General features: G+C 46.2%; 55 protein-coding genes, 1 pseudogene and 1 riboswitch (2 of these 57 running past the window's edge). Of the genes and pseudogenes, 13 read left to right on the top strand and 43 right to left on the bottom strand.

Going from position 1 to position 57671, the window contains the following annotated elements; all coding sequences use genetic code 11:
* The 3 genes from QFZ81_RS36485 to QFZ81_RS36475 form a co-directional block, all read right to left on the bottom strand.
* Positions 1-84, bottom strand: partial view of an HD domain-containing phosphohydrolase gene (locus tag QFZ81_RS36485; protein ID WP_307606692.1) — the beginning only. The gene continues 1401 nt to the left of window position 1, outside the view; the window shows 84 of its 1485 coding nt (coding positions 1-84); its start codon is at positions 82-84; its stop codon lies off the left edge, out of view.
* Between the two features lie 166 nt (positions 85-250).
* A complete protein-coding gene (locus QFZ81_RS36480; RefSeq protein ID WP_307435720.1) occupies positions 251-1696 on the bottom strand; it encodes a flotillin family protein in 1446 nt (481 codons plus the stop codon).
* Between the two features lie 37 nt (positions 1697-1733).
* Entirely contained in the window at positions 1734-2252 is a 519-nt protein-coding gene (locus QFZ81_RS36475; protein WP_307435724.1) for an NfeD family membrane protein, read from the bottom strand.
* A gap of 199 nt (positions 2253-2451) precedes the next feature.
* Here QFZ81_RS36475 and QFZ81_RS36470 point away from each other — a divergent pair, with 199 nt between their 5' ends.
* The 3 genes from QFZ81_RS36470 to QFZ81_RS36460 all read left to right on the top strand — a co-directional run bounded on the left by QFZ81_RS36470 (position 2452) and on the right by QFZ81_RS36460 (position 6266).
* Positions 2452-4017, top strand: a complete 1566-nt coding sequence (locus QFZ81_RS36470) for a copper amine oxidase N-terminal domain-containing protein (RefSeq protein ID WP_307606690.1) — start codon at positions 2452-2454, stop codon at positions 4015-4017.
* Positions 4018-4140: 123 nt separating this feature from the next.
* The gene (locus QFZ81_RS36465; RefSeq protein ID WP_307606687.1) at positions 4141-4491 is read left to right on the top strand and encodes a hypothetical protein; all 351 of its coding nucleotides are present in this window, start codon (positions 4141-4143) and stop codon (positions 4489-4491) included.
* A gap of 176 nt (positions 4492-4667) precedes the next feature.
* Positions 4668-6266 carry a copper amine oxidase N-terminal domain-containing protein gene (locus tag QFZ81_RS36460; RefSeq protein WP_307606686.1) on the top strand — a complete coding sequence of 533 codons (1599 nt, stop codon included), beginning with the start codon at positions 4668-4670 and terminating at the stop codon, positions 6264-6266.
* A 71-nt stretch (positions 6267-6337) separates the two neighbouring features.
* Here the strand turns inward: QFZ81_RS36460 and QFZ81_RS36455 are convergent, their stop codons facing one another.
* Positions 6338-7693 (bottom strand): 8-oxoguanine deaminase, encoded by a 1356-nt coding sequence (locus QFZ81_RS36455; protein WP_307606684.1) that lies wholly within the window; start codon positions 7691-7693, stop codon positions 6338-6340.
* Positions 7694-7755: 62 nt separating this feature from the next.
* Positions 7756-7852, bottom strand: a riboswitch (purine riboswitch).
* Between the two features lie 226 nt (positions 7853-8078).
* Here QFZ81_RS36455 and QFZ81_RS36450 point away from each other — a divergent pair.
* Positions 8079-8279, top strand: a complete 201-nt coding sequence (locus QFZ81_RS36450; RefSeq protein WP_029196201.1) for a cold-shock protein — start codon at positions 8079-8081, stop codon at positions 8277-8279.
* 65 nt (positions 8280-8344) lie between these two features.
* On the top strand, positions 8345-8545 hold the full coding sequence (locus QFZ81_RS36445) for a cold-shock protein (protein ID WP_082562262.1): 201 nt from the start codon (positions 8345-8347) through the stop codon (positions 8543-8545).
* A 97-nt stretch (positions 8546-8642) separates the two neighbouring features.
* Here the strand turns inward: QFZ81_RS36445 and QFZ81_RS36440 are convergent, their stop codons facing one another.
* The 16 genes and pseudogenes from QFZ81_RS36440 to QFZ81_RS36365 form a co-directional block, all read right to left on the bottom strand.
* Entirely contained in the window at positions 8643-9491 is an 849-nt protein-coding gene (locus QFZ81_RS36440; protein ID WP_307435743.1) for an SDR family oxidoreductase, read from the bottom strand.
* Positions 9467-10563 (bottom strand): annotated as a pseudogene (uxuA, locus tag QFZ81_RS36435) (mannonate dehydratase). The gene QFZ81_RS36440 and the pseudogene uxuA overlap by 25 nt, the downstream one beginning before the upstream one ends.
* Complete coding sequence (locus QFZ81_RS36430) at positions 10560-11591, bottom strand: zinc-binding alcohol dehydrogenase family protein (protein ID WP_373462556.1); 1032 nt, start codon at positions 11589-11591, stop codon at positions 10560-10562. Before QFZ81_RS36430 ends, uxuA begins: the two are co-directional and overlap by 4 nt.
* Positions 11592-11622: 31 nt before the next feature.
* Entirely contained in the window at positions 11623-13467 is a 1845-nt protein-coding gene (locus tag QFZ81_RS36425) for a TRAP transporter large permease (protein ID WP_307606680.1), read from the bottom strand.
* A 107-nt stretch (positions 13468-13574) separates the two neighbouring features.
* Positions 13575-14726, bottom strand: a complete 1152-nt coding sequence (locus QFZ81_RS36420) for a TRAP transporter substrate-binding protein (RefSeq protein WP_307606678.1) — start codon at positions 14724-14726, stop codon at positions 13575-13577.
* Positions 14727-14841: 115 nt separating this feature from the next.
* Positions 14842-15537 (bottom strand): GntR family transcriptional regulator, encoded by a 696-nt coding sequence (locus QFZ81_RS36415; protein ID WP_307435758.1) that lies wholly within the window; start codon positions 15535-15537, stop codon positions 14842-14844.
* Between the two features lie 208 nt (positions 15538-15745).
* Positions 15746-16126, bottom strand: a complete 381-nt coding sequence (locus tag QFZ81_RS36410; RefSeq protein WP_307606676.1) for a YflT domain-containing protein — start codon at positions 16124-16126, stop codon at positions 15746-15748.
* A gap of 55 nt (positions 16127-16181) precedes the next feature.
* The gene (locus QFZ81_RS36405; RefSeq protein ID WP_307606673.1) at positions 16182-16346 is read right to left on the bottom strand and encodes a DUF1328 domain-containing protein; all 165 of its coding nucleotides are present in this window, start codon (positions 16344-16346) and stop codon (positions 16182-16184) included.
* 103 nt (positions 16347-16449) lie between these two features.
* The gene (locus QFZ81_RS36400; protein ID WP_307606671.1) at positions 16450-17013 is read right to left on the bottom strand and encodes a DUF1003 domain-containing protein; all 564 of its coding nucleotides are present in this window, start codon (positions 17011-17013) and stop codon (positions 16450-16452) included.
* A 396-nt stretch (positions 17014-17409) separates the two neighbouring features.
* Positions 17410-18300, bottom strand: a complete 891-nt coding sequence (locus QFZ81_RS36395; protein WP_373463802.1) for a CheR family methyltransferase — start codon at positions 18298-18300, stop codon at positions 17410-17412.
* Positions 18270-21053: a CHASE3 domain-containing protein gene (locus QFZ81_RS36390; protein WP_307606669.1), complete on the bottom strand. Its 2784-nt coding sequence runs from the start codon at positions 21051-21053 to the stop codon at positions 18270-18272. The genes QFZ81_RS36395 and QFZ81_RS36390 overlap by 31 nt, the downstream gene beginning before the upstream one ends.
* A gap of 100 nt (positions 21054-21153) precedes the next feature.
* Positions 21154-21963, bottom strand: coding sequence for a PPK2 family polyphosphate kinase (locus QFZ81_RS36385; protein ID WP_307606667.1), 810 nt, complete (start codon positions 21961-21963; stop codon positions 21154-21156).
* A 3-nt stretch (positions 21964-21966) separates the two neighbouring features.
* Positions 21967-22743, bottom strand: a complete 777-nt coding sequence (locus QFZ81_RS36380) for a sigma-70 family RNA polymerase sigma factor (protein ID WP_307606665.1) — start codon at positions 22741-22743, stop codon at positions 21967-21969.
* Positions 22740-23198 carry an anti-sigma B factor RsbW gene (gene rsbW / locus QFZ81_RS36375; protein ID WP_307606663.1) on the bottom strand — a complete coding sequence of 153 codons (459 nt, stop codon included), beginning with the start codon at positions 23196-23198 and terminating at the stop codon, positions 22740-22742. The genes QFZ81_RS36380 and rsbW (QFZ81_RS36375) overlap by 4 nt, the downstream gene beginning before the upstream one ends.
* Complete coding sequence (locus QFZ81_RS36370) at positions 23195-23566, bottom strand: STAS domain-containing protein (RefSeq protein ID WP_307435779.1); 372 nt, start codon at positions 23564-23566, stop codon at positions 23195-23197. The genes rsbW (QFZ81_RS36375) and QFZ81_RS36370 overlap by 4 nt, the downstream gene beginning before the upstream one ends.
* 14 nt (positions 23567-23580) lie before the next feature.
* Positions 23581-24036 carry a DUF948 domain-containing protein gene (locus tag QFZ81_RS36365; protein ID WP_307606661.1) on the bottom strand — a complete coding sequence of 152 codons (456 nt, stop codon included), beginning with the start codon at positions 24034-24036 and terminating at the stop codon, positions 23581-23583.
* Between the two features lie 167 nt (positions 24037-24203).
* On the opposite strand from QFZ81_RS36365, the gene QFZ81_RS36360 reads away from it, so the two are divergent.
* Positions 24204-24662: a Dps family protein gene (locus QFZ81_RS36360; protein ID WP_307606660.1), complete on the top strand. Its 459-nt coding sequence runs from the start codon at positions 24204-24206 to the stop codon at positions 24660-24662.
* A 597-nt stretch (positions 24663-25259) separates the two neighbouring features.
* Here the strand turns inward: QFZ81_RS36360 and rsbW (QFZ81_RS36355) are convergent.
* From rsbW (QFZ81_RS36355) to QFZ81_RS36330, 6 genes are all read right to left on the bottom strand, one after another.
* The gene (rsbW, locus tag QFZ81_RS36355) at positions 25260-25694 is read right to left on the bottom strand and encodes an anti-sigma B factor RsbW (RefSeq protein ID WP_307606658.1); all 435 of its coding nucleotides are present in this window, start codon (positions 25692-25694) and stop codon (positions 25260-25262) included.
* Complete coding sequence (locus QFZ81_RS36350) at positions 25691-26023, bottom strand: STAS domain-containing protein (RefSeq protein ID WP_307435792.1); 333 nt, start codon at positions 26021-26023, stop codon at positions 25691-25693. Before QFZ81_RS36350 ends, rsbW (QFZ81_RS36355) begins: the two co-directional genes overlap by 4 nt.
* Before the next feature lie 131 nt (positions 26024-26154).
* Positions 26155-26844 carry a hypothetical protein gene (locus QFZ81_RS36345; RefSeq protein WP_307606656.1) on the bottom strand — a complete coding sequence of 230 codons (690 nt, stop codon included), beginning with the start codon at positions 26842-26844 and terminating at the stop codon, positions 26155-26157.
* Between the two features lie 30 nt (positions 26845-26874).
* Complete coding sequence (locus QFZ81_RS36340) at positions 26875-27903, bottom strand: glucose-1-phosphate adenylyltransferase family protein (RefSeq protein ID WP_307606654.1); 1029 nt, start codon at positions 27901-27903, stop codon at positions 26875-26877.
* A 7-nt stretch (positions 27904-27910) separates the two neighbouring features.
* Entirely contained in the window at positions 27911-29815 is a 1905-nt protein-coding gene (glgB, locus tag QFZ81_RS36335; RefSeq protein WP_307606652.1) for a 1,4-alpha-glucan branching protein GlgB, read from the bottom strand.
* Positions 29816-29987: 172 nt separating this feature from the next.
* Positions 29988-31121 carry a PP2C family protein-serine/threonine phosphatase gene (locus QFZ81_RS36330; protein WP_307435812.1) on the bottom strand — a complete coding sequence of 378 codons (1134 nt, stop codon included), beginning with the start codon at positions 31119-31121 and terminating at the stop codon, positions 29988-29990.
* A gap of 263 nt (positions 31122-31384) precedes the next feature.
* Between QFZ81_RS36330 and QFZ81_RS36325 the strand changes: the two genes are divergently transcribed.
* Both QFZ81_RS36325 and QFZ81_RS36320 read left to right on the top strand, forming a co-directional pair.
* A complete protein-coding gene (locus tag QFZ81_RS36325; RefSeq protein ID WP_307435815.1) occupies positions 31385-31804 on the top strand; it encodes a YtxH domain-containing protein in 420 nt (139 codons plus the stop codon).
* A 70-nt stretch (positions 31805-31874) separates the two neighbouring features.
* A complete protein-coding gene (locus tag QFZ81_RS36320) occupies positions 31875-32288 on the top strand; it encodes a hypothetical protein (RefSeq protein WP_307435818.1) in 414 nt (137 codons plus the stop codon).
* A gap of 296 nt (positions 32289-32584) precedes the next feature.
* Here the strand turns inward: QFZ81_RS36320 and dgoD are convergent, their stop codons facing one another.
* The 7 genes from dgoD to fumC form a co-directional block, all read right to left on the bottom strand.
* Complete coding sequence (gene dgoD / locus QFZ81_RS36315; protein WP_029196220.1) at positions 32585-33733, bottom strand: galactonate dehydratase; 1149 nt, start codon at positions 33731-33733, stop codon at positions 32585-32587.
* Between the two features lie 80 nt (positions 33734-33813).
* Positions 33814-35430 (bottom strand): response regulator, encoded by a 1617-nt coding sequence (locus QFZ81_RS36310; protein ID WP_307435822.1) that lies wholly within the window; start codon positions 35428-35430, stop codon positions 33814-33816.
* Positions 35427-37181, bottom strand: coding sequence for a sensor histidine kinase (locus tag QFZ81_RS36305; protein ID WP_307435824.1), 1755 nt, complete (start codon positions 37179-37181; stop codon positions 35427-35429). Before QFZ81_RS36305 ends, QFZ81_RS36310 begins: the two co-directional genes overlap by 4 nt.
* A 114-nt stretch (positions 37182-37295) precedes the next feature.
* Complete coding sequence (locus tag QFZ81_RS36300; RefSeq protein WP_307435827.1) at positions 37296-38111, bottom strand: carbohydrate ABC transporter permease; 816 nt, start codon at positions 38109-38111, stop codon at positions 37296-37298.
* A complete protein-coding gene (locus QFZ81_RS36295; RefSeq protein WP_171644436.1) occupies positions 38108-38992 on the bottom strand; it encodes a carbohydrate ABC transporter permease in 885 nt (294 codons plus the stop codon). The genes QFZ81_RS36300 and QFZ81_RS36295 overlap by 4 nt, the downstream gene beginning before the upstream one ends.
* A gap of 96 nt (positions 38993-39088) precedes the next feature.
* Entirely contained in the window at positions 39089-40429 is a 1341-nt protein-coding gene (locus tag QFZ81_RS36290) for an ABC transporter substrate-binding protein (RefSeq protein WP_307606649.1), read from the bottom strand.
* A gap of 451 nt (positions 40430-40880) precedes the next feature.
* The gene (fumC, locus tag QFZ81_RS36285) at positions 40881-42272 is read right to left on the bottom strand and encodes a class II fumarate hydratase (protein WP_307435834.1); all 1392 of its coding nucleotides are present in this window, start codon (positions 42270-42272) and stop codon (positions 40881-40883) included.
* Positions 42273-42471: 199 nt separating this feature from the next.
* On the opposite strand from fumC, the gene QFZ81_RS36280 reads away from it, so the two are divergent.
* On the top strand, positions 42472-42864 hold the full coding sequence (locus QFZ81_RS36280; protein ID WP_307435837.1) for an acyl-CoA thioesterase: 393 nt from the start codon (positions 42472-42474) through the stop codon (positions 42862-42864).
* 11 nt (positions 42865-42875) lie between these two features.
* On the opposite strand, the gene QFZ81_RS36275 is transcribed toward QFZ81_RS36280, so the two are convergent.
* Positions 42876-43445, bottom strand: coding sequence for a pyridoxamine 5'-phosphate oxidase family protein (locus QFZ81_RS36275; RefSeq protein ID WP_307435839.1), 570 nt, complete (start codon positions 43443-43445; stop codon positions 42876-42878).
* A gap of 266 nt (positions 43446-43711) precedes the next feature.
* On the opposite strand from QFZ81_RS36275, the gene QFZ81_RS36270 reads away from it, so the two are divergent.
* Both QFZ81_RS36270 and QFZ81_RS36265 read left to right on the top strand, forming a co-directional pair.
* Positions 43712-43879: a hypothetical protein gene (locus QFZ81_RS36270; protein WP_156390057.1), complete on the top strand. Its 168-nt coding sequence runs from the start codon at positions 43712-43714 to the stop codon at positions 43877-43879.
* A gap of 531 nt (positions 43880-44410) precedes the next feature.
* Positions 44411-45019, top strand: coding sequence for a DUF3298 and DUF4163 domain-containing protein (locus QFZ81_RS36265; protein WP_307435843.1), 609 nt, complete (start codon positions 44411-44413; stop codon positions 45017-45019).
* Positions 45020-45021: 2 nt separating this feature from the next.
* Here the strand turns inward: QFZ81_RS36265 and QFZ81_RS36260 are convergent, their stop codons facing one another.
* Both QFZ81_RS36260 and QFZ81_RS36255 read right to left on the bottom strand, forming a co-directional pair.
* Positions 45022-45984, bottom strand: a complete 963-nt coding sequence (locus QFZ81_RS36260; RefSeq protein ID WP_307435846.1) for a TRM11 family SAM-dependent methyltransferase — start codon at positions 45982-45984, stop codon at positions 45022-45024.
* Positions 45985-46069: 85 nt separating this feature from the next.
* Positions 46070-46942, bottom strand: coding sequence for a LysR family transcriptional regulator (locus QFZ81_RS36255; RefSeq protein WP_307435849.1), 873 nt, complete (start codon positions 46940-46942; stop codon positions 46070-46072).
* 126 nt (positions 46943-47068) lie between these two features.
* Between QFZ81_RS36255 and QFZ81_RS36250 the strand changes: the two genes are divergently transcribed.
* A complete protein-coding gene (locus tag QFZ81_RS36250) occupies positions 47069-48139 on the top strand; it encodes a branched-chain amino acid aminotransferase (RefSeq protein WP_307606647.1) in 1071 nt (356 codons plus the stop codon).
* A 228-nt stretch (positions 48140-48367) separates the two neighbouring features.
* Here the strand turns inward: QFZ81_RS36250 and QFZ81_RS36245 are convergent, their stop codons facing one another.
* From QFZ81_RS36245 to QFZ81_RS36235, 3 genes are all read right to left on the bottom strand, one after another.
* Positions 48368-48802, bottom strand: coding sequence for a YkvA family protein (locus tag QFZ81_RS36245; protein WP_307606645.1), 435 nt, complete (start codon positions 48800-48802; stop codon positions 48368-48370).
* Between the two features lie 327 nt (positions 48803-49129).
* Positions 49130-50005: an N-carbamoylputrescine amidase gene (gene aguB, locus QFZ81_RS36240; RefSeq protein ID WP_307606643.1), complete on the bottom strand. Its 876-nt coding sequence runs from the start codon at positions 50003-50005 to the stop codon at positions 49130-49132.
* A 5-nt stretch (positions 50006-50010) separates the two neighbouring features.
* Positions 50011-51045, bottom strand: a complete 1035-nt coding sequence (locus QFZ81_RS36235) for an agmatine deiminase family protein (RefSeq protein WP_307606641.1) — start codon at positions 51043-51045, stop codon at positions 50011-50013.
* Positions 51046-51277: 232 nt separating this feature from the next.
* Here QFZ81_RS36235 and QFZ81_RS36230 point away from each other — a divergent pair, with 232 nt between their 5' ends.
* Positions 51278-51913, top strand: a complete 636-nt coding sequence (locus QFZ81_RS36230) for an FMN-dependent NADH-azoreductase (protein WP_307435861.1) — start codon at positions 51278-51280, stop codon at positions 51911-51913.
* Positions 51914-51962: 49 nt separating this feature from the next.
* On the opposite strand, the gene QFZ81_RS36225 is transcribed toward QFZ81_RS36230, so the two are convergent.
* From QFZ81_RS36225 to QFZ81_RS36210, 4 genes are all read right to left on the bottom strand, one after another.
* Positions 51963-52697 carry a metallophosphoesterase family protein gene (locus tag QFZ81_RS36225; RefSeq protein ID WP_307606638.1) on the bottom strand — a complete coding sequence of 245 codons (735 nt, stop codon included), beginning with the start codon at positions 52695-52697 and terminating at the stop codon, positions 51963-51965.
* A 27-nt stretch (positions 52698-52724) separates the two neighbouring features.
* Positions 52725-54680 carry a dihydroorotate dehydrogenase gene (locus tag QFZ81_RS36220; protein ID WP_307606636.1) on the bottom strand — a complete coding sequence of 652 codons (1956 nt, stop codon included), beginning with the start codon at positions 54678-54680 and terminating at the stop codon, positions 52725-52727.
* Between the two features lie 262 nt (positions 54681-54942).
* Positions 54943-57270 carry an alpha-xylosidase gene (gene yicI, locus QFZ81_RS36215; RefSeq protein WP_307606633.1) on the bottom strand — a complete coding sequence of 776 codons (2328 nt, stop codon included), beginning with the start codon at positions 57268-57270 and terminating at the stop codon, positions 54943-54945.
* 52 nt (positions 57271-57322) lie between these two features.
* Positions 57323-57671, bottom strand: partial view of a 2-hydroxyacid dehydrogenase gene (locus QFZ81_RS36210; protein ID WP_307606631.1) — the final stretch only. The gene runs 623 nt beyond the window's last position; only the last 349 of its 972 coding nucleotides appear in the window; the start codon falls outside the window, past its right edge; it ends in the stop codon at positions 57323-57325.

Raw genomic sequence — 57671 nt, 5'->3', positions numbered from 1 at the left:
TCCGCCAACCACAACAACAGCGATCCCAGAGCCCATGATATAATTTAGCAATAAATTCCGTAGAAACTTTCTGTATACCTGCACGATGTAGGGTCCTCATTTCTTTGAAGCTATCGATCACTACGCTGAAATCTAGCGTTTTTCTCATTGTATAGCAATTTAACCAATTGCGCTTTAAATGTAAAACATTTTTAACAAAAAAAATCCTCAGCCTGGAAGCTGAGGACACTCACTACATTACTCATTCACGTTATTCCGATTCCTTATTCAAAATAAGTTCATTATCCTTGCCTAGAAATGCACGCGCAAGATCTGTCACGCTTTTACCTGTTAGCGTCTGTGTAATTTCCGGCACTTGCGCGATCATTTTGGCAATATCGCCTGTAATCCGATTCACGCCTGACGTTGTTCCATCTTGTGAGATCACCGTAATTTTATCTACATTACTCAGCGGGGCTGCAATTTTCTCAGCTAATTCCGGCAGTATGCGAAGAATCTCCACCGTAACCGCCGCCTGCGTGTACTGCTTGTAAGCCTCCGCTTTCTTCTCCAGCGCTTCAGCCTCCGCAAGCCCCGCCAAGCGGACGACCTCCGCATTCGCTTTCCCTTTGGCGAGCTCCGCTTCGGCCGTCGCTTCGCCGCGTTTTCTCGTCGACTCGGCATCTGCCTCGGCTTCGAGAATTTGCCTCTGTTTATTGACTTCGGCGCGCATAATGGCTGCTAGCTTCTCCGCTTCAGCCGGCTTAATGACCGACGCTTCGAGCTCTTTCTCCTTCAGCTCAACTTCTATCTGGCGAACTGTCTTGTTCGCCTCCGCTTCCATCTGCCGGATCTTCACCTGTTCCGTTACGAGCGACTGTTGAATCTGCTTCTGCTTCAATTCATAAGCCAAATCCGCTTCAGCCTGCCGGCTCGTCGTTTCCTGCTTGAACTCCGCTTCCTTCATGCTGAGCTCTTTGCGGTACTGCGCTTCCTTCGCCGAAGCAGCGCTCTCCGCCTCAATCTTTAACTGATGGGCTTCCGCTCGACGAATCGCGGATTCCTTCTCCGTATCTGCCTGACGAATTTGGATATCCCGCTCCACTTCAGCTCTGGCAATACTCGCACTTTTGCGGATACGTTCCACTTCCGGCACGCCCAGGTTCTCAATGTATCCTTGATCATCAGCCACTCGTTTGAGCACAAAGGAGATGAGGCTCAGACCCATCTTATCCAAATCCTCCGAACACGTTTCCCTCATCTTGCTGTTGAGTTCATCCGGATTCTTCAGAATAGATTCAACTGGCAGCTGCCCAACCAACCCGCGAAGATGCCCTTCTACCGAATGCAAAATCATCATTTCCCGCTCCAGCAGTGTGTGGTCAAGAAACTGCTCCGAGGCTGTGCCGATCGCAACTGGATCACTTTGAATCTTGATTTGTGCCACCGCCTCAATCTTGAGTCTTATCCCCTGTTGGGAAAACATAGGTTGATCCGGCTTCACATCGAAGCTCATGAGCATCATGGAGATCGTTTTAAAGCTTTGAAAACCAGGGATGACGAACGTCCCTCCGCCTTGTACGACCCTTTTACCACCTAAACCATACACAATCATGGCTTCGTTCGGCGGTACTTTCTTGTACGCTCTCACAATGGAAGCCAGTAAGATAAAAACGACAACTACAATGGCAACAACCGTATACAAAATCCCCAACATAAACGCATAACCTCCCAGTAGTTAATTGCAGCTGCTATTATTGGTTAAACCTTGTTACCGTCGCAATCCCTTTATTCATGTGCAAAACGACGACCTTCGTCCCTTTCGGAATGGATTCCCCATTCTCAGAACGAACACTGATGGAACGCGTAGTGCCATGCATTACAAACATCATTTCGCCCGTACCCTTCCCATTAATCGGCACAGACAGCTTCCCTAACTGACCACTTAGATCAAAATCGCTCTCTTTCATGCTGTGGTCATGCTTATAAATAACTTTGACGTAGAGAAGGAAGAAGAGCCATCCTACGAAGAGACCAGCACCGATTGCGATAAGCAGAATGAGCAGAACACTCGTCATCCCAACTTGATTCAGCATATACCCAATCCCGCCAAACACTGTCAAACTAGCTAAAATGGAAGATAAGTTAAAAAAAGACGGTCCACCATGGGCATGGGCAGCCCCGTTATCCGCATGGAAATCGCCACCAAAAAACGTAATAAGAACCGTAAGTACAAGGCCTACAAAGAAACATATGGCAAACAACGTCATCATAGACAATTACCTCCTAAGAGTTTTGCTTTAGCAAATTTACCTTGTACGCATTACGCCTCATAAATATAGACGAATTTGGTAATAAAAGGTTTCGCTCAAAAAAATTTACTTCTAACAGCGAATCCTTCGGCTTTTTTTCGCGTATAATCATTGGACGTCTTTTTACTATTTTTATTAAACCTAAGGAGTAGATTATCACATGTACAAAAAGAAATTGACTTGGTGGATCTCCGCCGCAGTGGTTCTAATGATGTTTACTTTATCAGGCTGCCAGGCTGTGCAAGGTTTAGACCTTGCTGGGGCTATTCAGAATGACTGGGCCGTGAAGTCCTCAGAATCCAAAGGTACCTTGCAACTCGAGTTTGTGCCCGGCGACACTTCTATGCTATCCACTGATGAGCAGAAGGCACTAACCGCTCTGCAAAACGTGAAAATCGAACTCACCAATGTGAAAACACAAGATGCACAGCACCTTTCGGCAGATGGTACGATTACATATAGTAAAGGCACTATTCCTTTCAAACTTGCAACCGAGGGCACCAAGTTCATTTTGAGTGTCGAGGGCGCGAAGAAACCGATTGTTTTCGATGTCTTAGGAGGTTCTAATTTAGCGTTTACTAAGCTGTTACCCACAGCCGTGCAAGAACAGTTCGGCAACAAAATTGCAGATATTAAATCCGCGATTATTGGACTTATTTTAGCTAATACGCCTAATCCGTCGAACATATCCGTCACACCTGTCACGGACAAAGTGAATGGTGAGTCCCTATCTCTGCAAAAAGCGCATATCGAGCTTAGCGGCACTGAACTGGCTTCCCTTCTCAAAAAGCTGCTGAGTAATGTTCTTGCTGATGAAGCTGGATTGAAAGAACTAATCAGCCAATTGTACGATGCCCTTTCACCCATTATTGAGGAGCAAATCAAGGGCGGATCTACCGACTTTTCTTTAAAGATTTTAAGTAATAAACAGTTAGCTGTTGGACTTGTCTACCCGCCTGTTCAAGATTTCCTGAAGAAAACAGCGGCGTCCTTGGATAAAATGATTGCCGGAGATGCCTCCAACGAGCCGGGCATTCTGCCGATTCAGGATCTATTTAACAGCAAATCAACCCTTCAAGCAGATGTTTACACAGATGCTGATAAGCAAGTCCGCAAGCAAAGCCTTGCACTGAATGTCCCTCTTACAAATACGAGCTCAGGCGTTGCTGCTCTCAAGCTGTCTTATGTAAGTGAGACTTGGAATATTAATAAGCCGGTCACGGCGAATACCATCAACATTTCTGGCGGTGCGCTAAATGTAGGTCTGGAAGCTTCTTCTATCTATAGCTTATTGAATAACCTTGATAGGCAGTCTCTCATTTACAAGCTGCTCAAGGATGATTTGAAAGTAACGAAAAAAGAAGTCAATCTGAAGTTGAACGAAGGTGCTTCCGGGGCTGAATCCGATACCCCACAGCCTTTTATTAATTCAGATAACAAAACGATGGTGCCTGTGAGATTTATTTCTGAAAAGCTTGGCGCTGAGGTTGGCTGGAACGGAGATCTTCAACAAGTTACCATCAAAGACCTGTTGTCAGGTGCAACGATCATCCTGAAACTAGACAGTAAGATCGCAAGTGTGAACGGTGCTTCTGTGGAGTTGGAAAGTGCGGCTACGCTCCATAACGGATCCACTTTCGTGCCAATTCGATTCATAGCGGAGCAGCTCGGCGGCAAAGTTTCCTTCAATGACGATACACGTGTAGTTACGATTAAACGCGACTAACCTGATTGAATTAGACACGAGTGGTCGATAGCACCTTTTTTGGGCGGCTGAATAGTCTAGTAGTGAACCTAGGCAAAAAGCCTTGCTGCTAAGTGCAGCCGCACGAAAAAGGAGCGAAACCATATGTATACGAATCCACCGTATCACCCTAGTCACCCTGGTCATCATGGTCATCAAGGGCCTCATGTTCTCTTTCAGGCAGATCCGAATTGGCAGCACATGCTAAAGCAGAAAAGAGATACAATCTTAGGTGCACTCCATCCGCATATCGGTCGCACCATTCGCGTCACAACGTTAGAAGGACATACACATGAAGGTGTTTTGGTTAACGTGGATGGACACCATGCTTACCTTCAAATAAATCCGCATGGGCATCCTCATGGTCAGCATAGACCCATCTATACGCCAGCTCAATACAACCAAATCATGACGCTTGTCCTCTTCGAATTATTGGTTATTGTACTGCTTTCCTAAGACAAAGCTCGTTCTCATCGGGTCATTAAGACCTCTGAGAAGCGAGCTTTTCTATTCGTTTATGTTAAACCATTGTAAAATTTTTCTAATCAAAGCGCATCTTTCCCTCTTTTTCTGCGTATAATCTATCACTGCTATTTATTACTAGCTATTATATCTAAGGAGTAGATTTGTAGATGCAAAGAAAAAGATTTACTTGGTGGATTTCCACTGCATTAGTTATTATGCTTTTGGCGTTAACGGGGTGTCAGGCTGTTCAAGGGCTAGATTTGGGGCAAGCTATTCAAAATAGTGCCTCCATTCAATCTGCCGAGTCCAAAGGCTCACTTCAAATGGACATCATCACAGGTAACACCGACGGCTTGTCCGCTGATGAAAAACGGTTGATTGACGTCTTGCATCATGTAAATTTAGAGCTGAAAAGCGTTAAAATGCAAGATAAGCAGCACATCTCTGTAGAAGGTGCTCTTACTTACAGCAAGGGATCTATCCCCTTCCAGATCAACGTAAATGGGACCAAATTTACTATACAGATCGAAGGGGCTAAGAAACCGCTTTTCTTTGATCTGATGGCGGCGCAAGCTGGTTTAGCTGGCTCATCTTCTGCAGCGCTATCTTCCGACATGCAGCAGCAGTTACTCAAGAAAGCAGAAGAATTATGGCCTGCATTGCTCAAGTTCTTCTTAACCAATGCTCCTAATCCGGAACATTTCTCCGTAGCTTCCGTGTCCGAGCCTGTGAATAGTGAAACACTTTCCATGCAAAAGGCCCACATAGAGATTAAAGGCAATGAGCTCGTAGGCCTTCTGAAAGCATTCCTAACGAACATCCTCGCCGATGAAAAGGGAATGAAGGAATTGATTGGTCAGCTCCACGACGCATTGGTGCCTATTATTAAAGAAGAAATGAAAGCTTTCCCCTCTAAGAGTGGGTTCAGTTCTGAATTGCCAGACCTTATGATGGCTTACCTTGATAACAAGACGTTAGCTGTTGAGTTTGTTTACACAACCATTCAACAATTTCTTAAGAAAGCTCTCGACGAGTGGGATAAGAACATGGAGGACACACTTTCTTCCGTATCCGACTCTCAAGTGAAGGCATTACTGAGTGATAAAACCGTACTTAAGACCGACTTTTTCATCGATAACGATAAACAGATTCGCAAAGTAAATGCAGAGTTTACACTCCCCATCACAGAGGTTAGCGCGGGAGTCAGTGCCCTTAAATTTACTTACACCAGTGAAATATGGAATATCAATAAGCCTGTTACAGCTAGTGTAATTGATACCTCTGGCGGGGTATTGAACCTGAGCGAGGTAACAGCCAACAACGATTCCTTCCTAACCTATTTCAACAAAGATTCTAAGTTCTATTCATTTCTGAGAGAAGATTTGAAAATAGCAAAAAAAGACATTCATTTGCTGATGAGTCAGGGCGATGACGACTACAAGTTCGATTCCTCCCATCCTTTTATCAATGAGGATCAAGTGTCCATGGTGCCCGTTCGATTCATTTCGGAGAGGCTTGGCGCGCAAGTGAAGTGGAACGCAGACTCCAAGCAAATCACAGTGAAAGACGAACTTAACGAAAAGACGATTGTTCTGACACTTAACAGTAAAACAACGAGTGTTAACGGATCATCTGTTCAATTGGACAGCGCCCCGATCCTGAAGAATGGCTCCACTTTCGTACCTCTTCGTTTTATCGCCGAGCAGCTTGGCTGTAAGGTTGGTTTTGATAATAAAACAGGTAGTGTAACCATTACAAGAGAATAGCCTTCGCCTTCGCCTAAGCCAAAAGCTCGCCCTCATTCGGTCTATATGACCGGTGTGAGAGCGAGCTTTTCTCATGGCTGGATGAATCTTTCGAACGAATCCTGACATTCTCTCGCTAATTTCTCCTCATCAGCTCCAACCAGTCTGCCGTTCTCGACGACAACTTTCCCATTCACAATCGTATAATCAACCGGACGCTTGAGTCCTACTGTACCTAGCCATGACTTCGGATCAGTCAAAGTCCCTACAGCGTCAATTTGATCAACACGCACCATGAACAAGTCTGCTGCCTTGCCAATCTCCAGCGAACCAATATCTGTTCTCCCTAATATTTCCGCACCGCCTCTGGTTGCTACCTTCAAGAGATCATAACCGGTCGGCGCCTGACTGCTAGACTGAAGTCTATGCAAGAGATACGAGACTCGGAGTTCCTCTAGCAGATTCGAGCCATCGTTTGAGGCGCTCCCATCAACGGCTAAGCCCAAGGGAATCCCCATCGCAAGCATCTCGGGAACCCTGGCTATGCCGGACGAAAGCTTCATATTCGAAATAGGGCAATGCGCAATTCCTGTTTTGGTATGTGCAAGCAGCTTCATTTCGTCATCGTTAAAATGTATCCCATGCGCATACCACACATCGGGGCCTAACCAGCCCAGACTTTCCATGTAGGCCAAAGGCCTCATGCCGAAACGTTCGAGCGTGTAGGCTTCCTCGTTCTTTGTCTCAGCTAGATGCGTGTGCAGCCGCACACCCTTCGACCTGGCGAGCTTCGCCGATTCCAGCAGGATATCCGCGGATACACTGAACGGTGAACACGGAGCGAGCACTACCTGCCGCATGGAGCCTGCGCTGGCATCGTGATAGAGATCAATTAGCCTCTCACTATCGGCTAGAATTGTATCTATGTCCTGAACAACGCTCATGGGAGGCAGCCCTCCCTGATCCTTGCCAAGCGTCATGGATCCTCTCGAAGCAACGAAACGGATACCAAGGCGCTCCGCGGCTTCGAACTGTTTATCTACAAAATGGGAACTATTTTGCTGTGGAAACACATAATGATGGTCGAAAACGGTCGTACAACCGTTCTTCATCAGATCAGCAATCCCTGTAAGCGAGCTATGGTACACGGCGTCCGGCGTAATCCCTTTCCAAATTTCGTAGAGATAACGCAGCCAGTCGAATAACTCCAGCTTCTGCACCTGCGGCAGATTGCGCGTGAACGTTTGATACAAATGATGATGCACGTTAATGAGACCGGGATACACGAACATCTGCGACGCATCAATCACCTGGTCTGCCTCGTACAGGTCCTTCCCCATCTTCACTATCCGATTATCTTCAATCAGGATATTCGCCAGTTCCAGCACACGATCCTCTGCATCCACCGTTACAATTGCTTTTGCATTGCGAATCAACAATGAACCCATCCTTTTCTTCCTCCTCAACGTAAATGAGGAAACCAAAAAAATCCTAACAACAAACACAATATATGAGCATATATTGTGTTCGTAGTTAGGATTTAGGTTCCCAGTAGAGCCCCCGAACCGAATTATCGAGGTTATACGAACTATGAAGTTGTGTCTTGCAGCTTACAATTAGCCCCAGTATAGAGCAGAGAATGGCGGTTAGTCAATATTTATCGACGCAACGACTTTGTGATAAATTTTTCGATAAATGAATTTTTAGTAAAAATGGAATAAGCTCCCCTATAAATGGATATATTATCAAAGCTGCGTTAACAAGCTATCGGGATCTACGTGGTCTTCGGAAACAGGGCGCAGGCACAAATTATTTTTGGAGGTTTTTGTATACATGGAAACAGGCACGGTTAAATGGTTTAATGCAGAAAAAGGTTTTGGTTTCATTGAAATGGAAGGCGGCAAGGATGTCTTCGTTCACTTCAGCGCTATTACTGGGGAAGGCTTCAAAAGCTTGGATGAAGGCCAAAGCGTACAGTTTGAAGTTGTTCAAGGTAACCGCGGACCGCAAGCTGAAAATGTAGTCAAGCTGTAGTCCTTCACCACATATTGCTTTAACTGCTTGCGAGTCTGAGTCTACTATGACAAGGAGGAGTTCGATTGTACTTTTCAAAGAAATCGTTGGAACCTGTCCCCGAGGAGCAAACCAGCATCTGGACCTGCAGCACAGAACAGTGCTCATGCTGGATGAGAGATAACTTTTCATTCGCTGATAGTCCTGCATGTCCAATTTGCAATTCATCCATGGTCAAGGATTTAAAGATGCTCCCAACCTTATCGAACACAAGCAGCAGGCGATGAATGCAAGAAGGTAGCAATTGATTTCACGAGAAACCCTTGCGCCTCCGAATGGAGGCGTTTAGGGGTTTTTGTTGTTGTTACGTTTCGAGCGAACGTATCACACTCCAGAATAAGACATAAATCCGCCATCTACCGGAATCGTGATTCCTGTAACAAAGCCAGACATATTTTCATCTGCTAACCAAAGCAAGGTTCCGAGGAGATCCTCGGAATTGCCGAATCTCCTCATAGGGGTATGAGATAATATCTTTTGAGATCTTTCCGTTAGGGAACCGTCTTCATTTGTTAACAAACGTCTGTTTTGCTCGGTCAGGAAAAAGCCTGGAGCAATTGCATTCACCCTAATACCTGCCTCCGCCATATGCACGGCCAGCCATTGAGTGAAATTTTCAATACCCGCCTTGGCCGAACTGTATGCGGGAACCTTCGTCATCGGACTTGGCGCACTCATGGAAGACATGTTTATGACAATAGCTCCTTCTTTGCCCAGCATCTTTCTCGTGAACACCTGTGTCGGGATAAGCGTACCCAGGATGTTTAGGTTAAACACATAGTTGAAACCTTCTTCCGTCAAATCAAAAAAGGTTGTTATTTCTTTGTTTGTAAGATCATCCATTTTAAACGTTTCGTTCGTTGTGATTCCTTTCGGATGATTTCCACCCGCACCGTTGATTAGGATATCGCATGTTCCGAGCGTTTCGGAGACGATCTTCTCCGCATCTTTGACGTTGTCAGCATGAAGAACATCGCAAGCGACAGCTATTGCTTCACCGCCCATGTTTCTGATCTTGTTAGCGACCGCTTCTCCCTTTTCCGCCGTTCGATTCAGGATGGCCACCTTTACCCCTTGCCTTCCAAGCTCTACAGCCATTGCTCCGCAAAGGACTCCGCCTCCGCCAGTAACAACGGCTACCTTACCTTTTAAATTTTCATTAATCGATAACATGTGCTTCCTCCCGTCTAGACCGCTCCAAAGAATCCCAGATTCCCCATAAGTACATGATTCCGAGTGCTCTGTCGTATAACCCGTAACCTGGTCTGCATGCTTCGTCGAAAATATGTCTTCCATGATCAGGTCGTGCATACCCCGTAAAGCCAATTTCGTGATAAGCTTTCACAATTTCGCAAATGTCTACGGTCCCGTCCTGCGCTCGGTGGGAGGTTTCGATGAAATCTCCATTTTCGTAAACTCTTACGTTCCTTATATGTGCAAAAGGAATGCGGTCTCCGAATTCTCTGACCATCGCAGGTATATTGTTGGCCGGGTTTGCTCCCAAAGAACCGCTGCAAAGCGTGAGCCCGTTATACGGGCTATCTACCATTCTAAGCAGTCTTCGAAAATTATTGGCATTCGTCATAATTCTCGGCAATCCAAAAATAGACCACGGCGGATCATCCGGGTGAATGGCCATTTTGATATCATAATCTTCAGCCACTGGAATGATTTGCTCCAAGAAGTACTGGAGATTCTTCCACAACTCCTCTTCATCTATCCCTTTATATGCTTCAAAAAGCTCTGAAAGATACTTTAATCTCTCCGGTTCCCATCCTGGCATCGTGAAGTTTGGATTTCCCGCAATTTTAGAAACGAGCTCCATGGGGTCCATATCGTCTACCTTGGCCTTTTCATAGAAAAGAGCTGTTGAACCGTCCTCTAGTTCTTTGTACAGGTCCGTTCGCACCCAATCAAACACAGGCATGAAATTATAGCAAATCACCTTCACGCCAACCTGAGCTAGATTTCTTATCGTTTGTTTATAATTTTCAATGTAACGGTCTCTCGTAGGGAGCCCTTGCTTAATATCCTCATGGATATTTACGCTCTCAACGACCTCAATGTGAAAGCCGTACTGATCGGCCTGCTTCTTCACTTCGTGAATTCTCTCCACCGGCCATACTTCTCCCGCCGGGATATCGTGCAGAGCCCATACGATGCCTTCAACACCTGGAATTTGCTTAATGTGCCGCGGGGGAATTGGGTCGTTACCCTCCCCGTACCAGCGAAATACCATTCTCACTTCTGCATCCCTCCGACTTCCAGAACTACTTTACGAACCTCATTCGGACTTGTTTCAATAAGCTTAATCGCTTGATGAATATCCTCTAGCGCAAAGCGATGCGTTACAAAGGAATCGACCTTCATATTGCCACTGTTAAACCATTCGATGACCTCGATAAACTTATCCGACTGCAAACGGGATCCTACAACGGTCAATTCTTTCTTAGTAATGTGAAGCTGAGCAATTTGGGAAGGTGCATCGCTGAAGCCGAGTACTACGACTCTTCCGGCAACGGAAGTAATTTCAACCGCTTGCTCAAATGTCTTGACTGTACAAACTGCATCGATCGTCACGTTAGGGCCCAGACCGTTCGTAATACGTTCGATTTCTACGTTCACATTATCCTTCAGGGGATTTAAAACATAATCGGCGCCGAGTGACCTAGCGTAGTCAAGCTTATCGTCGCTTAAATCCGAAATAATGCACACTGCTCCTTTAATCTTCGCTACTTGCATGGAGCACAATCCTATCGGACCTGCGCCCATAATAAACACGATATCTCCAGCTCTAACATCACCCCGCCAGTTGGCCTGAGCACCAATCGTAAACGGCTCAACCAAAACCGCTTCGTGCCAATCAAGCCGGCTGTCTACTTTATGCACAATCTTCTCAGGAAGGACGATATATTCTTGATAAGCCCCATCCTTGTGTACCCCGTAAACCTCGAGTTGTGTACATACATTTTTACGGCCGGACTTGCAAGCATAGCAGGTCCCGCACCATTGGATGGGCTCCATAACGACCTTATCCCCAACTGCTAATCGTTCCACATTCGAGCCGATTTCAGCTATTTCTCCCACCATTTCGTGGCCGATCACGCGCGGATATGTTGCAACCGGCGACGTACCGTGATAAATATGCATATCGGATCCACAAATGCCAACCAATCGAACTTTAATCAGCACCTCGTCTCCTCGGTTTATATGGGGCATATCCTTCTCAATAATTTCGATCTTCCCCGGAGTTACGACTTGTATGGCTTTCAATGTTGCTCACTCCACTCTATATATCTAATTTCTAATATAAATGCATTATTTTAGGTACAATGAGGCTAAACCATGGTATGAAAGCTACCAGAAGCAAGCCGATGAACAACACAATCAGGTACGGCACCATTGCTCGGGAGGTATCCTCCACTTTGGTACCGCTCACGGAACAAGTAATATAAAGTCCAATCCCTATAGGCGGGGAGAAGGCTCCCAATCCCATGGCAATTATCAGAACGATGCCATACTGAAGGGGATCAATACCGAATTGTGGCGCAATGGGAACCAGAAGAGGAGCAAAAACCAGCAGCGCAGGTATTCCTTCCAACAAGGCACCCATAATAATCAATATGATGACAGTAGCGAACATGAATATTAAACTGGAATTCCCAGCCATATTAATCATAAATTGGGCAATCTTTTGCGGCAAACTTGCCGCCGTTAAAGTCCAGGAAAAAGCGCTGGCGGCACTAGTAATGAAAAGAAGCATACCGGCTTTGACGGATGTATCCACCATGATTTTCCACAGTTTACTCCAGGTCAGTTCTTTGTAAAATAAACCTGCTGCAAGCAAGGAGTAAACAACTGCGAAGCTTGAAACCTCAGTGGGCGTAGCAATGCCAGTGACGATCCCGCCGATCAGTAAAACAGGAACCAGCAAGGCCGGAATGGCAATCACCCCACGCTTGCCGACCTCAGATAGACGCACACCTTTCGTTCCCGGATATTTGTTAGACAAGCGTGCTTTGATATAAATAGCTATCATTAAACAAACGGCAATCATCGCAGCTGGCAAAAGCCCTGCCATAAACAGAGAACCTACAGAAATCGTCGTGATTGATCCCACAATCAGCATCGGCAGACTGGGAGGGATCGTTTCCCCCATTACCGTTGCGGAGGCCAAAACGGCAGCACCTTCGTTTGGTTCATACCCGTTATCTTTCAGCATTGGGTTCAAAGTTGAACCAACGGCTGCCACGTCGGCTGCCTTGGATCCGGAAAGACCAGCAAAAATATACATGGTGACGACCATCGATTGGAGAAGCCCGCCACGAATCCTCCCAACAATAGATACAACAAAATCAGCCAGCCTTTTGCCTAATCCACCTTCTGTCATGATATATCCAGCCATCATGAAAAAAGGAATGGCCAATAAGACGAAATTAAGGACGCCATTTTGCATGGTCATTGGAACCTGTGTCAAACTTCCTCTACCAGAAAGATAAAGGTACATCATGGAAACAACAGAAAGAACGAAGCCAACAGGTACTCCAAGAGCGAGTTGTACGGCAAAGGATCCAAACACGATCCAATTTACAAGAGCGGAGTTTCCAAGCGGTCCCCATAAATGATTGATTGCTATCAATATCCCCAGCGAAACCAGAACGACGATACTGCTTATAAGTACAGGAAGACGCTTCAGACGCCACAACCTTTGCAATGCGTAAACGGCAATTAAAGTCAGCCCAACCGTTAGGGGAATAACAAACCAACCCATACGGAGGTCCAAAACCGCTGTGTGTTCATTCCAGCGCATTTTGATGACTCCAATAGAATAGTAGGCGCCTAGCACGGACCCTGTAAACACCAGCCATTCAACAAACGCATCAATCGTCGGCCTCCATGCCTTAGGTAAACGGTCAATTACAGAGTGAACTGCAATGTACTCGTTACGGGTATAGGCTAGCGCACCGCCCAAAAAAGCTACGGCCGTGAGAGCCAACTGACCTAGCTCGTCAGCCCAAAGAACCGGTGCATGGAATACTTCCCTTGCAATGATGTTGCCGAAGATGATCACGAGCTCGCCAATCACGGCCAAACCTACCAAAATACCAAGAACTGTGTCCAGCCACCGTTTAAACGAGTTTTCTTTCATAAATACTCACACCACCTGTTAAGAGGAGTTATCCAGTTGACTTTAGGACTAGTTTCACTGTGCAACCGACATGTCATTAAGGCAACTCCTCTATTCATTTTGTTTTATTACTTTGTATCGATAATTTGTTGATATTGGCCTGGAATCCATTTGAGGGACTTTTCTAATTGTTCCGGCAAGCCCTGCATCTTATCTAAAAATGCCTGACGGTCAACGTTAACAAATTTCATGCCCTTCTTCTCAAGCTCAGTACGGAATTGAGTTTCTCCATCTTTGACCACACTTATTTCGTAAGTGGTAGCTTCCTTAAGTGCATCTTCGACAACTTTTTTCAGATCAGCTGACAAGCTGCTATAAAATTTATCGCTGACAGTAACTAAATAGGGTCCATAAACATGCTGCGTATCCATCACGTATTTTTGAACTTGGAAAAAGCTGGAGGTAGAGATGATAGCCAATGGGTTTTCTTGTCCACCAACAACCCCCTGCTGCAACGCGGTGTAAAGCTCGGAAAGGTTCAATGCCGTTGGAATTGCCCCTAATTTTTTCCACGTTTCCACATACGTTGTCTGTGTTGGGACTCTTAACTTATAACCTTGTAAATCGGCTGGCGTCTTAATCTCTTTATTTGCGGTTAGATAACGAGGCCCCCGCGCCCAAACCCCAACAAGACGAACACCTTTATCCTTAACAAAAGCTTCATTCAACTGCTGACCGATGGGGCCGTTATATACTTTAAGCATGTGGTCCGTGTCGCGGAAGGCGAATGGCATGGTCAATGCCCCAAACCCAGGCTCAAAAATGTTGACCGGTCCATCTCCGGATATTTCCATCTCCAGACTGCCACTCTGCTGAGCGTTTATCATATCTTGATCGCTGCCTAGCTGGGAATTAGGGAAAGTCTGTACATCAATACGGCCATTACTATTTTTGTTAACAAGTTCTTTGAACTTTTCGGCGCCCTTATCGGCATCACTACCGGTAGAAAGTATATATCCCACCCGTAGTATAATAGGCTTAGAATTGCTTTTATTGGCAGAGGAATTATCTGTCGGCACATTTTTTCCACAGCCTGTAAGCGCTAGTGATAAAACCATCGTTACCGAAGCCACTACAGTAAAAATTCTCTTTTTCATTTTCATGCTCCTCAAATGATTTAGTTGTTTAATCTGCTTTGGCACATCTATTAGATCCCCATTATCCTTAGACACATCCTTGGTTTCTTCCAACGAACACCTTTCTTCTTTAGTGTTCCACATTCCCCCCTCCATTTTAGCGAGTATACTAGTATACAAGTTTATTCATTCGTTTATTTCGAAGTATTCAAAATAAACGATTTATATTGTAAACGTATTCATTTGTTGAAAAATTTCATTACAACCGGAAATAATGGCTATATTTCTTGATGAGATCGTTCATACTTCCCTCAAGCAAGAGGATATGTTCGCTCAGCAAACGTTCTGTTAATTCTAAGTTGTTCGATATTATGGCATCAAATATGCCCTCGTGCTCGGTTACGAGTCGTCTCATATGTTTCGTTTCTTGGAGCTCCAAATATCGCATGCGATTCAAATGTCCCCTCATTTGATTTATAATTGAAATCAAAGTGGTATTTCCTGTAGTTTCCAGTAAGGTATAGTGAAATTTTTCGTCCAATTGAAAGAAGGTATCGAAATTTTGCTCGTCAACCATTTTCTTCTGGTCAGCCAATATTCCCTTTACTTGAGCATAAAGCCTTTGAAATCGTACTTCTTCTGGATTCCACAGTTTGGCAACTTCCTTGAAAGCGTTTGCCTCTAAACTTATTCTGACAAAGCGGGCCTCATCGATTTTCTTCTTTGACATATAGGCGATCCGAGCACCGCGCTGCGGTTGAACCTCAATTAATTCCTCGGCCATCAACTTTCGGAATGCTTCCCGAATTGGTGTACGGCTCACCCCCAATGTGCTGCCTAATTCAGCTTCATACACCATCTGTCCTGGCTCCAAGCGCAATGAGACAATGGCGTCTCTAATCACTTGATAGGCGTTATCAGATAATGTTTCTCGTTTCGTGATTATGTTTGGCAAATCCATATTCTCACCTGATTTCTATTGTAAACGCTTTATGTATATAATACTAGCATACTTGTATACTAGTCAATACATTTATTTAACGATAACGGACACTCGAAAGTTTTGAATATCAAGGTTTATTTCAGATACAGACTGAAAAGAGACTCCATAAAGGAGTCCCCTTTTCAATCCTTATCGTTCAATGGCCACGATTAACGTTTTATCATAAAATAGTACGTTGAAAGTCTTCACCATTATACGCTCTAACCTCCGTTGAAGGGGTAGCCAGAACAAGGATTTTCCCTTTATCCAGCTCGCCTTCTAAACGACCGGCCTCCACGTCCGGCACACCGAGTGCTTTCATCTTCGCCCGCAGTTCATCGCCGTGAGAACGGAAAAGATTGGCAATCGATGTCAGCATACCCTCCTCAGCTATGGTGATCTGCTCAGCGCCCGTATAGTTAGCAACGAAATCAGTACCCTCAGCACTATGAGTCAGCACATAAATGTGCTCTCGCTCAAAGCCTTCTCTGTACAATTGCTGCACTTTATTCTGTGCCTCTTGAAGATTCGATGTCACACTCACTCTGGTATAAGTATTCATGATAATCCTCCTCTTTGGCTATTATTTATTAGGTTAGTGCTGTATTAAACTTTTACTAAAAGCCTTTTCGTCTTACGAAAATCAAGGATACGACGAACATAATCAGGAATACGAAGAATAAGACTTTGGCAATCCCTACCGCTGCCGAGACAATCCCGAAAAATCCAAAAACACCGGCTACAAGCGCAATGATTAGAAACATAATTGCCCAACCTAACATAGGAAACACCCTCTCTTATTATCGAGAATTGGTTGTTCTTGCTATGTTATCTATTAACCACATCGCCTAATAATGAAACGCTTTTTAGCTGAAAAATATGAACTCATCTATTGTTATCTTCTCTTTCAGCTTGCCGTGATAGGCCTTGCGTTTCAATTCTTTCTAACCTTTTATCTAGACGTTCGAGCAGTGCCTTTAGCTCCATATTCTCTTGTTCGGCTCGGTAATTGATCGCAAAATCAAGGATCGCTTCCTGTTTATCTCGCACAGCTTGACGATTCTGACTCATCAGAATAACCGGAGCCTGCAAGGCCGAAATACAAGATAAAATCAAATTAAGCAGGATGAATGGCGGTTTATCAAACGCGAGGCTCATCAGATTAATGACCATCCAAATCCCCAAAAACGCGCAAAATAACACAATAAACGTCCAACTGCCGCCAAAAGAGGCAATATGATCAGCAAGGCGATCTGCCCTTGAAGACTTCTTCTCCTGCTGTTCAATCAAATGAGATTTAATATTCCCTTGATATTCATTCACCATGGCTGTTATGCGATCTAACTGATCATTGTCTAGCTTGGTGCTCGGATCGTTGTCCAGTTCCTCAAACAATTTCTCAGGCATGCAATCGTCTGTAGATTTCTTTCCATCGATATCTACTTCCATTCGTTTCCCTTCTTTCTACGTCTAAAGTACAATCCTACTTTATATTTAAACGTTCCCCGCTGCAGATGAAACAACCCTTATTTGCACAACAATAGAGTGTTCGGTACTAAGCTACTGATCCTCGTTCCGCAAAACCATGAAATACGCGGTTTCGAGCAAAATAAGGTATCTACGTTCCGCAGGGGTTGGTGCTACGCGATTACAAGTACGGGCATATCATGCCTTTCTAACACTTTTTGCATGTAATTGTTTGTAGACTGACCATGATTCCGCAGAATTCCCCCAATATTAGCTCGCGTAGAGGTTTAGATTACTTGAAGTATTTAGCTCATATGTACCTAGGCTCTACAATCCAGAAAACAAAAAAACACTCTCCACGGAGAGTGTCCAACAAAATTATCTCTTACGATAAATACGTTCCTGTGGTACAAAGTCATCATATTGCACCCCTTCGGGCACGAAAAGGATGGATTCTTTTTTTCCTAAACCTAGGTATCCGCCTGGAATTAAACTGCCATGAAATAGACTGTGCACTTGCTGCTGCAGCTTCGTATCAAAATAGATCATGACATTGCGGCACAGGATGACATGAAATTCATTAAAGGAGCCGTCCGTTACGAGATTGTGCTGCGCAAACATCAGATTTTCTTTCATCAGCGGCTGAAAATAAGCATATTGATGGTCTGTTGTATAGTACTCGGAGAAGGCCTTAGTCCCGCCAGACTCCAAGTAGTTCTTCGTATAGACTTGCATCTGCTTTAGGGGGAAAGCGCCCTTTTGCGCGCTCTCAATCGCTTTCTCATTCATATCTGTCGCATAAATCTTCGTTCTCTCAGCCAAGCCTTCTTCCTGCATCAGGATCGCCATCGCATACACTTCTTCTCCGGTGGCACAGCCTGCATGCCAAATCCGAATCTCAGGATACTTCCTTAGCTCGGGAACGACCTGATTACGAAAAGCGCTGAAAAAGCTTGGATCTCTGAACATTTCTGTCACTCGAATCGACATGTCGTTCAGTAATTGTTCCACGAAGCCGGGTTTGTGCAGGACTTTTTCTAGCAGCGCTGTGATGGACGGCAATTTCTCTGCCTTCATCCGATTGAGAATTCTCCTGCGTAAGGATGAACGCACATAATGGCGGAAATCGAACCCATACATCTGATATAAGCCTTCCAAGAGCAGATTAATCTCGATATTTTGCAGCTCATCGTAGGGCAGTTCTTCTAATTCTGAGTAATGATCCAAGGACTGGCGAATCAATGTTTCTTCACCTGCTTTGTCAACCATACCCGCATAAGCGAGAAAAGTTGATCCATATTCAGCGGCTTGGTGATATAATCGGAAGCGCCGGACTCCAGACATTTCTCTTTCTCACTCTTCATTGCTTTCGCCGTTAGTGCAATGATGGGTAAATCGTGCAGCTGCAGCTGACCGCGAATCGCTTTCATCGCATCATAGCCCCCCATGACCGGCATCATAATGTCCATTAACACAAGGTCGTAGTCGGAATCTGCGGATAAAAGCTCCAGGGCATGCTTGCCATGATCAGCAATCTCAACCGTAACTCCCTTCGTCTCAAGTGCTGTGACAAGCGCGAAAACATTGCGCGCATCATCGTCTACGAGAAGCACCTTTTTACCATGAAACAATTGCGAATCTGAGCTTATGGGCTCAGCCATTTGCTGCTCTGCTATCAAGACACTAGGTTCCGTCGAAACTGTTATCGTAGTATCTAGTTTCAATTCCTCGCTAGCTGCTGCAATTTCCCCCCGCGGATGATCGTTTTCTTGGACCTCAGGCTCCGATTCACGCGCATTAGGTACATAGAGGGTGAATGTGCTGCCCTTATGAAGCTCGCTTTTCACGACAATGGATCCACCAAGCAAACGCGTAAACTCGCGGCATATCGATAAACCAAGTCCTGTTCCGCCGTATTGACGATTCGTTGTACCATCCACCTGCTGGAACGCTTCGAAAATAACCTGCTGCTTATCGATCGGGATACCTATTCCGGTATCTGTAATTGAAATGGCCAGTACGGTTTCTTCCGGATCTCTATGAAGGAGCTCTTTGACTCGAGAAGGATCAGCGAGCGCAATTTTCATGGTTACAGATCCTTGTTCGGTAAATTTAAAAGCGTTAGATAACAAATTCTTCACGATTTGCTGCATGCGTTGGCCATCCGTCAAAATCACATTAGGCACATTCGGTTCCAAAATGACCCCGAAATCCAGCCCCTTCTTATCCGCAACCGGATCAAACATCAGCTTCATTAATTGCGGAATTTCGGTCACGTTGACCTCGTCCGTCATAATTTCTATTTTACCCGCTTCTACTTTGGATAAATCAAGAATATCGTCAATCAGCGCGAGCAGATCATTGCCTGCAGCATAAACGACACGGGAATAATCCACAACCTCCGACATTTGCATGTCACCGTTATTTTCCGCAAGCATTTGCGATAAAATCATAATGCTATTAAGCGGTGTTCGCAGCTCATGGGACATATTCGCCAGAAAATCGGATTTGTACCGCGAACTCGTCTGAAGCTTAAGCGAGAACTCTTCCAGCTCATCTTTCGCTTTCTTCAATTCTAATGCTTTCTGCTCCGCGAAATGGTTCTGTTCCTCTAGAAACTCATTCGTCATCCGCAGCTGCTCTTGCTGCATCTGGAGTTCTTCAGACTGTGTCTGCAGCTCTTCCGATTGTGCCTGCAGTTCTTCCGTCAACATCTGTGACTCCGAAAGCAGACGCTCTACTTCCATTCGGCTTCGCACACTCGTAATCGCCGTTCCGAATTTCTCTTGCAGCGAATCGACCAACGTAAGATGCTTCGATTGGAAGGGCTGAAGTGAAGCTAACTCAATAACTGCCTCGGCTTTGCCCTCTACAATGATAGGAGCAACCAGTAGGCTTTGAGGTGTGGAGACGCCTAAACCTGACGTTACTTTAATATGGTTCTCCGGGAGATTGTCCATCAGGAAAATCCGCTTATCTACGGCACATTGACCGACTAAGCCTTCCCCTAGTTGAAAGCTAGCAGATGAGGGATCCACCCCGTATGCCGCATATCCTGCTATTTTCCCATACCGAGTCTCGCCCCCAACGTTATTACGGAGGTATACAACTCCATAGACGGCATCCAGCATAGGAGCTAGCTTACTCACAAAGGTTTCACTCAATTCAGTGATATCGTTAATCCCCTGATACAAGGTTGAAACTTCGGTTATATTGGTTTGAATCCAGTTTTGCTTATCTAAGCTTGCCAGCAAATCATTCGTTGCTTCAGCCAACACTCTAATCTCGTCATTGGTTGTCACTTCGATTCTTGCATCTAGATTTCCTTCAGCAGCTGTAATATCTCGAATTGTCTTAATGACTCTATTGATCGTGCTAGTTATCGAATTGGACAAAAATAAAGCCACCAGAACCGCGAAAATGGAAGTAATACCCAAAACGATAAAAAGAACAACTCTAAGATTATAGTTGCTTTTCGCTAGTTGATCGACTCTTGCAGCCGTTAACTGCTGTTCAACCCTAAGAAAGGAATCAAACTGCGTGCGCAGCTGATCCATCCATTTTCTTCCTGAATTTTGTTTAAAAAAATCATTAATGGCTGCTGTATTGTTTTCTTTTTTAAACTTAACAACGTTATCGCTAGCATTCTTGATCCAGTTCTGAATGGTTGGCTTGATCTGCTCTAAACTTTTCTGTTGTGCAGGATTATCACTTATTAAAAGATAAAGCTTATTATAATTATCGAGCCATGCTCGGCTGCCGGCCTCATAGGGATCCAGGTACTGCTCATCCCCTGTAATGACGTAGCCTCGCATCCCCGTTTCCATATCGATCATATTTTTCTGTATACCATTAAGGAGGTCTCGCACTTCAATATCATGCGTGGATATATAGTCTACTTCCTTCTGAAGAGAAGTTATTCGATCACTCACAACTAAGAGGGCAGCCCCTAAACATAGAATAATACAGACATATCCTAGCGTAATTTTCGCCTTTATGTTGACAGGAATAGATTTAAACATGTTTGCCTCCTAGTACAGTTCGTAGAGAATGTTATGTTAACATTCTACTATTCTCACTATACCACATTAAGAGAGCTAGAGAGATAGTTTGAGCCTGCTTCTATAATTGATCAAGCAACTGATCGAGCTCCAGATCGGATTCCGGATAAGCTAAATTCATGCTTTCCAACGCTTCTACAGCAATTTGCAGAACGGCCCAATCCCGGTACCAGCGATGATTAGCAGGCACGATATACCACGGAGCAGAAGCCGAGCTGCACTGCTTGAACACATCTTCATAAGCTTTCTGGTATTCGTCCCAGGATTCTCGCTCCACGAGATCATTCTTGTCGAATTTCCAACGTTTGGTTGGATCCGTTAGCCGATTCCGCAGCTTTGCAAGTTGGAAATCCTTGGAGATATGCAGGAAAATCTTAACGATTTTCACACCGCTGCTCTCCAACAATTTCTCAAATCGGTTAATGTGCTTGAATCGTTTCTTCGCTTCTGAATCGTTAATCGAGTTGTGTACTCGGGTTATCAGTACATCCTCATAATAAGACCGAATGAAGGCCCCGATCATTCCCTTCGCAGGCACAACCTTATGAGCGCGCCACAAAAAATCATGAGCGGCTTCCTCTTCGGTAGGCGTTCTGAAGCTGCTTGCTTGAAAGCCCTGTGGATGCAGTCTTCCGAGCGCACGCTTAACGACGCCGTCTTTGCCGCTGCAATCCATGCCCTGAATCACAAAAAGAACAGACTGCTTCTTCTCGGCGTACAGGATATTTTGCAAGGTTTCTAATCGTTCACTCAGACGCTCTATATTGGGTTCGGCCTCTTCCCGATCGTGAAGGGCTCCGGTTTCATTAGGATCAATGCTTTCTAAGCGTACTTTCTTCCCGTATTCCAATTGTAAATGGTTGCCCTGCATCGTCTAGCCTCCTTGCTTGCTCTGGGTTAAGACGGTCTTCAGCTTATCAATCGCCCGCTTTTGAATCCGGGATACACTCATCTGAGAAATCCCTAATTGGTCAGCAATGTACCGTTGCGATTGTCCTTCATGATAAATAAGACCAATAACCGTACGTTCTTCCTCTTTCAAACTAGTCATCGCCTCTTCAAGATCCATGCGTCTCTCGAGGATTTGATAGTCATCCGATGGACCAGCGATCATATCGCCAATCGTCGCACTATCCCCATCACTCGTGAGCGGAGTATCCAGCGAAGTATAATTATAATAATCGCGGCCTGCCAGAATCTCAATCGTTTCTTCCGGACTGAGCTCTAAATAAGCCGCAATCTCATCGATACTCGGCGAACGTTCCAACTTCACAGTCAGTTCATCCAGGGCACGCTGGACAAGCGAACCTTTCTCCTTAATTCGTCTTGGAACCTGTATGTACCATGACTTGTCTCGTAAATAATTTTTCAGGTGACCAATTAAGCTTTTCATTGCATAGGCTTCAAACGGAATCTCCATGGTGCTGTCATACTGTACAAAAAGCCGCAGCATCGACATCTGTCCGACTTGAAATAAATCCTCATATAAATCAGGACGGCTCCGAGAAATCTTGCCTACTGCCATACGAACAATGGGTTCATAGTGCAGCAGCAGCGCCGTAGCCGTCTCTTGACATGCAGTTTCCTTATAAATCTTCATTTTCGAATACATTTCATATAACGGTTTCGAGGATGATGCGTTCGCATTCATACCATTTCCTCTTTTCTATTCAGCTGGCCTGCCAGTTGCTTTGTCAGAATAACCTCGGTTCCTTTACCGCTATGCGTCAGTACTTGTACATCATCCATTAAAGCTTGCATCAGGAACAGACCTAATCCCCCCACTGTCGCTTCACTAATGGATTTATGATGCAGCGAGGATGCTTCAGCATCTGTTTGAACGTAATTAAAGCTATTGCCTTCATCTTTCACAGAAATTCGCAAATTGCCGCTGCTGTGCTCAAATTGAACCTCCACGGTTCCTGATTGATCATGATAATAAGCATGCAGGATCGCATTATTACAAGCTTCTGCTACAGCAACCTTCATGTCTTCAATATCTTCGAAGGAAAAGCCCGCTTTGGTGGCAACGCCATATAAAGTAAGTCGGACAATATCTAGATATTCCGCCTTTGCCGGTATCGTAAGGCCAATGTATGGGCTCATATGATTTCTTCTTTCCTTTCTGTTACACCTTTGTTTTGACTTTGATCTTCACGATCTACCAAATAGCGGGCAATGCCAGTTAGCTCGAATAATCGCTGGATTTTGGCAGGAATGTGATGTATACGGAAGGCTGCCTTCATTGCAGCTCTCACTTTAAGCACGGAGACAATCATACCAATTCCGGTACTGTCAATATAACGCAACTCTTTTAAATCCAACGTTAGAATCTCATTTCCTTTATGAACGACCGAGTCAAGCGCGGTGGCCAGCTCCGATGCAGCAGATAAATCAAGTTCTCCACTTAAGTATATGATATTTTCTTTCCCATTCGATTGTTTGTAAACAGTAAATTTACGTATAGCGTTCACAAGATGACCCCTCTCTATTTCGTAACACCGGCTTGCGGTGATTTCTTGGCTTTCATTTTTTGCAACATTTCATATGAGATGGCAGCTCCTTGCAAGATCGTCTTCCATTTTGTACTAAGAGGCTGAGTTTGTTGGGTTATATTCGTTTGTTTAACGGCAGAGATTAAGCTCGTGGCTGATTGTTTCACCGACGATGTTAACTCGTGAATCACTTGTCCTACATCGTTAACCGAGCTGAACAGATGATTAAGCTTCGATAGCTTCACACGCACATCTATGGCCATCTCATTGGTATTGAGAATAACGTCCTGTACTTCCGAACTGATCTGTGTGACTTCATCCTTCATTTGACCCATCGTTAATGTGATCTCATCTAATGAGTTTTTCAGTGATTTCAAAGTTTGAATCAAATAGAAGACAAGGAACACAAACGCAACGGCTGCAATGATCGCACTAATTTGTACTAACATTTCAATCACCCCTATCTGCTTAATTACTTATTGTTTACCCCCGTTCTTGGCATCTGAAACAATGTATGCAGAAAATTTCGATTTACTTTTCATTCTGTTTCAAACGGAATATGGCAGGGTACTTATACGTATGCACAATCATACTAATTAACTGGAGGGATTTCACAATGGCCAAAGCAGCAACGAAAGCAAGTCCGATTACAGAGATTCTTGACAAGCAGGTCGCTAATTTTTCGATTCTTTATATGAAGCTGCATAACTACCATTGGTATGTGAAAGGCGAGAATTTCTTTACCCTACATATCAAATTCGAAGAATTATATACAGAGGCTGCCTTGCATCTTGACGTTATCGCAGAGAGAATGCTATCTCTTCGCACCATTCCGACGGCAACTTTACAGGAACATTTGGCCACAGCATCCATTAAGGAAGCTAAGAATGAGGAGACTGCTGAGCAAATGGTGAAGCAGCTGGTCAGTGACTTCACCCGCATTTGCTCGGAGCTGACAGAGGGAATTGAGCTTGCTGAAGAGCAAAAAGATCAACCGACAGCCGATCTGCTCATCGGGATTCGCTCGTCGCTTGAGAAGCACAGCTGGATGCTGGATGCGTACCTTGGCAAATAAAACACACCGACTTATGTCGTCCTTTGCCGAGCATGTGTAGCGGTTGATGCAGCCAAGTTATGCCGCCTAAAAGGTATTGTTCTTCAGTCGCTTATTTAGAGTTTACATGCTGTACTTGGTACAACAATAGGCTTCCTTTACATGTTGCTTTGTATAACAATAGGCAAGCCAACCCGTTTGCATGTTTATACTTTGTGCACTATAGGCAGCCAACTCGCGCACTTGTTGTACTTTGTACAACAATAAGCAAGCTAATCCACGTTTTCCACGCGAATGTTGCAGAAAATACAACAATTCCTGCCTAAAGTAGCTCTATAGCCTCCAAAAGGGCTAAATTGTTGTATAGCATACAACATCCTGAGCTTTTTAAAGATGAAATCAAGGGAATTGTTGTACTCTCTGTACAACTTTGCCTTGCTAATAATCCATTTTCCCAAGAACCAGAAAACAAAAATCTAGGAGAACATAGTCTCTTACTAGGAGATTATTGATGTATCCTACAACCTCACTTAGCAAAAATCCCTAGCAAACCATCCTAAAAAGGGCAAGCTTCGCTTACCCCTAATCCACAAAAAACCACGAACTGGCGGCTTCCCGTCAATCCGTGGTTTTTTGTTGGACGTATTTAACGAGCGTGACTTCGGTTCCTCGGTCTGTGTTCACGATAACTTCATCCATCAGCGCTTGCATGAGATAAATGCCAAGGCCTCCAGACTGTAATTCGCTGGGCGAAGCTCCGGACAAAGGCACCGTATGCTCGGGGCGTTCATGGTAATTAAAGCCTGTGCCATCATCTTTCACTTTCACAGTCAATCTGTCGTCTCCGGGCTCATAGCTAATTTCAATTTGCCCGCTGCCACTCTGCGGTTCCCCGTGAAGTAAAGCATTGTTGCAAGCCTCCGAAACCGCTACCTTCATATCCTCGATATCTTCATAAGAGAAACCTAACTTGGTAGCAACCCCATAGAGACTGAGTCTTACGATATCCAAGTATTCCGCTGCCGCGGGTATTTGTAAACGAATGACATTCATGCGCTTCCTTCGATCCCTTCGTTCAAGAATCCTGAGATTCCCGTAAGATCAAACAGCCGCTTAATCCCAGCCGGGATATTACTAACCGTGAAAGGCGCTTTCAACTCATCTCGAATTTTCAAGGCCGAGACCACAATACCAATCCCCGTGCTATCAATATACCTCAACTGCCCCACATCGAGGATTAACGCCTTATCCACCCGATGAACAACGGCTTCGAGCGCATGACGGAACGTTAAGGCCGCAGCCAAATCGAGCTCCCCACTGATACGAAGCTGTATAGATTTCTCCAATTCTTCTTGATCAACTTGGAACTTCTCTGCTGACATTAGCCACACTCCCTTACGTTATTTCTTTCTCTAAATAGTAACAAGCCTCTACCTTTTACACAAGCTTTGCCTAAAATAGGAAGATCTCCCGCACATGCCTTCAAGCTGACCATAGAGGCCAGCTGCAAACATTAGGTACTTGAAAGATGATAAAAGTCGATGGATATCAGTTCTTGTGTCTCCGATTCAATAAAAAGCTTAATTAGTGCTTCTCTCCGCTGAAAAACGATACCGTCCTCCACTACGTAATCGGGTTCTCCAAGCAGCCGCTTCACATCCGTTATCGTCAACGGAATCCGTTGATCATTGATTTTAACGTGCCCAATCTTGGCTGGAAATTGAACAAAAGTCACGATACCATCTTGGAAACCAATATTCATATCCGGGTATTCATACGTAAAGACTTCTACAAAGTGGGGATCCTGGACAAACGTTAGTGGATACCCTTTCTTGGCAATGACTGACTCTGTATCATCATATAGTGAAATTCCCTGTAGGCTGTGGAGCATCGGAACCAATGAGCTAGCTTCAGCTGCCTGCAAACTAGCATTACTATCACTGCTAGATTCCGCTTGGGCAGCCGCAAGAGTAGGTGGTAGAACGGGTACGAAAGTATCATCTGATCCTTCCGGAATCAGACTGATGATCTCCGGTGAAAGAACGATCTCCGATTCACCGATGTGTTCGGAACTTGTCCATCTGACGATAATCATCGCTAGAATAACGACTAGAAAGAACAAAGCTAGCTTATAGACACGGCTGCGGTAGCCCGTTATGTGTGTTAGCAGCTGAGCACCTTTATCACGCAACATTACGTTCATAACCGATCCTCCTACTCTTGCACCTTTGGATTAGATCACATCACTTTTCTCAGCCACAAAGGGATGTGCGTACTGACCACATAACACGGCCCCTTGTTCAACAACGACCTGCTTGTCCAAAATAACCCGGTCCAAATACACGCTGGCTTCAATTGCACAGTCATGCATGATGACACTATTCTTGACACTGGCGCCTTTACTGACCGTAACACCTGGAAACAAAATGCTGTTCTCCACATAGCCTTCAATCCGGCAGCCATGCGCGACGAACGAATTGCGGATCAGCGCGTCATGGTTACAGGCCGTTTCTTGTTCTTCCTCTTTCCGCGTATGGACAAACTCTTGATTAATCATGAATTGCTTCCAGCCTTGCGGTTGCAGGAGATCCATACTGTGCACATAGTAACTGTCTACGGAATCCATAATCGCCATATACCCATGATTGGCATAGCCCTTACATGAATATCGGCCAGATGAGCCCAAATGACCTCCTTCAGCTAGATTGCTTACAGGTTTGAGCGGTTTCTCAACAAATCCGGTAATCCGGTGATGCTCGTCCGTGCTCATAATACCGAATCGACTCGCTTCTTCCCATCTCACTGGAATAACCGATAGCGTTGCATCGGCACCAGAAGCTTTATGATGCTCAAGCATAGCTCTGTAATCCATATTATAAATATGATCACCAGAAATAATTAACACGTAGCTTGGATCATACGAACGAAGGTAGGATATATTTTGATAGATGGCATCAGCTGTCCCCGAATAAGCATTCGGCGCGCCAGCCTGCCTTTCCAGAATGGAGATGCCGCCGCTTTCACTCGCCATGCCCCAGGCCTCACCATTACCAATATGGGCATGCAAAACAGCTGGCTTATACTGCGTCAGCACACCAACTATATCCATGCCGGAATTACGGCAATTGCTCAAGGTAAAGTCGATGATTCTATATTTTCCGCCAAAATGAACAGCCGGTTTAGCAATATTTTTAGTTAAAGGACCCAGTCTAGTACCTTCACCGCCAGCTAATAGCATAGCTACACATTCCTGCTTTTTCATAGTCATCTCATCCTTCCGAAGGAATATATTTGAGTACGATTGCTGCAAGGGGAGGTATCGAAACCGTTATGCTATGCGGATAGTCCTGACATGTCCACTCTTCGGATACTAGCGTACTGTCGTTCGTCACGCCCGATCCACCGAATTCTTGCTTATCACTATTAAAGACCTCCTGATAACGCCCTGGTCTCATCACCCCTAATCGATATCCCTCATGAGCCTCAGGCTTGAAATTACAGATAATGACGAGCTGTTCATCACCGTTTTCCGCGTTCCGAATGAAAGACACCAGTCCATCGATTTTATCCTCAGCGTTAATCGGTTCGAAGCCGCTCGGTTCATAATCCAACTCCCATAAGGCTCTCTCCGCTATGTAGAAGTGATTCATTGTTTTCACAAAATGCTCAAATTGCTGATGTTCTTCGAATTTCAATAAATCCCATGCCAGCGAAGCTTCTGAATTCCAATCATCGATCTGACCGAATTCATTCCCCATAAAAAGCAGCTTTTTGCCCGGATGTCCCATCATATAGGTGTAAAGCACTCGCAAGTTAGCGAAACGTTGCCAGTTGTCGACACCTGACATTTTACCGAGAAGGGATTTGCTAGAATGAACCACTTCATCATGCGCATAGGGGAGAATATAATTCTCATCCCAAGCATTTAGCAGCGAATTCGTCAATTGATCTTCCTGACTGCTGCGTTCTTCCTGATTTTTCTTCATATACGTAAGTGTGTTCCACGTAAAGCCTAAGTTCCATTTGTAATTAAAGCCCATTCCGCCATTCTCGACGGGAGCCGTTACGCCTGGATAAGAGCTTGTATCCTCCGCCATCATCAGTGCATTGGGATACCTGGAGAATACGACGGCATTCAGTTTCTGGAGGAAGGCAATTCCTTCGAGATTCTCATCGCCGCCTTGTTCATTCACAATACGGTCCGCTTCTTCCCGATCGAAATTCAACGTTAATATGCTATAAACCGCATCCACTCTTAACCCATCAATATGATAGACATCCATCCAAAATAGGGCATTGGAGATTAAGAAACTAAGAACCTCGGGCTTCGCATAATCGAATACCTGTGTCCCCCAAGTTGGATGTTCTCCCTTTCGGCTGTCTGCATATTCATAAAGCGGTGTCCCATCAAATCGGGTCAAACCGTGAGCGTCTTTGCAGAAATGCGCGGGCACCCAATCCATAATGACCCCAATTCCCTTCTGGTGGCAGCGGTCTACGAAGTACATGAAGTCCTTCGGCGATCCAAACCGGCTCGTCACCGAGAAATAGCTGGTTACCTGATATCCCCAAGACGCATCCAGAGGATGTTCCTCTAACGGCATCAGCTCAATATGGGTATAGCCCCGTTCGTGCACATAATTGACCAACTCGTCAGCTAATTCCACATAACTATAGAATCCGCCGTCTTCCTTTCGCTTCCAACTGCCCAAATGCACCTCGTAGATAAGGAGCGGCTGTTGTAGGAATTGGTTTGACGTGTTGTTCGCCAGCCACTCCTCGTCCTGCCATTCATAACCTTCCAATGAGGTCACAATAGAAGCCGTTCCGGGTCGAAGCTCAGAATGAAAGGCATAAGGATCTGACTTTAGATAGCATTCTTCGTCCAATGTGACGATTTCATATTTATATAGCGTGCCTTCACCGAGTTCCGGAATGAACAGCGTCCATACGCCATCTGCTAGCGACATCTGGTGATTGCTGCCATTCCATCCATTGAAACTGCCTGAAACGTTAACCTGCTTGGCATTTGGCGCCCAAACTGCGAAGTTAACCCCCATCTGACCACTGCGCTCTTCCACATGGGAACCCAGAAAATGATAACTTTGATACTGCGTCCCCTCATGTAACAAATATAAAGCGTCTGAACTGGCTTCCGATGCCAATGTCGTCATCCCAATTCCTCCCAACGTGTTGGACTAATACTCCTTATTACACGCCTTCGGGTCTATTGAAACAAAAAATACCCAAGTTTTATTCCCTATTTGGGATAAAACTTGGGCGTTTGTTATAGTTATAACCACTCTTCGCCAACGTGACTGAGACGATGTATTTGAGCGCTAACTACTACGTCGTTATCATAACCAAGCACATATCGTCTTGCGGAGAACCCGTTTTGGCATGCGGATAAATACGCTCAACCAAGCCATCGGGATCGTGCATCGTCGTCTCCTTCAAGCTTCCCATGATTTTGGTGATGCCTTCCTCCTCTTCATCATCGAGCCACTCCGACAGGCCGTCTGTGAACAAGACAATCCGGGCTTCCTTCTCATAGGGAATAACACCTTTGGTAATCTCAATCCCCTCAAAAAAGCCAAGGGCACAACAGCCTTCTGTCAGTAATTTCACTTCACCATCCAGAAGCGCGATGCCTGCAGGATGTCCGGCATTCACATACTCAATTGTGCGCCGTTCCGTGTCCAGGACCATATAAATCGCCGTAAAATAGTAATTAATCAGATTATCTGATTGATGCAGCTGATTCATCCGCCCATTCAACTCGCGCATCACGCCTTCCGGATCACAGATATTCGTGATGGTATCCTTCAAAGCAGAATAAATATACATGCAGACAAGCGAAGACGAAATGCCGTGCCCCATCATATCCAGCAAAATGATCCCATGCCGATTCGGCCCGATCGGATACCAAGCATAGAAGTCACCCGCGAGCTCAGAAGAGGGCTTATAGACCGCTGAGATCTGGATATGCTCATCCTTAATGGGGCTGCTCAGTACACTAAGCTGCACTTGTTTGGCCAAATCAAGCTCGTACTTAATCCGCTTGTCCCGCTCTTTATGCCAATCCTTCTCATATTTCAAACGGAGCGTAGATCGAATACGCGCAAGCAGTTCCACCTTATTAATCGGCTTCATCACATAATCGAGTGCCCCGGCATCCAGCGCTTCAGCCAGCTTATTGGAATCCCCCATCGCCGTCACGAAAATAATCGGAATATCCCGGCACCTTTCGTCGGCCTGAACCGTTCGACAGGCTTCCACCCCATCAATTTCCGGCATCATCATATCCATCAAAATCAAATCAACCGGCACCTCGGCTGTGCTCGGTGAATCCATATCTAATAATTGATACAGCTCTCTGGCAGAAGACACCATGACTAAATCGGTGTAACCGGCTTTAAGCAGGATTTTTTCAATAATAAGTAAATTCGTCGCGTTATCGTCTACTATTACAATGCTCATTGCTCAAACCCCTTTCGGGTAAAAGTTAACGGAAACCCTCATCGTAGTTTACCATAATTTATTACCAAACATGTTGATCGTTTATTTTATCTACTACCCATTTGAAAAAAATTCAATCACATTGAGGCTCGGGGCTTCCTCGCTTATATTAATGAAACGGAAATAAAAATAAGCTTTTTGTGATTCAAATAAAAGAAAGAAGGTTACATCCTAGTATGAAGCATGGCAACACCACAACACCCAAACTAAAGGAGAGATGACTCATGAGTGAAGCAGTCGGAACAAATAACAAAGGCGGACTATTGTTAGGTTTAGTAATCGGCGGCGCTGTAGGCGCGATAACCTCATTGTTATTAGCCCCTAAAGCCGGGTCGGAGCTGCGTGAAGACTTGTCGAATACGTATCGCACGTTCAATGATAAAACAAGTCAATTGGCTTCCGCTGTAGGTCAGAAAGCACAGGATATTGTCTCGACCGTGAGTGACAAAACACAGGATATCGCATCAGCTGTTAGTGAGAAGACGCAGGAAGTTGCTTCAGCAGTTAGTGAGAAAACAAAGGATATGGCCAACTCCGTTAGCCATCAAGCTTCAGAGGCCGCTGATAAAGCCAAAGAAAGCAAACAACTTGTAGCTGAGTCTTTACAGGCTGCCAAAACGAATTACCAGAACAACCAACATTAAGGGTATCACATCACATAAATTCGCAAGGACGGCGTTCGATTTGACGCATACTTGAAAGGAGGAGTTTTCGATGGATAGAAGTACACTTCATCAACAGTTAACCAAGCTGGGGTTAGAACGTATCGAGTATACGGAGAAATCGGTCTATAAATTTGATATTTATAACGATGCCACATCAGCCGCCTACCCACTTACTTTAACCACATTTACTTCTGAGCAAGGGAATACCACCGTTCATTTCCATGAAGCCGACTTTCAAGAGAACGAATTCGTTCCTCTGCAAGTTCGCCGAGCGGCGTTGGACAAACTAATTGAATTAGAGCGGATCTGCAACGGATCAGCCGGCAAATCCTTGGCAGAAGCAAGCAACGGCTCCATGGCTCAGGATATGGATGAGATGAAGAAGTTGGGGAATGAAATGAAACATATGAAAACGAATAGCGAACTATTGGAAAAAAATATGATTCCTGATCCGATTCAGTAGGTTAAGGATAAACAAGTAAGCGCGGAAAACGCGCTTAATCTGGAGCGCCAGAGCAAATAAGCGCGTTTTCCGCGCTTACAGCCAGAGCTATGCGAGCCGAAGCCCGCCAACTGAGTCTGAGAAGTCGGAAATCGACTTCTCAGACAGATCATCCCGCGCGTCCATGCAGATTAAGCACCATATCCACAGACTGCGAAAATCATAAATTCCTATACAAAAACAAAAAGAGCCTCAATTCCATGAAGATGGAGTTGAGGCTCTTTCTTGCTCTTTCTTGCTCTTTCCTGCTGTTTCACTTACCACTCGGCTACTGTACCATCGGCTTGGCGCCAAACTGGATTTTTCCAGTTATGACCAATCGCAGCCATCTCTCTTACTTTATCTTCATTGATCTCGATGCCAAGACCCGGAGCAGTTAAATTCGCTACGAAGCCGTCTTCATACTTAAACACAGAAGGATCCTTTAAATAATCGAGTAAATCGCTGCCTTGATTGTAGTGAATGCCGAGACTTTGTTCCTGAATAAAGGCATTCGGAGAACACGTATCTAGCTGTAGGCATGCTGCCAAGGCGATAGGGCCTAACGGACAGTGCGGCGCAATTGCAATATCGTAGGCTTCCGCCATTGCGGCGATTTTGCGTGTTTCCAAGATGCCTCCAGCATGGGAAAGATCGGGTTGGATAATGTCCACGATGCCTTGGGCCAGCAGCTCTTTGAAGCCCCAGCGCGTATACATCCGCTCTCCCGTAGCAATCGGACACGAGGTGTAACGAGCGATCTCTTTGAGCGCTTCATTATTCTCAGGCAAAACAGGCTCTTCAATGAACATAGGCCGGTACGGCTCTAGTTCCTTGACGATGATTTTGGCCATCGACTTATGCACGCGGCCGTGGAAATCGATGCCGATGCCAACGTCTTTGCCGACGGCTTCGCGTACCGCGGCAATACGCGCAATAGCTTCATCCACTTTGCTGATGGAATCGATGTAATGCATTTCCTCGGTGGCGTTCATTTTCACCGCCGTAAATCCAGCAGCAACCTGCTGTTTGGCCGCTTGACCTACGTCGCTTGGTCGGTCCCCGCCGATCCACGAATAGACACGCGTCTTATCGCGGCAAGCACCGCCAAGCAGATCATAGACGGGCGCATTGTAGAATTTGCCCTTAATGTCCCAGAGCGCTTGCTCAATGCCTGAGATTGCGCTGGTCAAGATGGGTCCTCCGCGGTAGAAGCCCCCGCGGTACAGCACTTGGAACATATCCTCAATCCGCATCGGATCCTTGCCAATGATGTGATCGCTCATTTCCATCACCGCGGCTGCAACTGTATCCGCCTTGCCCTCAACGACTGGCTCTCCCCATCCCGTAATGCCTTCATCCGTTTCGATTTTCAGAAATAACCATCTTGGCGGCACCTTAAACAGTTCCAACTTCGTAATTTTCATGATTATCGTCCTCCTCTATCCCTTGTGGAATTCGCTGGGCAAGACCAAACTCCTCTCACCAATCAGCGGTGATTTGTTCTCTACGAATATTGATCTCGGTACTCTTGCGGAGTCATGCCATAATGCTTCTTGAACGCATGGTTAAAGGAATGTGGGCGTTGATAGCCAAGCTGTGTGGCGATTTCATAAATCTTATCCTGACCATTCTTCAGCAAATACGCAGCTTTATCCATCCGTGCATGATTGACGTAGTCGCTTAAATTTTCACCCGTCTCAAGTTTATAGATCTTCGATATATAAACCGGATGCATGTACACATGATCGGCAATCGATTGTAAGGAGACGTCGCTAGCCAGATGCTGATCGATGAAAGACCTAATATCCTTGATCAGCGTTGCACGGCTATCTTGCCTTTCTTGATCCATATCCTCCTTCATACGTTGCAAAGAACGAATCGACCATTCGCGCAGCTGGTTCACCGTACGAAACGGTATACCTTCCATCATACGGTCGTAATCACCGCCAATGAGTTGATGCAGCTGTCGACCATTCTTATGTGCAATATAAGCAAAAGCGGATGCGATCGAGAAATAAACTTCTAATAGATGTTCCTGAGATTCAGAGAATCTTACTTCCATTTCATCAAAAATCTGGGACAACTTCTCCTCTGTATCTTCCCATCTTGCTGCTTCCAGCAAATGATTGAGCGTTGGCGGCTCATATAGCTTTTGCAAGGCTGACAGTTCAGTCTGAACAGATTCATCACCAAGCCGCATGAACAGCTCGTGCTCACTCCCGATACGTTTGCGAAAGGCGCTAAGCGAGCTATTGTAGAGCGCATTCATTTCGGACGGGAACTCGCCCCAACTGCTCAGGAGGATGGAAATTTTGCCTTTCAAATAATTCTTCACGGCCGATTGAAGCACAGAAGCCGTACGTTCCAGCCAAGCGGAATCTTCCTTATCGGGTGTCTCCTGCTTATGCTTCATCACAAATACTAAATAATCATGAGCATCCTTCGTATGCCAGCTATCGAATTTCTCTGCAAATAATTCGTCGGCCATATTGCTAATCGCATATTCCATTAACGATAAATGTCCGGTATCATATTCCAGGAAATCCGATTCCAACCGAACCATCATCAATACACAAGCATGTTCGTGGTAATCAGGGAGCTCCAGGATATGCATTTTTTCTCGAAGTGAATGCTCCGATATTTTATGCCCTTGAAGTAAATCATTCAATAAATTCCCCCTAAGCAAAGGGAGGTTTTCCTTGAAAGTATACGTAAGACGCTGCGTAGAGATGACCGTCTCCCATTCCTTCTGCAGCTTCTCCATCACCCGGCTGACAGTAGCCAGTAAAGCTTGTTCAGTGACAGGCTTGAGTAAATAATCCTCCGAGCCCTGTAGAATCGCTTCTTTGGCATAGTTAAAATCCGAGTATCCGGACAAGAGAATACATTTGGTCTTCGCCCAACGACGGTTGATCTCGGCAATTAATTGCAAACCGGAGATACCTGGCATCTGAATGTCCGTAATTACGATATCAATCGACATTTGCTCGAGCAGCTCCAGCGCTTCTTTACCGGAATAAGCCTTAAAAACCTGCTCAATCCCGATAGATGCCCAGTCAATCGTAGACTGAAGCCGATCCACAACATGCGCTTCGTCATCGACAATCAACAGTTGAATCATCGTTTTATCACCTCTGTGGCTTGATCACTCTCCTGCGAATTATGTTTCCAAGTCAGCACTGCCCTTAAACCACCGTTATTTACTCGCTCAAAAGTAAGTCCGGAGCCTTCTCCGAACTGATAATACAAACGGTGGTGGACATTCCATGTTCCACAGCCAATCTCATCGGACATTGGAGCCTTCAGCTGTTTAAGCAGCTTATCTAATCCCGCTTCATCCAGACCTCCGCCGTTATCCTCAACAATCAGTCGATTCCATCCGTCCTTCTGCTCACCCGTAATCGTGATGAAATCACCCTCTGCGCTGCGCTCAATCCCATGGACAATGGCATTCTCTACTAGCGGCTGCAAAATAAGTCGGGGAACCCACTCGCCCAACATCTCTTCCGGCACAGATATCTCATATTTTAACCGGTGTATGCGGAGATTCTGAATCGTTAAATAATGGCCTACCAAATCGAGCTCATCTCGCAACCGCACGCTTTGTTTTTCGACTCTCGTCGTGTAACGGTAAAACTCAGCTAAATTCTGCGACATGGCTACGACTGATTCTTTATCTTCCATCTCTGCTGAATTGATAATGAAAAATAAGGAATTATACAGAAAATGCGGGTGAATCTGCGATTGCAGCTGTTTCAAGGTCGCTTCACGTGAACGGATTTTCTCCGCATAAACATCCTCAACAAGCACTTGAATTTGCTCGGCCATCTCATTAAATCGCTGGATGAGGAAATCAAATTCATTTTTGGCTCTATACACAATCCGAGCTGATAAATCGCCTCGCTTCACTTGCTGTACACTTTGAATCATCTTGCCAATTGGAATTTGAACGTTGCGATACAGTAAGAAAGAAGCCAGAATACTCATCACAAGCAGCAGAGCAATAGAAACATAAAACAATTTACGCGTCATAGTAATCGGAGAAAGTATCTTCTCCACAGGCACATAATCAACCAAGTACCAATCCAACTGTTCCGACTTCACAAAGCTGACCAAATATTGTTGATTAGCGATTTCAAATTGAACTTGGCCGGTAAGCGGTAAGCCTTGACCAGCCAGTCTTTCACGGATTGTTTGCGTAATCGACAGATTCGACGAGCTGTTGAAAATCGCCCTATTTTGCCCATCAACCAAAAAAGGATCGCTTCGTTTATCTTGCTTGTACACATCCAGCAATTGAATCATATTCTGCACGCTGAACCTTACTTGATACAGCACATTCGCTTGACCGGCAACCTGGGCACGAATAGGCTCACTAATTTCCCTACTGAACGACCCTATCCCATTGTCGCCCTTACGTTCCTCATACGTCCACGTTCGCTTAATCGGGCTATCCCAAGGCCAAGTATCCGTCCCATTTACGAAAATACTCGAAGATAACACTTGCTTCCCATGTGGAATAGCAATGGTCAGTTCATTCACCCATCCGCTGGAGACACTTTGAAGGCTAAGCTTCTGTATAATACGTGACTGTTCCTTCAGCATGTCATAATCGGGCGACTCATTCCTGTCGATAAACTCCCTTATGTAAGGATCGCTGCCGAGAATAACGGGAGACATCGCTAATCGCTCCACGTCCACATCCAATTGATGCATGAAGAAAGACAGCTGGTTTAAATTCGATGACTGAATCTGGTCTTGAACAACATTATTCGTTATCCGATTCGTATAGCTGTAGAGCAGCACAATAGGGATAAGGAGTAGAACCAATAGAATGAGAATTTTGCTGAAAATATTAAGTTTATATGGCACGCTGGGCTCACCTTCCATGCATCTGCTAAGCTTTCTAACTTAGAGTTAACTATACGAGAGAAGTCATCCAAAGAAAAGGCGACGACTACCCTCGTATTCGTTATGTCTTCGTTATTAGCCTTTGACTGCACCAGCAGAAAGTCCACTTACAACGTAGCGTTGGGACACTAAAGCAATGATCAGAACCGGAAGTGTAATGATGCAGGCGGCAGCCATCAGCGCACCCCAGTTGATTTCGGAATAGGACATAAAGTTAAACACAGCGATCGGTAATGTTTTTGTTTTGTCCCCTGCCAAGATAACCGAGAACATAAAATTGTTCCACGAAAATATGAAGGAGAGCAGCGATGCTGTAATGACACCCGGTCCTGAGATAGGCAAAATAATGCGCAAAAACACTTGATGATGCGTACATCCATCGATAAGCCCAGATTCTTCAATTTCTGTAGGAAGTGCTTCGAAAAAGGAAATCATAATCCAAATAATAAACGGTAATCCAACAAGCATGTGACTAAGAATTAACGCTGTATAGGTGTCTACCAAATGGATCTTGGAGAACAGGATGAACCAAGGAATCAAGAACGTGATTCCCGGAATAATTCTCGCAACTAAGATGAGAAGCCCCAGCTTGTGAAGGTGATGTCTTGCAATTGCATAAGCTGCAGGAAGCCCTAAAATAAGGGACAAAATCGTCGAACCAGCTGCAACAAGGAAACTATTCCAAATAAACTTCAGAAAATTATACTCTTTGAACACACTGACATAGTTATGAAAAGTCGGTTTGAAAAAGAAGATATCGCCTGTCGATAAAATCTGTGATTGCGTCTTAAAAGAAGCCAGTAACATCCAGATAAATGGAAAACCAAAGGCGATTAGGACTAGGAACGTTAGCAGCATTTGTATAAATCTTAAGCCTTTCTTTGGCTTCATGATGAGGTTCCCTCCAATCGTTTGCGCATCCATATCATAAATAAAGTCAGTCCCATCACCAGAGCAAAGAAGATAACAAGTAACGATGAAGCCATACCCAGCTTAAAGTATTGGAAACCGAGCACATAGCCATACAAGTTCAATGTCTCTGAAGCAAAATTCGGCCCGCCTTGTGTTGTCGCATAAATAATATCGAACGTCTTCAACACATCGATTAAGCGCAGCATCGCCGCTACAATGATCGTTGGTTTCAGTAAGGGCAGCGTAATGGAAACGAATTTTCTCCATGCCGTTGCACCGTCCACATCCGCCGCTTCATAAGGATCGGTTGGAAGTGTAGCTAAGCCTGCCATAATAATCAGGGCAATCATCGGTGTCCATTGCCAAACGTCTACAATAACCAGGGAAGGTATAACCTGATTAGGTGAGGCTAGCCATAATAAAGGCTTCAAGCCCATCGATTTGAGCATCATATTTGCTACCCCGATGGTTGGCTCATAGATAAGCATCCACACCAAGCCCATCGCTACCGGTGTTGCTACCATGGGCAGCAGGAATACCGTTTTTACGATGTTTTTGCCTTTGAATTCTCTCGACAGCAGCAAGGCAATCGCGATCCCCAGGATAACTTCAAGCCCAAGGGCCATGATCGTGAAGTAGAACGTTGAACCTGTTGCATGCCAAAAGCGCTCATCTTTGAATAAGGCGATATAATTCGACAATCCTACGAAAAGTGGCGGTGTTGTTGCGGACATGCTCCACTCATAGAAGCTGATACGGAATGTATAGATGATTGGAAACAGCATCATCAACAGGACGAAGATGACCGCCGGAAGCGTATAAATCCATTTTAAATTGCGGTTAAACCAACTGTATTGCATGACTTCATTCACCCCTTCCTGATGAAATTGTACCCTTATGCAAAGGGTGAAGAGGGCCACTTGAGATGACCCTCATTTGTTGCTTTCATGATGTATTTATTTCGTTTTATCTTTATCCATAATCGCTTGCAGAGCTGCATTCGCTTTATCTGCTACCGGCTGAATGTTCGTTTCACCGGTCATTAATTTTTGTACGATTTCACCAACGGCATCACGAGCTTCACCCACACTAATTACCGTCGGACGGTCGTGGTCAACACCGTTTTGGGAGCTTTCTTTAATGACAGGAACGAGCTCAGCCGGGAAGCCTGTTGTACCTTCTGGTTTATCCCATACCGAAACACGTGCGCCTGGATTACCGGTTTGCTGTGTTTTCAACACGATATCTTTGCTTGTTGCCCACTCGATGAATGCCCAAGTCGCATCTTTATTACCCGATTTGGCGTTCATCGCAAGACCCCAAGATGTAATACTGTAAGGCTTAGAACCTGCTTTACCACCTGGCATTACGGCAAAACCAACTTTATCGGCGATTTGTGACTTGGCTGGATCTGTCGCATTTTTGTAGAGCGAGTTCGCATCCGTTAAGAAAGCAACTTTCCCTTGTGCGAAAATACCGAAAGCTTGCGGCCAAGACATATTGAGTACGCCCGGAGGCGCATAATCCTTAAGTAAAGTGCCGTACGTTGTAAATGCTTTGACCGCTTCTGGCGTGTTAATCGCCGCTTTGTCGCCATTCGTGAAGTCTGCACCTTCTGAGTATAAGAAGGAAGATACTTGCGTAACTAGCGGTGAACGTTGGCCCCTAGCCACAAAACCATACATTTCGTTTTTCGGATCATGCAGCTTTTTCACCGCCGCTTGCAGCTCATCTAACGTTTTTGGTACCGCAATACCAGCTTTTTGCAGCAGATCTTTGCGGTAGTACAAAATTTCTTGCTCAGTAATGATCGGAATACCAGCTAGCTTCGCATCTACCGTTGTGGAACCAACAGCTGATTTAGCAAAATCGGCGAAGTCATAGTTTTTTGCTTTTTGAGCGTAATCATCAAGCGGTTGAACCCAACCGTTTTTATAGAAAAGCTTGCCCTCTTGAAGCGGACGGTACATGAAAACGTCTGGTGTCGCAGAACCGGATGTAAATTGTACAGTTAGTTTTTGTGTCAGCTGATCCTCGAAGAAGCTCTCAACATTGACCTTGATCCCTGTTTCTTTCTCGAAATCAGGCAGCAATGGCTTGATTGCATCTGCCCAAGGATGGTTCGCTGCTACTAAAGAGATCGTCTTTCCTGCAAAAGGCTTCGCATTAGCGGTTGCGCCCGCTGCAGGCGTTGGTTGCTGCGTTTTCTCCGGCGTGCTCCCGCATCCTGCAACAACCGTTGCTGCCATGATAACTGTCGTTCCAACACCGACCCATTGTTTCAATGATTTTTTCATCTGATATGTGACCTCCCAGGTAATCTGAAATGTATGTGCTTACATATCTAAGAGTACTTGATTCTTATATTCCGTTATATAACGAAAATTAAACATGCATAACTACATGTGAAGGGAAAAGGTGGGTGGGGGTGATGGGATACCCTGCAAACTATATCTGAAGCAACCACGCTCAACATCCGATCCTGCAAATCACATCAGAAGCCTGCTTTGCGATTAAAAGATGCATTTTGTGCAGTAAAATTCGAAAAATTGAGCTAAATTTAGGATTTTGCTGCATATTGCTCTTTTGCATCTTTATTACGTGTGTTGCTAAATTTCATCGAATTTGCTGTACTTTTTGCGGGTGGATGCGGGTGGGACAGGTACAAAAAGAGGTTGAGCTGCAGTCTTAAACTGCGGCCCAACCTCTTTTTTGGTGAAACAAACCCTCCGTCTTCCCCGTAGCTCTTCACGTTGCCTTCGGATGCACCATGTCTTCCGGACGCACGTAGCTGTCAAACTGCTCAGCCGTTAAGTAGCCGCTGCGCACGGCTGACTCCTTCAATGTCAGCCCTTCTTTGTGGGCTTGCTTCGCGATGCTGGCCGCTTTCTCATACCCGATATACGGGTTGAGCGCTGTAACCAGCATAAGGGACTGCTCGAGATTGCGCTGAATCACCTCGCGATTCGGCTCCATGCCAACGAGACAGTTATCGTTGAACGAGCGCATACTATCAGCCAGCAGCCGCACGGACTGCAGGAAGTTGTGTATAATCACGGGCTTGAACACGTTCAGCTCGAAGTTGCCCTGGCTGGCGGCGAAGCCGATGGCCGCATCGTTGCCCATCACCTGGCAAACGACCATCGTCATCGCTTCGCTCTGCGTGGGGTTGACCTTGCCCGGCATGATCGAGCTGCCGGGCTCGTTCTCCGGGATCGTGATTTCACCGATTCCGCAGCGGGGACCGCTCGATAGCCACCGCACATCGTTGGCTATCTTCATTAAGTTTGCCGCAAGCGCCTTCAGCGCGCCGTGGGCGTAGACGATCTGATCATGGCTGGTCAGCGCATGATACTTGTTCGCGGCCGAGACGAAGCGCGTGCCCGTCTCGCGAGACAAAGCTTCGGCGACGCGCGCGCCGAACTCTGGATGCGCGTTCAGCCCGGTGCCGACAGCGGTGCCGCCAATAGCCAGCTCGCGCATCGTATCGACGCTGCTGCGCACCATGCGCGCCGTCTGCTCCAGCATCGCCCACCAGCCGCTGATCTCCTGCCCCAGCGTGAGCGGGGTGGCGTCCTGCAGGTGGGTGCGGCCGATCTTCACGATGTCGGCGAAGGCCGTCATCTTGCTGTGGAGCGTAGCCTGCAAAAGCTCCATCGCAGGCAAAAGCTCCTCCTCCACCGCGATGACGCCAGCGACATGCATCGCGGTTGGGAACGTATCGTTCGAGCTCTGCGAACGATTCACATCATCATTGGGATGTATGCGTTCCCCGCCATCCCCCAGCAGTTCGCTGCCTCGGTGAGCAATCACCTCGTTGACGTTCATGTTCGACTGCGTCCCGCTGCCCGTCTGCCAGACGACGAGCGGGAACTCGTCGCTCCAGCGGCCCTGCACGATTTCATCAGCCGCCTGCGCAATCGCCTCCGCCTTCTCGGGAGTTAACCCCGCAAGGTCGCGGTTCACCTGCGCGGCGGCCTTTTTCAACAAGGCAAAAGCCCCAATCAACCGCACCGGCATCCGCTCCGTGCCAATCTTGAAATTCTCATAGCTGCGCTGTGTCTGAGCCCCCCACAACTTATCCACAGGTACTCTGATTTCACCCATCGTATCCTTTTCAACTCGATAGTCTTGCGCCATTATGAACCGCCTCCTGGACCTAGCTTTATATGCAGATAAAATAAGTTAACCCATCTACTGACATCATCAAACACGCAAGGCATAGTTTGCCCAGATTCTGGAGCAGTATGAGCCTTTTACTGGTTTTCACACACGTAGACGAGCTATAATGAACAAAAACACCTGCCCATGTCAGGTGTAAAAGAAGGAGCTCATTTTCATGGAATCCAAACTTGATATCATCGTTAGATCAACGGAAATTGATGTGAATGGACACGTCAATAACGCCAAATATTTGGAGTACCTCGAATGGGGGCGCGAAGAATGGTATGAGCAATCCCAACTATTCTATGAAACCTTTGGCGCGATGGGGATTCAAACTGTTACGGTGAACATCACCATCAATTATAAAAAAGAATGCAAACAAGGAGATCACTTAACGGTTACCTGCCGCCCTGAGAAAATGGGACGCTCCAGCTACGTGCTGAAGCAAGAGATTTTCAACAAGCAAGGCGAGCTATGTGCTGACGCCCTTATTACCAGTGTAACGATGGATAGCACGACGCGTAAAAGCCGAGAAGCGCCGGAGGCGTTGCGGAAACATTTTGAATAAAAAATGCGATCTTACACAGTGTCTGTGGATAACTTTTGACCGATTGTCGTCAGCAGTCCGTCCATGCTCGTCACGTTTTTTTCTTGCCAATAGTCATTCAGCCCTTGCTCGCCTTGTTTCGTCGCCCAATTCTGCAGGGTTTTCCGCTCTCCTTCATAAGTATAAAAGGGAACACTGTAGCCGCATGATGCTTTGACCTCATGGACCTGGGCGACGATGATTTGCCGAGCTCCAGGCAGCAGTGTAAAATGCGGAGATAGTTTCTCCCACTCTAGGGTCCCTGGCAAAACAACTTGCCCCTTTCCATACAGACGCAGTATCATAGGGGGCCCTTCCACAGCCGTGAACATCAACGTAATCCGTCCATTCTCCTCCAAATGCGCACTTGTCTCATTCCCGCTCCCCGTTAAGTCCAAATAGGCCACTTCATTCGCTGATAAAATACGCAGCACATCATGACCCTTCGGAGAAAGATTAACGTGCCCTTCCGCTGATAACGGTGCCGACCCCACAAAAAAGATGTGCTGCTTCGCGATAAATGCTTCATGCTCCGGCAGCAGCGCTTCAAATGATTTCCCCATATGCGAATCATCGCCTTTCCATTTTCTTCTATTATGCTCTCCCTTACGATATTTGTGAAATAGTTAAAATAGACATTCTTTATAGTCATTACCTATGATTTATAGCTACTGCATTCTAATATCAATTAAACAACCTGTATGTTTACTGGAAAATAGAGACATACTTAGTTAGGACGAGTGCGTTTGTCAGGGTTGATGCGTTAAGTATAAGTTCAAAGTTAACTTATACTTACTATTCAACTGAAACTAAGAGGAGGTGATTTCAAATGTCAACAACCAATAGCAGTGATGATGTGGTGAGCCATGGCATTAATGCCGCACAGGCCAACGCGGAAGATAGCGAATCGAAACAAAAAGTGGAGGAATTAAACTCCTTGCTCCAAGGTACAGCAACAAACTCCAGCGCCAATGAAGAAACGTCCTCACAGGAGTAATCCGCTGCAAATCATTTTAGATGATTAAGAATTAACAACGTTAGATAACTATAAAGCACTGCAAAAAGAGCTTTTCCTGCTGGTCTATGAGACCGAGGAAGAGCTCTTTCTTTGGGGTGCAGCTATATTCCTCCATCCTTCTACTTCTCCACTCCCTCTTGTAACGCCTATTCCTCCTTTCCTTCACTCTTCTACTTCTCTACTCCGCTCTACTCCTCACATTTCTGCATCTCCACTTCCTTTATACCGCTAAATGTAATAAGAGTCGCCAGAGACTGCTATTTCTCCGTTTTCATCCTTTTTGATCAAAATAGAAGCCTTTGGAGACTTTTATTTTCGAAAAAAAAGAGATTTGGATGGGTATATGGGGGAAATAGAAGTCTTTTAGGGCTTCTATTCCTCTGTTTACAGTACTTTTTTCCGAAATAGAAGCCTTTGGAGACTCTTATTACCCAACATTCCTAAGAACATTGAACCAAACGCCCATACGCCGAATAAATTGTAGCAAAAACGTAGGGATGGATGATGAAGATGAACGGATTGGATCAACCCGTTAGTATAAAGACGTATCAAGTGCTTCGTGATAAATTAAATCTGCTGTACCCAGCTGTTGAAAAGCATACGCCTTACACGTCAGAGCTTGCCATGAACACAGCGATTGTTAACGCAGTTAATAAGCAGCTTCGCGAGCAAGGATATCCGCAAAATCCGCTGACAGACGTGACGGCTCATTATGAGCTAAAGACGAATGAACGAGGTATTCTGAGTTTGACCTTATGGAATTATGCTTTTTCGGGCGGAGCCCATGGACTGACAATCCAAAACGCACTGACCTTCAACACGGAATCAGGCAAAGCCTATGCGCTCAAAGATCTGTTTAAGCCCGGCAGCGATTACGTTGCCAAGCTCAGTGCCATCATTAAGGCTGATCTTAAAACGCGCGATATTCCTTTGTTGGCAGAATTTAATAGTATTAAACCAGATCAGGATTTTTATATTGCCGATAAAGCTTTGGTCGTTTATTTTCAAGTGTATGAGTTGGCCGCTTATGTCTACGGATTTTTGTATTTTCCTATTTCTGTGTATGCCATCCAGGATATCATCGCTGAAGATGGACCGCTTGGTAAAATGTTTTATTAGTGTTAGACGCAGACGATAATTTGTCTGCTGAAGTTACCTTTATTGACGGTGCAGCGCTCTGCGATGCGAAATCCTGCTTGTACGATGAGCGGATCGATCTGCTCCGTCGTAACGATAACCGCGAGCTTCGCTATTCGGCGGGCGCTTTGGAGCATTTGCAGTTGCTCGTCCTCCGGCAGCTTCGAGCAGAGATTGTACGGCATGTCTAGGATGAGCGCATCATAGCGGACCTGCGGGTTGGTCGATGACGAGGCCTGCTCACCTACCAAGCCTAGGGTCCGCATATCGGCGATGCTCACCACATTCGGCATGCCGAAGTGCTCGAGATTCACCCGCGCGCCGCGGACCGCCAGCGGGTTGATGTCGCAGCCCACGATGTCGATCCCCATCGACATCGCTTCCACGAGCACCGTGCCGATACCGCAGCACGGGTCAATTGCCTTCGTGCCCGCTACGTCGGGCACGGCAATGTTCACCACCGCCCGCGCTACGCGCGTACTCAGGGCGGTGGAGTAGTTCTGTGGCTTCTGCTGATGCTGAAGCCACACGGCTTCGCCGTAGCTGCAGTTGCCGAACAACCATCGGCCTCCCAGCTCCGTCACGGCGAACCATTGGTCCGGCCGTCGCATCTCGGCTTTGCCGCGGAGATGCCGGCCTATTTCGCGAGCGACCTCACGCTGGCGGTCCGTACTGACCGCAGCCTCAGTCTCCGCGAACGCAACCTTGAACGTTGACCCCTGCACGGTCAACGTCTCAACCCTCGAGGCCAGCTCCGGCAAGCTGCCGGCCTCGAACAACACATCCAGCCGCAGCTTCAAAAACGGGCTGCGGCTCGGCTCCACACAACGCGCGCTAACCGCGTAGCGCGCGCCAAGCACTGTCTCTGCGCCCAATAAGGTGCGCAGCTCTAACTGGCACAGCGCCTGCTCGTCTTCGTGGCAGGCGTATACGTATATATGTTCCATACATCATCCCTCATTTTACATGTTAAATGCCTACATCTGTTTTGCGTTTAAATTTCTATTCTTCCCAGCACCTATCACAAAACAGCTACAAAAACTGCTGCATCAACTGCTTCATAAACATATCCATCGTCTTACATAGGAACATATCCTTACGATAAACAATGCCGACGTCCTTCTGGGGAATCGGGTCTATAATCGGGATACTCCGAATACCGCTGCTGCGGATACTGTCCACATAGGACTGTGGCAAAATGGCTCCGCCTACATTATTTTTGGCCATCTGAAGCAATGACTCCAAGGTTGAGAGCTCTATCGCCGGCTTCCATTCAAAGCCAGTCTGCTCACAGCAATCATCCATCATTTGCCGAACATAAAACTTTTTCTGGAGCATAGCGACTGGAAGCTGGGATAAGTCAGTCAAACGTATGGTATTCTCCTGGGCAAGCGGATGCTTGTCCGAAATAACAAGCCGCAGCTGTTCATTGTACAACGGAATGTAATGGAACTGTTCATCTTCATCAGGCAGGAAAACAACACCAATGTCAAGCTGGTTGCTCAGCAGACGCTCCTTTGTCTCCTCGGTAGCGAGTTCCGTCACAGATAGTTCGATCTTCGGGTAAAGAGCATGGAAGGCAATAATCGTCGCGGTGAGTAAATGATTACCGGAGCAGCCTATACGCAGCCGTCCCCGCTGCATACCCTGGATCTCATTAATGGCAGCCTGAGCTTGATCCAACTCATGGAATATATTCCTACTGTGTTTATGAAGGATCTCGCCTGCTTCTGTGATGTAAATCTTTTTTCCGATTCGCTGAAAAAGGGGTGATCCTACCCGATGCTCCAACAGACGAATCTGTTGGCTAAGTGTGGGTTGACTGATGCCAAGCTTTTCCGCTGCCTTCGTGAAGTGAAGTTCTTCACATACCGCTAAGAAGTATTCCAATAATCGATGCTCCATCTTGGTATGCCTCCGATCATAGTTATTAACTATGATGGTAATTGATTATTCGCAATTGATCAATGATAGTTATTTATCTATAGTAACGATAACAAGTAAGCACATTCGAAAAGGTGGTTGATGGCGATGTACGGACAGATTCGAATCGAACACAATCTGAGTTGTAAAACAAAGCCCCGTTTTGAAGAGGATTTAGGGTTTGGGCGTCATTTTACCGATCATATGTTTATGATGGATTTCGAGGAAGGAAAGGGCTGGCATGATCCGCGTATTATCCCTTATGGCCCCATCTCCCATGATCCTTCAGCGATGGTTTTTCATTATGGGCAAGCCGTGTTCGAGGGGTTAAAGGCTTTTCGTACGGAAAAGGATGAGATTGTTCTATTTCGACCTGACCAAAATGCACAGCGACTAAACCGTTCCAGCGACCGGCTGCAAATGCCTCAAATGGATGAGAATTTCGTCGTAGGCGCCATCCAGACCCTCGTTCGTTTGGATGCCGAGTGGGTGCCCAGAAAAAAGGGGTCCTCTTTATATATTCGTCCTTTTGTGATAGCTACCGAAGCCGGCTTAGGTGTGCGCGCCTCATCGCGCTATTCGTTCGTAATCATTATGTCGCCGGTAGACTCCTACTATGAGGAAGGACTTCAGCCCATCAACATCCTTGTAGAAAGCTATTATGCCAGGGCCGTTCAAGGTGGTACGGGCAGTGCCAAAACAGCTGGCAATTACGCTGCAACCCTCAAAGCACAAGCCCTCGCCAAAGAACACAACTGCGCTCAAGTGCTCTGGCTGGATGCCATCGAGAAGATTTATATAGAAGAAGCAGGCAGCATGAATGTCTTTTTCAAAATCAACGGGGAAGTTGTGACTCCAAACCTTAGCGGCAGTATTCTGGATGGTGTCACGCGAAACAGCATCATTCACCTGCTAAAGGAGTGGGGCATTCCGGTTACAGAGCGGAAAATTTCGATCGATGACCTTGTTCTGGCCTATGATAACGGAACCCTTGAGGAGGCCTTCGGTACCGGTACGGCTGCCGTTGTGTCCCCTATTGGCGGTCTCCTGTGGAACGGTACGCCTATGGTGATTAACCAAGGTAACATTGGTGATCTGGTTCGTCGGCTTTACGATACAATTACTGGGATTCAATACGGAAGGATCGAGGATTCTTACGGGTGGACGATTCCTTGCTGAAATCCAGCTGTTAATGAGAAAACCTCTATCGAGGCCTTTCGAAGATTAGCGACCGCGTGTAAATGTAGATTTTATGTGGTAAAAAAGACACCTCTTGGGTGTCTTTTCTCATACGCAGGTTACTTTAATTTAAATCAGGGGTCTACCACAACTAGTTCTTTTGAATCTGACCGTTTGATTCGGGGTAACAGGCATTATAGTAACCAGAGCCATGCATTTAGTGGCACCCTATTTGGCTGGTTGCTCATCACTCTCTATTTCCTTCTCTTTCTGCTCAACGAGCTGCCCATCGATGTCGATAATATCCTTGCTGTTCATCACGTCATCACCGAGAAAATCCCTCAGCTTGTTCTTCGCTTTGCGCTTCACATCGTCATCGATACTCCTTGCGACAGAGGCCAGCGCAAACCCCAAGGCACTTAAATCATCCACATACCCAACAATTGGCAGCAAATCAGGCAAGAGATCCAACGGCAAAATGAGATAGCCCAGCGCGCCGTAGATTTGAACTTTTGCTCTTAGCGGTGTTTTCGGACTTTCTACGGCGTAGAAGAGCAGAAGTCCGCTGTAAATGACTTTGCTGCCTGCCTTTTTGGCGCCCTTTTTCAGTTTCAGCCAGAAGCCGTCGGTTGAGAAATATTTCTGATATTTGGAAGAGTCCATCGTACGATCACTCCAATCATTTTTGTGGAAAAATGCCTAAAGTTAGGATCAACTGATTAAGGCTTACCTAACAAGATATATAACCCATATACAGCGGAAACAAAGCACAACTGACACTAAGATAATGATTTCCTAACATTATATAAATTTGCACACCTAGTGGAAGTATGACCCAAAAGCAATAATAAATCCGGCTTTAACAGCTCCTTCTTTAACTATAACTTAATCTTCCAGTTAAATACAATCTAGCATAAAACCAAAAAGGACCACTCCCTTAGGAGCAGCCCTACTATGGCTACTAAGCCAAACATGAAGTGAGCATCGTGATTACAGTACCTGCTCACCATCATACGTAGCAATTTTCTTGTAAAGATCCGGACGGCGGTCGCGGAAAATGCCCCACTCGATACGCTGAACTTCCAGCTGATCGAGATCGAATTCGGCAACAAGCACCGTTTCCTCATTGCGGCCAGCTTCCTCAATCATATTGCCCTGCGGGCCTGCGATGAAAGACGAACCATAGAAGTTGATGCTGGATTCTTCATCTTCTTCCTTACCGATCCGATTCGACGCGATAACCGGCATCAAGTTCGCCGCGGCGTGGCCGCGCATGCACATTTGCCAGTGATCCTTAGAATCGATCGAACCATCCTGCGGCTCTGAGCCGATAGCGGTTGGGTAGAACAGCAGCTCTGCACCCATCAACGCCATAACCCTTGCAGCTTCTGGGTACCATTGATCCCAACATACGCCTACGCCGATTTTGGCATAACGTGTTTTCCAAACCTTGAACCCGGTATCACCAGGGTTAAAATAGAACTTTTCTTCATACCCCGGACCATCAGGGATATGACTTTTGCGATAAAGACCAAGCACTTCACCATCTGCATCGATGACAGCCAACGAATTGTAGCGCGCGTAATTCTTTTTCTCATAAAAGCTGATCGGCAGTACAACCTGAAGCTCCTTGGCAATTTCACGGAAATGATTGATTGCTTTGTTGTTCTCCAGCTCCGTCGCGTAATGGTAGTAGTCGGACTTCTCTTTTTGGCAGAAATACGGTGTCTCAAACAGCTCTTGGATCAAAATAATTTGAGCGCCCTTCGCGGCTGCTTGGCGAACCAAGGCTTCTGCTTTGCGAATGTTTTCTTCTATATTATCGGAACAGCTCATTTGCGTTGCTGCTACTGTTACTTTTCTCAATGGAATCACCCTTTCTTGCTAGCTGGCATTTGTTGTGTCGTGCAATGGACGTTGCCGCCTTCTTTGATGATGGACATGCCGTTAATTGTGCGGATTCTGCGATCCGGGAAAGCTGCGCTTAGCACCTCTTCTGCCTTACGATCTGTCTCTTCCGCAGTTCCGCCGAAAACCGGCAAAATAATGCCGCCGTTTACGAAATAAAAGTTCAAATAGCTTAGCGTCAGACGCTGCTCTTCAAAGAACGTTAGAGGAGGCTGCTCGATCTGAATAATTTCAAAAGAACGTCCTTTAGCATCCGTCGCATTTCGAAGAATTTCTAAATTCTCCTGAGTAATCGCATAGTTCGCATCAGCCGGATCGTTGCAAACCTGTAAAATGATTTTGCCTGGAGCCGCGAAGCAAGCAATATTGTCGACATGACCGTCCGTTTCATCGCCGTCCAGCCCTTTATTCAGCCAGATGATTTTCTCGACGTTGACGAAGTTTTTCACATACTCTTCGATTTGTCCACGGCTTAGGTCTGGATTGCGATTCGTGTTCAGGAGACATTCCTCGGTTGTCAAAAGCGTACCTTCTCCATCTACATGAATGGAGCCGCCTTCCATGACGAGCGGAGCGTCAAAACGTTTCACACCATGATGCGCCAAAATTTGCGGAGCCACGTTATCATCAAGATCCCATGGCGCATATTTGCCGCCCCATGCGTTAAATGTCCAATTCACAGCTGCAATTTCCTGCTGCTCATTCAACAAGAACGTAGGTCCGTTATCACGGAACCAAGCATCGTTATGCGGAATGATCAGAAAATCAACGTTTGTCACATCGAACATTGCCTTAACTTGCTCAGCATCAGCAGGGTTCACGATCACCGTCACAGGCTCGAATTCAGCAATGGCCTTAGCCAAATCTGCATAGCCTTTTGATACAACCGCATGATCCTCCGGATAAACCATCGAAGATTGAACGGGCCAAGAAATAAATGTACGTTCGTGTGTTGTCCACTCTGCTGGCATTCTATAGTGTAAATCCTTAGGTTTCATCTCATCCATCTCACTTTATATAAATTTGTTGGCAGGCATATGAAGGGCAAATATTAAAGTCAAATGCACCGTCTTTCATCATATACCAAAAGGAGCTTAGGCTCAATGTACATAGGTTTACAAATTTAGCAATCGTTTAAAAACCAATTTGCTCTGCCCTGCATATTTTGTTTGCTTTTAATGAACATTATATATGGCTTTAACACGCAACCAAATGAAAGGGCGGATTACATTGGCAACTGTTTTACACATCACAGCACATCCCCATGACCACCAAACATCATTCAGTATGGCTGTAGGAAAAGCCTTTATTGATACCTATCGGGAAGCCAACCCTAATGATGAAGTTATCCCTTTGGACTTGTACAGCATTCAATTGCCGCACATTGATGCCGACGTATTCAGCGGATGGGGAAAGTTACGAGGCGGTCAACAGTTCTCAGATTTGAGCAAGGAAGAACAAACCAAAGTAGGTCGACTCGGCGAAATAACGGATCAGTTTGTAGCAGCGGATAAATACGTATTCGTAACGCCAATGTGGAACTTTTCTTTCCCACCGCTTATGAAAGCCTATATCGATGCTATTTGTATCGCTGGCAAGACGTTCAAGTACACAGAAACTGGCCCTGTAGGCTTGTTGCCTGACAAAAAAGCGCTGCATATCCAAGCAAGCGGCGGCGTTTATTCGGAAGGACCTGCTACCTCCATGGAAATGGGACATCGCTATTTAAGTGTCATCATGGCATTCTTCGGCATTACGGATTTCCAAGGAATTTTTGTTGAGGGAATGGCTCAGTCACCCGACAAGGCTCCGCAAATTAAAGAGGACGCGATTAGCCGTGCGCAAGCATTAGCCAAAACGTTCTAGCAAATGATAAAAGCTAAGTAAACCTTTTAGAGTCTACTTAGCTTTTTTATTATTTCGTCTTTTTTCCACGATATTGACCCGTCCGCAATTCCAAGATATAGGCCTCAGAATCCGGCATCCGCTCATCCTTCGCTTGCTGGACAGCGAGTTCAATGTCGTAAGGCACTCTCACATGCTGAATATTGAACGCTGCGGGCTGTTTACTGTGGTAATTCCCCTCAAGAATGGCATAAGAAGCTTGTGTTAAATCCAGCGGATTCCCTACGCTTCCTGTATTGAAAAGCATTTTACCCCTAATAACCTGCAAATAGGCGTTGTGAACATCACCATAGCCTGCAACGTCGGCTTGCAAAGGCTCCCCGCACAGGTCCGAGGACTCGAACATCGACATTCGGCTTTCTATCTGGTCCCATGGCTGAATACGTTCATATACGCTTCTTGGCGAAGCATGGAATAACCTCACGAACTTCCCGCTCATCCAAAACTCATAGCAAAAAGGCAGCCCTTTCAAATAAGTCAACCGTTCGCGTCCAAGCCTAGTCTGCTGCCAAAGTAAAACCGGATCTTCGGTAGGATTACCGATGAAATCATCCCAGTTTCCCATGATGACCGTATTGCAAATTTCCCGCACATGATCAACAACGAGATACGGATGCGGCCCTTTTCCTACTAAATCCCCAAGACAAATGATCTCCGTAACATGTCGATGCTGAATATCCTTCATAACCGCTTCGTATGCAGGCATATTACCATGGATATCTGAAATAATGGCTAGTTTCTCCAACAACCCACACCTGCCTTTATGCTAAGATTATTCGTTAAGTGAAATTGTTGTTTCTACCTTGCCAGCTCTGCTCACCAGAAACGGATACATGAGGTACAGTCCAACAACATACAACAAGGCAGCTATATAAACAGGAAGTAAATGAACGAAGTCCATATAGCCAATGTGAACATGTACCAGCAACCCGGCGGCGAACCCCGGAAGACCTCCCCAGAGAAACGTCCACCACAACCAGCTTTCGCCTTGGTTGACACCCCATAAAGCTGAAGCTGTAATCGCTACCGCTAATGAAAAGAGCGCTCCGCCAAATCCTGCTCGGTCATGAGCAATGAGCGGAATGATGTGATCGTTCCAAGCAGCAAGCTGCTGGACTGTCAGGCCGAGATAGGCTAAATCTGTCGGTACGAACACGGTAGTGATACCGACGAAAGATATCATCAAGCCTCCGATTGCTAAACCAAATCCGAGTACAACGAAGCAGCATTGCCCCCACTGCGCTCTAAGCCAAACAGAATCATTCAGCACGCCTGGCTTCTTACGGGAGGGATAATCTTTCAATCCGCGCAAGGTCAGCAGCAGCATCGGCAGCAGCACGGCCGCTGCTGCGGCATGAAGAGGATCAAAATAACCATAGCCGAGATAAAGGAAAAAGCTGCTGAAACCTACTGCACACGAAGTCGTTACCGCAGTTCGCGCCCAGTGAAGCCCGCTTCGTAAGCCATGACGAGCCAGCTGATAATAAAAGATGCCTATCGAAATCATCGTTCCCGCTAAAGTAATGCGGTCATGGGACATGAAATGTATAATATGCCCATTAAAATGGTTTATGACACTTCGGCTCACGCCAAGAAAAGTTTCGTCGTAAGGCAAGAGGACGCTTGTGGACGCAATGAGCCATGCGAGTACACCACCAATCATCATGCCGATACCCAGCAGGCTCATCCAGCCCCAATTGGCCCAAAACGAAGGCGGCTGGGGCTCAGCTGTTTGCCTGATGCGATCATGAATGATCGCTTCATTGATTCGCTTGGGCTGCCCTGGCCCCGCGTACACCAGCCCGCTGTGCAGCTGGACGCTATTCGCTCCAGCAGCCAACAGCTCTAGTGCATCCTGCGGCTGATGAACGCCGCCGGCCGCGACAATCGTGCTCCGCTCGCCAAGCGACTCGCGGAGCAGCCGAACCTGGCTCAGCTGCGCCCCGAGCGCCTCCGCACCGCCGCCGACGCGTTCGCGGCGGGTGCCCGGCTCGCGCAGCGCTTCGCCGACGACGACACCGCTGAAGCTCTCGGCGGTGTCGGTGAGTTCACGCAGCATCCCGATGGGAGTTGGCTGCGGCAGGTAGAGCAGCAGCGGCTTCCCCGGGGCCGCTGCTTCTGCTATAAGGCGTACCTCGCGGAGGTACGCTATCGCTTCATCCGGTGGCCAGCCTTCGGCGAGGCCATCGATGTAGAACCCCGCCGCGTACGGCGCCAGCTTCGAGAGCAGCTCCTGCTGCTCGAACAGCGCCTCGCGCGGCAAACTGCCCGGCATCGGCCGCAGCCGCACGAAGTGCGGCAGGCGATGCCCCGTGCCCTTGCGCAGGCGCTGGACGATCGCGTCCGCGCCGTCATTGACATAGCCATCGGGGTACACGATGGCTTCCTGCACCACGTCGCGCTCAATCGGCGCGTCGTTATGCACTTCTCGGACCGTCACAGGTCCGATCTCGATGAAGCCGAACCCGAACTGGGCCAGCGCCTTGTGCGCGGTCCCGTGCGGATCAAGCGTGCCGCTTAGACCGATGGGACACTGAATCGGCACCCCCGCCAGCTCATCCTCGAGAATCGGCGACAGCTCCATGTGACCCATTGTTTTGATCACGAACGTTCCGCCGGGAATGCGGCTTAATCCGCCTATCGACCCGAGGGTAAAGTTCCTTGCAATCTTAGCTGGCAGCCGAAATAATAAAGGCCGAAATATAGCGTGATAAGACCAGTCGGGCATCGAGAAGCTCCTATTCCTTATCGAGGTCATTCAATAATGAGCGACCACTGTTAGATGTTGGTTTTATCATGTTAAAAAAGACTGTCCTCAGCCATGATATGACTTTGAAACAGCCCAATTGTATATCTTCTTACTCATCATTATTTATCTTTTATAATTCCCAAACATTTCTAATCTTCATTATATAATATAAAAAACTTCCCTGACAAATATAATCAGGAAAGTTTTTTATATTTATATTTTTATGCCGTCTGGAACGATTTTATAATTTCAACTGTATGACGAATCTATGTGCACCTGCCTGCGGTATCAAGCGAATGCCGGTATCTCCAGCCGTCCAGCTTGCACCCTCTACTGACTCTATTTCATGATTGCCGCGTAAAATCAGTTCCCACTTCTTGTCTGTGCCACTAGCGTTAACAGAGATACTTCGACTGCTGCGCTCTGCGCTCACTACTAGCTCCGCCTCTCCCTTCGTGTTGTAAACGGTGGTTGATGCTGCACGTCCGTCCTCAAGTTCAAACACATGAAGGACAACGCCTTCAGCATAATCGTAATCCGGACGAAGATCATTATTACCGACAGCAATGATGCTGTTCGGTCTAACCATAAGCGGCAAGTTGAAATAGTCGTGCTGCTCGCGCAGCCAGCGGCCGCCTTCTACGACCGTCCCGCTCAGGAAGTTCGTCCAGCGTCCTTCCGGTAAGTAGTATTGCGCAGACCCCTGACCATTGAAAATCGGTGCTACGAGCAATGATTCACCGAGCATATATTGGCGGTCCAATTGATCACAGGCAGCGTCTTCGTTAAACTCTAGCACCATGGCACGCATCACGGGCAAGCCTGTTTGTACGGCTTCCACCGAAGCGCTGAACAAGTATGGCATCAGTGTCGATTTCAGCTTCGTGAAATAACGGAGCACATCACACGCTTCTTCATCGAACAACCACGGTACCCGATACGATTGGCTTCCATGCAATCTGCTATGTGAAGACAGCAGCCCAAATGCGGTCCAACGCTTGTAGATGTCAGGCGTAGCTGTATTCTCGAAGCCGCTAATGTCATGGCTCCAGAAGCCAAAGCCAGAGAGGCCTAATGACAAGCCGCCGCGAAGCGTTTCAGCCATAGAGTTGTAACTGGCCGAACAGTCTCCGCCCCAGTGCACTGGGAATTGCTGGCCGCCGGCAGTCGCCGAACGGGCAAACAGCATGGCTTCGTTCTTGCCTTTCGTCTCCTCTAGTACTTCAAATACGGCTTTATTATATAAATGCGTATAGTAGTTGTGCATTTTAATAGGATCCGAGCCGTCAAAATAAACAACATCGGTCGGAATACGCTCGCCGAAATCGGTTTTGAAGCTATCAACACCCATCTCTACCAAAACTTTAAGTTTATCTTTATACCAGCGCACGGCTGCCGGATTAGTAAAGTCTACAAGCCCCATTCCGCCCTGCCATCTATCCCACTGCCATACATCCCCATTTTTCGTTTTGACTAGGTAACCATTCTCCTTGCCTTCATCGAACAAATAGGATTGCTGCGCGATATAGGAGTTAATCCAGACGCAAATGTTAAGACCTTTGCTTTTCAGTCGCTGCAGCATGCCCTGCGGGTCTGGGAACACATCCTGATCCCACTGGAAATCGCACCACTGAAACTCCTTCATCCAGAAGCAGTCGAAATGAAAGACATGAAGCGGAATTTCACGATCTAACATGCCATCAATGAAGCTGTTCACTGTAGCTTCGTCGTAGCTCGTTGTAAACGATGTCGTCAGCCAAAGGCCGAATGACCACGCCGGAGGCAGGGCAGGTTTACCTGTCAGTGTCGTGTAATTTTGCAGAACTTCCTTCATCGATGCTCCGCCAATGATATAATATTTTAACGATTCGCCAGGCACGCTGAACTGGACCTTCGACACTTGCTCCGAAGCCACCTCATAGGAAACTCGTTCCGGATGATCGACGAATACGCCATAGCCTAAATTGGACATATAAAAAGGTATGTTTTTGTACGCCTGCTCGCTGCAGGTTCCACCATCTTCATTCCATAGGTCGACGACTTGCCCATTTTTCACAAATGGTGTAAATCGTTCGCCAAGACCATAGATGTATTCACCGACGCCCAAATCGAGCTGTTCTCTCATATATGTGCTTTGATCCTGCAATTTGATGTGACCCGGGCCTTTGTACCCGCTGCCAGTCAAACGTCTGCCTTCATACATAAAATGGGTGCTCCAGCCTTCATTTTTATGAATTTGCACGCTGAGCTTACCACTCGTAAAACTAGCAACTTCCTCGTCATTAACGACCCCAACTTGAACGTCGGCGCTTTCGTTTTTAACAAACTCCGGACCCTGATTCATCTTGCCGTTATGATGAATCAACTCTACACAGATCACATCCGGCATAGGAGACGTATAATTAACGGTTAAGATTGCTGTATTCAATGTATCTCCGCGCGTAATGATCTTCTTACAGGAAGCAAGAACCGTCAAGGTGTCCGGCTTGGTGCGAACATTGCGAATTTCTACCGGATAATTGAGCGTTACTCCTTGTCTGACATGCCAGTACCCATCCGTAAATTTCATATCTATTTCCTCCACCTATCGCACTTAATATTTTTTATATAAAACTATGAATTTATGATTGCAATTCTGGAATAACATGGACTGGTGAGCCGCCTTTTAGGGCATATACGAGATTCTGGGCAGCAACTTTCGCCATATTCAATCGGGTCGCAGGCGTGGCTGAACCGAGGTGCGGCAAGGTTACAACATTACTTAGCTTCAACAGAGGATGATTCGCATCAACCGGCTCCTGCTCGTATACATCCAGACCCGCACCGTAAATTTGATTATTCTGTAAAGCTTGAACCAGAGCCCGTTCATTTACGGTTTCACCTCGCGAAACGTTAATGAAAATCGCGCTTTTCTTCATCAAGGCAAATTGCGGCTCATCCATTAAATGCCTAGTTTGCGGTGTCAGAGGT

This window comes from Paenibacillus sp. V4I9 (assembly GCF_030817295.1).
Lineage (GTDB): Bacteria > Bacillota > Bacilli > Paenibacillales > NBRC-103111 > Paenibacillus_E.
Note: the sequence above shows the minus strand (reverse complement) of the source record. Positions and strands in the feature narration are given on the sequence as shown.

What these genes read in the sequence shown, in the direction of transcription:
- QFZ81_RS36480 (WP_307435720.1), bottom strand. Translation starts at nt 1,696, where the DNA reads ATGTTGGGGATTTTGTATACGGTTGTTGCCATTGTAGTTGTCGTTTTT.
- QFZ81_RS36475 (WP_307435724.1), bottom strand. Translation starts at nt 2,252, where the DNA reads ATGATGACGTTGTTTGCCATATGTTTCTTTGTAGGCCTTGTACTTACG.
- QFZ81_RS36470 (WP_307606690.1), top strand. Translation starts at nt 2,452, where the DNA reads ATGTACAAAAAGAAATTGACTTGGTGGATCTCCGCCGCAGTGGTTCTA.
- QFZ81_RS36465 (WP_307606687.1), top strand. Translation starts at nt 4,141, where the DNA reads ATGTATACGAATCCACCGTATCACCCTAGTCACCCTGGTCATCATGGT.
- QFZ81_RS36460 (WP_307606686.1), top strand. Translation starts at nt 4,668, where the DNA reads ATGCAAAGAAAAAGATTTACTTGGTGGATTTCCACTGCATTAGTTATT.
- QFZ81_RS36455 (WP_307606684.1), bottom strand. Translation starts at nt 7,693, where the DNA reads ATGGGTTCATTGTTGATTCGCAATGCAAAAGCAATTGTAACGGTGGAT.
- QFZ81_RS36450 (WP_029196201.1), top strand. Translation starts at nt 8,079, where the DNA reads ATGGAAACAGGCACGGTTAAATGGTTTAATGCAGAAAAAGGTTTTGGT.
- QFZ81_RS36440 (WP_307435743.1), bottom strand. Translation starts at nt 9,491, where the DNA reads ATGTTATCGATTAATGAAAATTTAAAAGGTAAGGTAGCCGTTGTTACT.
- QFZ81_RS36425 (WP_307606680.1), bottom strand. Translation starts at nt 13,467, where the DNA reads ATGAAAGAAAACTCGTTTAAACGGTGGCTGGACACAGTTCTTGGTATT.
- QFZ81_RS36420 (WP_307606678.1), bottom strand. Translation starts at nt 14,726, where the DNA reads ATGTGGAACACTAAAGAAGAAAGGTGTTCGTTGGAAGAAACCAAGGAT.
- QFZ81_RS36410 (WP_307606676.1), bottom strand. Translation starts at nt 16,126, where the DNA reads ATGAATACTTATACCAGAGTGAGTGTGACATCGAATCTTCAAGAGGCA.
- QFZ81_RS36405 (WP_307606673.1), bottom strand. Translation starts at nt 16,346, where the DNA reads ATGTTAGGTTGGGCAATTATGTTTCTAATCATTGCGCTTGTAGCCGGT.
- QFZ81_RS36400 (WP_307606671.1), bottom strand. Translation starts at nt 17,013, where the DNA reads ATGGAAGTAGATATCGATGGAAAGAAATCTACAGACGATTGCATGCCT.
- QFZ81_RS36395 (WP_373463802.1), bottom strand. Translation starts at nt 18,300, where the DNA reads ATGGTTGACAAAGCAGGTGAAGAAACATTGATTCGCCAGTCCTTGGAT.
- QFZ81_RS36390 (WP_307606669.1), bottom strand. Translation starts at nt 21,053, where the DNA reads ATGTTTAAATCTATTCCTGTCAACATAAAGGCGAAAATTACGCTAGGA.
- QFZ81_RS36385 (WP_307606667.1), bottom strand. Translation starts at nt 21,963, where the DNA reads ATGCAGGGCAACCATTTACAATTGGAATACGGGAAGAAAGTACGCTTA.
- QFZ81_RS36380 (WP_307606665.1), bottom strand. Translation starts at nt 22,743, where the DNA reads ATGAATGCGAACGCATCATCCTCGAAACCGTTATATGAAATGTATTCG.
- rsbW (WP_307606663.1), bottom strand. Translation starts at nt 23,198, where the DNA reads ATGAGCCCATACATTGGCCTTACGATACCGGCAAAGGCGGAATATCTA.
- QFZ81_RS36365 (WP_307606661.1), bottom strand. Translation starts at nt 24,036, where the DNA reads ATGTTAGTACAAATTAGTGCGATCATTGCAGCCGTTGCGTTTGTGTTC.
- QFZ81_RS36360 (WP_307606660.1), top strand. Translation starts at nt 24,204, where the DNA reads ATGGCCAAAGCAGCAACGAAAGCAAGTCCGATTACAGAGATTCTTGAC.
- rsbW (WP_307606658.1), bottom strand. Translation starts at nt 25,694, where the DNA reads ATGAATGTCATTCGTTTACAAATACCCGCGGCAGCGGAATACTTGGAT.
- QFZ81_RS36350 (WP_307435792.1), bottom strand. Translation starts at nt 26,023, where the DNA reads ATGTCAGCAGAGAAGTTCCAAGTTGATCAAGAAGAATTGGAGAAATCT.
- QFZ81_RS36345 (WP_307606656.1), bottom strand. Translation starts at nt 26,844, where the DNA reads ATGAACGTAATGTTGCGTGATAAAGGTGCTCAGCTGCTAACACACATA.
- QFZ81_RS36340 (WP_307606654.1), bottom strand. Translation starts at nt 27,903, where the DNA reads ATGAAAAAGCAGGAATGTGTAGCTATGCTATTAGCTGGCGGTGAAGGT.
- glgB (WP_307606652.1), bottom strand. Translation starts at nt 29,815, where the DNA reads ATGACGACATTGGCATCGGAAGCCAGTTCAGACGCTTTATATTTGTTA.
- QFZ81_RS36330 (WP_307435812.1), bottom strand. Translation starts at nt 31,121, where the DNA reads ATGAGCATTGTAATAGTAGACGATAACGCGACGAATTTACTTATTATT.
- QFZ81_RS36325 (WP_307435815.1), top strand. Translation starts at nt 31,385, where the DNA reads ATGAGTGAAGCAGTCGGAACAAATAACAAAGGCGGACTATTGTTAGGT.
- QFZ81_RS36320 (WP_307435818.1), top strand. Translation starts at nt 31,875, where the DNA reads ATGGATAGAAGTACACTTCATCAACAGTTAACCAAGCTGGGGTTAGAA.
- dgoD (WP_029196220.1), bottom strand. Translation starts at nt 33,733, where the DNA reads ATGAAAATTACGAAGTTGGAACTGTTTAAGGTGCCGCCAAGATGGTTA.
- QFZ81_RS36310 (WP_307435822.1), bottom strand. Translation starts at nt 35,430, where the DNA reads ATGATTCAACTGTTGATTGTCGATGACGAAGCGCATGTTGTGGATCGG.
- QFZ81_RS36300 (WP_307435827.1), bottom strand. Translation starts at nt 38,111, where the DNA reads ATGAAGCCAAAGAAAGGCTTAAGATTTATACAAATGCTGCTAACGTTC.
- QFZ81_RS36295 (WP_171644436.1), bottom strand. Translation starts at nt 38,992, where the DNA reads ATGCAATACAGTTGGTTTAACCGCAATTTAAAATGGATTTATACGCTT.
- QFZ81_RS36290 (WP_307606649.1), bottom strand. Translation starts at nt 40,429, where the DNA reads ATGAAAAAATCATTGAAACAATGGGTCGGTGTTGGAACGACAGTTATC.
- fumC (WP_307435834.1), bottom strand. Translation starts at nt 42,272, where the DNA reads ATGGCGCAAGACTATCGAGTTGAAAAGGATACGATGGGTGAAATCAGA.
- QFZ81_RS36280 (WP_307435837.1), top strand. Translation starts at nt 42,472, where the DNA reads ATGGAATCCAAACTTGATATCATCGTTAGATCAACGGAAATTGATGTG.
- QFZ81_RS36275 (WP_307435839.1), bottom strand. Translation starts at nt 43,445, where the DNA reads ATGGGGAAATCATTTGAAGCGCTGCTGCCGGAGCATGAAGCATTTATC.
- QFZ81_RS36270 (WP_156390057.1), top strand. Translation starts at nt 43,712, where the DNA reads ATGTCAACAACCAATAGCAGTGATGATGTGGTGAGCCATGGCATTAAT.
- QFZ81_RS36265 (WP_307435843.1), top strand. Translation starts at nt 44,411, where the DNA reads ATGAACGGATTGGATCAACCCGTTAGTATAAAGACGTATCAAGTGCTT.
- QFZ81_RS36260 (WP_307435846.1), bottom strand. Translation starts at nt 45,984, where the DNA reads ATGGAACATATATACGTATACGCCTGCCACGAAGACGAGCAGGCGCTG.
- QFZ81_RS36255 (WP_307435849.1), bottom strand. Translation starts at nt 46,942, where the DNA reads ATGGAGCATCGATTATTGGAATACTTCTTAGCGGTATGTGAAGAACTT.
- QFZ81_RS36250 (WP_307606647.1), top strand. Translation starts at nt 47,069, where the DNA reads ATGTACGGACAGATTCGAATCGAACACAATCTGAGTTGTAAAACAAAG.
- QFZ81_RS36245 (WP_307606645.1), bottom strand. Translation starts at nt 48,802, where the DNA reads ATGGACTCTTCCAAATATCAGAAATATTTCTCAACCGACGGCTTCTGG.
- QFZ81_RS36235 (WP_307606641.1), bottom strand. Translation starts at nt 51,045, where the DNA reads ATGAAACCTAAGGATTTACACTATAGAATGCCAGCAGAGTGGACAACA.
- QFZ81_RS36220 (WP_307606636.1), bottom strand. Translation starts at nt 54,680, where the DNA reads ATGCCCGACTGGTCTTATCACGCTATATTTCGGCCTTTATTATTTCGG.
- yicI (WP_307606633.1), bottom strand. Translation starts at nt 57,270, where the DNA reads ATGAAATTTACGGATGGGTACTGGCATGTCAGACAAGGAGTAACGCTC.